The organism is uncultured Rossellomorea sp. (assembly GCF_947488365.1).
Taxonomy (GTDB): domain Bacteria; phylum Bacillota; class Bacilli; order Bacillales; family Bacillaceae_B; genus Rossellomorea.
In genome coordinates, this window is the sequence record NZ_CANKZT010000006.1 from 115343 (window position 1) to 173013 (window position 57671).

The 57671-nt window shown below is 42.7% G+C and carries 55 protein-coding genes and 2 riboswitches (1 of these 57 cut by a window edge); of the genes, 30 read left to right on the forward strand and 25 right to left on the reverse strand.

Translation table 11 applies throughout. The features are described from left to right. Positions 1–654: 654 nt before the first annotated feature. The 7 genes from nagE (at position 655) to Q1B03_RS18365 (ending at position 8404) form a co-directional block, all read left to right on the forward strand. On the forward strand, positions 655–2103 hold the full coding sequence (nagE, locus tag Q1B03_RS18335; RefSeq protein WP_299744853.1) for an N-acetylglucosamine-specific PTS transporter subunit IIBC: 1449 nt from the start codon (positions 655–657) through the stop codon (positions 2101–2103). Between the two features lie 279 nt (positions 2104–2382). Next, positions 2383–3096 carry a DUF2161 domain-containing phosphodiesterase gene (locus tag Q1B03_RS18340; RefSeq protein ID WP_299744856.1) on the forward strand — a complete coding sequence of 238 codons (714 nt, stop codon included), beginning with the start codon at positions 2383–2385 and terminating at the stop codon, positions 3094–3096. Positions 3097–3208: 112 nt separating this feature from the next. Next, a complete protein-coding gene (gene shc / locus Q1B03_RS18345) occupies positions 3209–5077 on the forward strand; it encodes a squalene--hopene cyclase (RefSeq protein WP_299744858.1) in 1869 nt (622 codons plus the stop codon). A gap of 75 nt (positions 5078–5152) precedes the next feature. After that, on the forward strand, positions 5153–6091 hold the full coding sequence (locus Q1B03_RS18350; RefSeq protein ID WP_299744861.1) for a DUF3445 domain-containing protein: 939 nt from the start codon (positions 5153–5155) through the stop codon (positions 6089–6091). Next, positions 6088–6570, forward strand: a complete 483-nt coding sequence (locus Q1B03_RS18355; protein ID WP_299744864.1) for a dimethylamine monooxygenase subunit DmmA family protein — start codon at positions 6088–6090, stop codon at positions 6568–6570. Before Q1B03_RS18350 ends, Q1B03_RS18355 begins: the two co-directional genes overlap by 4 nt. Beyond that, the gene (locus Q1B03_RS18360) at positions 6567–7520 is read left to right on the forward strand and encodes a PDR/VanB family oxidoreductase (RefSeq protein WP_299744867.1); all 954 of its coding nucleotides are present in this window, start codon (positions 6567–6569) and stop codon (positions 7518–7520) included. The genes Q1B03_RS18355 and Q1B03_RS18360 overlap by 4 nt, the downstream gene beginning before the upstream one ends. Before the next feature lie 110 nt (positions 7521–7630). After that, entirely contained in the window at positions 7631–8404 is a 774-nt protein-coding gene (locus Q1B03_RS18365) for an arylamine N-acetyltransferase (protein ID WP_299745142.1), read from the forward strand. Between the two features lie 43 nt (positions 8405–8447). Here the strand turns inward: Q1B03_RS18365 and Q1B03_RS18370 are convergent, their stop codons facing one another. The 5 genes from Q1B03_RS18370 to Q1B03_RS18390 form a co-directional block, all read right to left on the reverse strand. Then, positions 8448–8633, reverse strand: a complete 186-nt coding sequence (locus tag Q1B03_RS18370) for a hypothetical protein (protein ID WP_299744870.1) — start codon at positions 8631–8633, stop codon at positions 8448–8450. A gap of 92 nt (positions 8634–8725) precedes the next feature. Next, positions 8726–8977 (reverse strand): YuzF family protein, encoded by a 252-nt coding sequence (locus tag Q1B03_RS18375; protein WP_299744873.1) that lies wholly within the window; start codon positions 8975–8977, stop codon positions 8726–8728. Between the two features lie 141 nt (positions 8978–9118). Next, entirely contained in the window at positions 9119–13195 is a 4077-nt protein-coding gene (locus tag Q1B03_RS18380) for a S8 family serine peptidase (protein WP_299744876.1), read from the reverse strand. 303 nt (positions 13196–13498) lie between these two features. Continuing rightward, positions 13499–14749 carry a helix-turn-helix domain-containing protein gene (locus tag Q1B03_RS18385; protein ID WP_299744879.1) on the reverse strand — a complete coding sequence of 417 codons (1251 nt, stop codon included), beginning with the start codon at positions 14747–14749 and terminating at the stop codon, positions 13499–13501. Positions 14750–15063: 314 nt separating this feature from the next. Next, complete coding sequence (locus Q1B03_RS18390) at positions 15064–15537, reverse strand: acyl-CoA thioesterase (RefSeq protein WP_299744882.1); 474 nt, start codon at positions 15535–15537, stop codon at positions 15064–15066. A 146-nt stretch (positions 15538–15683) separates the two neighbouring features. Next, a riboswitch (cobalamin riboswitch) is annotated at positions 15684–15873 on the reverse strand. 202 nt (positions 15874–16075) lie between these two features. Here Q1B03_RS18390 and Q1B03_RS18395 point away from each other — a divergent pair. Then, complete coding sequence (locus tag Q1B03_RS18395; RefSeq protein WP_299744885.1) at positions 16076–17587, forward strand: flotillin family protein; 1512 nt, start codon at positions 16076–16078, stop codon at positions 17585–17587. 301 nt (positions 17588–17888) lie between these two features. Here Q1B03_RS18395 and ade read toward each other — a convergent pair whose 3' ends face one another. Next, the gene (gene ade / locus Q1B03_RS18400; RefSeq protein WP_299744888.1) at positions 17889–19628 is read right to left on the reverse strand and encodes an adenine deaminase; all 1740 of its coding nucleotides are present in this window, start codon (positions 19626–19628) and stop codon (positions 17889–17891) included. A gap of 76 nt (positions 19629–19704) precedes the next feature. After that, a riboswitch (purine riboswitch) is annotated at positions 19705–19806 on the reverse strand. 102 nt (positions 19807–19908) lie between these two features. Between ade and Q1B03_RS18405 the strand changes: the two genes are divergently transcribed. From Q1B03_RS18405 to Q1B03_RS18435, 7 genes are all read left to right on the forward strand, one after another. Next, entirely contained in the window at positions 19909–20379 is a 471-nt protein-coding gene (locus tag Q1B03_RS18405; RefSeq protein WP_299744891.1) for a DinB family protein, read from the forward strand. 156 nt (positions 20380–20535) lie between these two features. After that, complete coding sequence (locus Q1B03_RS18410; RefSeq protein ID WP_299744894.1) at positions 20536–21327, forward strand: DUF4397 domain-containing protein; 792 nt, start codon at positions 20536–20538, stop codon at positions 21325–21327. Further along, positions 21327–21938 (forward strand): class F sortase, encoded by a 612-nt coding sequence (locus Q1B03_RS18415; protein ID WP_299744897.1) that lies wholly within the window; start codon positions 21327–21329, stop codon positions 21936–21938. Before Q1B03_RS18410 ends, Q1B03_RS18415 begins: the two co-directional genes overlap by 1 nt. A 168-nt stretch (positions 21939–22106) precedes the next feature. Beyond that, positions 22107–23069, forward strand: a complete 963-nt coding sequence (locus Q1B03_RS18420) for an alpha/beta hydrolase (protein WP_299744900.1) — start codon at positions 22107–22109, stop codon at positions 23067–23069. 14 nt (positions 23070–23083) lie between these two features. Then, positions 23084–24181 carry a low specificity L-threonine aldolase gene (locus Q1B03_RS18425; RefSeq protein WP_299744903.1) on the forward strand — a complete coding sequence of 366 codons (1098 nt, stop codon included), beginning with the start codon at positions 23084–23086 and terminating at the stop codon, positions 24179–24181. Positions 24182–24511: 330 nt separating this feature from the next. Next, positions 24512–25909: an FAD-binding oxidoreductase gene (locus tag Q1B03_RS18430; protein ID WP_299744906.1), complete on the forward strand. Its 1398-nt coding sequence runs from the start codon at positions 24512–24514 to the stop codon at positions 25907–25909. After that, entirely contained in the window at positions 25906–26886 is a 981-nt protein-coding gene (locus Q1B03_RS18435; RefSeq protein ID WP_299744909.1) for a bile acid:sodium symporter family protein, read from the forward strand. Before Q1B03_RS18430 ends, Q1B03_RS18435 begins: the two co-directional genes overlap by 4 nt. 50 nt (positions 26887–26936) lie before the next feature. Here Q1B03_RS18435 and Q1B03_RS18440 read toward each other — a convergent pair whose 3' ends face one another. The 4 genes from Q1B03_RS18440 to Q1B03_RS18455 form a co-directional block, all read right to left on the reverse strand. Further along, entirely contained in the window at positions 26937–27944 is a 1008-nt protein-coding gene (locus tag Q1B03_RS18440; protein WP_299744912.1) for an iron ABC transporter permease, read from the reverse strand. Further along, positions 27944–28948: an iron ABC transporter permease gene (locus Q1B03_RS18445; protein ID WP_299744915.1), complete on the reverse strand. Its 1005-nt coding sequence runs from the start codon at positions 28946–28948 to the stop codon at positions 27944–27946. Before Q1B03_RS18445 ends, Q1B03_RS18440 begins: the two co-directional genes overlap by 1 nt. 69 nt (positions 28949–29017) lie before the next feature. Further along, a complete protein-coding gene (locus tag Q1B03_RS18450; RefSeq protein WP_299744918.1) occupies positions 29018–29947 on the reverse strand; it encodes an iron-hydroxamate ABC transporter substrate-binding protein in 930 nt (309 codons plus the stop codon). Next, a complete protein-coding gene (locus tag Q1B03_RS18455) occupies positions 29898–30743 on the reverse strand; it encodes an ABC transporter ATP-binding protein (RefSeq protein ID WP_299744921.1) in 846 nt (281 codons plus the stop codon). The genes Q1B03_RS18450 and Q1B03_RS18455 overlap by 50 nt, the downstream gene beginning before the upstream one ends. A gap of 184 nt (positions 30744–30927) precedes the next feature. Between Q1B03_RS18455 and Q1B03_RS18460 the strand changes: the two genes are divergently transcribed. Beyond that, entirely contained in the window at positions 30928–31977 is a 1050-nt protein-coding gene (locus tag Q1B03_RS18460; protein ID WP_299744924.1) for an NAD(P)/FAD-dependent oxidoreductase, read from the forward strand. Positions 31978–32010: 33 nt separating this feature from the next. Here the strand turns inward: Q1B03_RS18460 and Q1B03_RS18465 are convergent, their stop codons facing one another. The 3 genes from Q1B03_RS18465 to Q1B03_RS18475 form a co-directional block, all read right to left on the reverse strand. Further along, positions 32011–32715: a DUF421 domain-containing protein gene (locus Q1B03_RS18465; RefSeq protein WP_299744927.1), complete on the reverse strand. Its 705-nt coding sequence runs from the start codon at positions 32713–32715 to the stop codon at positions 32011–32013. 99 nt (positions 32716–32814) lie between these two features. Beyond that, complete coding sequence (locus Q1B03_RS18470) at positions 32815–33540, reverse strand: TerC family protein (RefSeq protein WP_299744931.1); 726 nt, start codon at positions 33538–33540, stop codon at positions 32815–32817. A gap of 753 nt (positions 33541–34293) precedes the next feature. Next, positions 34294–34587 carry a hypothetical protein gene (locus Q1B03_RS18475; RefSeq protein WP_299744934.1) on the reverse strand — a complete coding sequence of 98 codons (294 nt, stop codon included), beginning with the start codon at positions 34585–34587 and terminating at the stop codon, positions 34294–34296. Positions 34588–34820: 233 nt separating this feature from the next. Between Q1B03_RS18475 and Q1B03_RS18480 the strand changes: the two genes are divergently transcribed. From Q1B03_RS18480 to Q1B03_RS18490, 3 genes are read left to right on the forward strand one after another with little or no spacing between them, the layout of a single operon-like run. Next, positions 34821–35828 (forward strand): tripartite tricarboxylate transporter substrate binding protein, encoded by a 1008-nt coding sequence (locus tag Q1B03_RS18480; protein WP_299745145.1) that lies wholly within the window; start codon positions 34821–34823, stop codon positions 35826–35828. Between the two features lie 55 nt (positions 35829–35883). Continuing rightward, a complete protein-coding gene (locus tag Q1B03_RS18485; protein WP_299744937.1) occupies positions 35884–36342 on the forward strand; it encodes a tripartite tricarboxylate transporter TctB family protein in 459 nt (152 codons plus the stop codon). 12 nt (positions 36343–36354) lie between these two features. Continuing rightward, complete coding sequence (locus tag Q1B03_RS18490; RefSeq protein ID WP_299744940.1) at positions 36355–37869, forward strand: tripartite tricarboxylate transporter permease; 1515 nt, start codon at positions 36355–36357, stop codon at positions 37867–37869. 45 nt (positions 37870–37914) lie between these two features. Here Q1B03_RS18490 and Q1B03_RS18495 read toward each other — a convergent pair whose 3' ends face one another. Both Q1B03_RS18495 and Q1B03_RS18500 read right to left on the reverse strand, forming a co-directional pair. Then, positions 37915–38607 (reverse strand): response regulator, encoded by a 693-nt coding sequence (locus tag Q1B03_RS18495; RefSeq protein ID WP_299744943.1) that lies wholly within the window; start codon positions 38605–38607, stop codon positions 37915–37917. 12 nt (positions 38608–38619) lie between these two features. Further along, entirely contained in the window at positions 38620–40206 is a 1587-nt protein-coding gene (locus Q1B03_RS18500; protein WP_299744947.1) for a sensor histidine kinase, read from the reverse strand. A 153-nt stretch (positions 40207–40359) separates the two neighbouring features. Between Q1B03_RS18500 and Q1B03_RS18505 the strand changes: the two genes are divergently transcribed. Beyond that, the gene (locus tag Q1B03_RS18505) at positions 40360–40773 is read left to right on the forward strand and encodes a potassium channel family protein (protein WP_299744950.1); all 414 of its coding nucleotides are present in this window, start codon (positions 40360–40362) and stop codon (positions 40771–40773) included. Positions 40774–40874: 101 nt separating this feature from the next. Then, positions 40875–41285 carry a YbaN family protein gene (locus Q1B03_RS18510; RefSeq protein WP_299744953.1) on the forward strand — a complete coding sequence of 137 codons (411 nt, stop codon included), beginning with the start codon at positions 40875–40877 and terminating at the stop codon, positions 41283–41285. 366 nt (positions 41286–41651) lie between these two features. Here Q1B03_RS18510 and Q1B03_RS18515 read toward each other — a convergent pair whose 3' ends face one another. After that, positions 41652–42098, reverse strand: a complete 447-nt coding sequence (locus tag Q1B03_RS18515) for a hypothetical protein (protein WP_299744956.1) — start codon at positions 42096–42098, stop codon at positions 41652–41654. A 10-nt stretch (positions 42099–42108) separates the two neighbouring features. Then, positions 42109–42447, reverse strand: coding sequence for an ASCH domain-containing protein (locus Q1B03_RS18520; RefSeq protein WP_299744959.1), 339 nt, complete (start codon positions 42445–42447; stop codon positions 42109–42111). Between the two features lie 158 nt (positions 42448–42605). On the opposite strand from Q1B03_RS18520, the gene Q1B03_RS18525 reads away from it, so the two are divergent. Continuing rightward, on the forward strand, positions 42606–42926 hold the full coding sequence (locus Q1B03_RS18525; RefSeq protein ID WP_299744962.1) for a hypothetical protein: 321 nt from the start codon (positions 42606–42608) through the stop codon (positions 42924–42926). A gap of 48 nt (positions 42927–42974) precedes the next feature. On the opposite strand, the gene Q1B03_RS18530 is transcribed toward Q1B03_RS18525, so the two are convergent. Together Q1B03_RS18530 and Q1B03_RS18535 are read right to left on the reverse strand one after the other, a co-directional pair. Next, on the reverse strand, positions 42975–43160 hold the full coding sequence (locus tag Q1B03_RS18530) for a hypothetical protein (RefSeq protein WP_299744965.1): 186 nt from the start codon (positions 43158–43160) through the stop codon (positions 42975–42977). 3 nt (positions 43161–43163) lie between these two features. Continuing rightward, the gene (locus tag Q1B03_RS18535) at positions 43164–43295 is read right to left on the reverse strand and encodes a hypothetical protein (protein WP_299744968.1); all 132 of its coding nucleotides are present in this window, start codon (positions 43293–43295) and stop codon (positions 43164–43166) included. 146 nt (positions 43296–43441) lie between these two features. Here Q1B03_RS18535 and Q1B03_RS18540 point away from each other — a divergent pair, with 146 nt between their 5' ends. From Q1B03_RS18540 to Q1B03_RS18560, 5 genes are all read left to right on the forward strand, one after another. Continuing rightward, complete coding sequence (locus tag Q1B03_RS18540; protein WP_299744972.1) at positions 43442–44380, forward strand: DMT family transporter; 939 nt, start codon at positions 43442–43444, stop codon at positions 44378–44380. Between the two features lie 83 nt (positions 44381–44463). Beyond that, positions 44464–44679, forward strand: a complete 216-nt coding sequence (locus Q1B03_RS22200; RefSeq protein ID WP_366141311.1) for a ferritin-like domain-containing protein — start codon at positions 44464–44466, stop codon at positions 44677–44679. 75 nt (positions 44680–44754) lie between these two features. Continuing rightward, complete coding sequence (locus tag Q1B03_RS18550) at positions 44755–45294, forward strand: DUF3189 family protein (RefSeq protein WP_299744975.1); 540 nt, start codon at positions 44755–44757, stop codon at positions 45292–45294. Positions 45295–45408: 114 nt separating this feature from the next. Continuing rightward, entirely contained in the window at positions 45409–45552 is a 144-nt protein-coding gene (locus Q1B03_RS18555; protein WP_299744978.1) for a hypothetical protein, read from the forward strand. Positions 45553–45694: 142 nt separating this feature from the next. Next, entirely contained in the window at positions 45695–46330 is a 636-nt protein-coding gene (locus tag Q1B03_RS18560; protein ID WP_299744981.1) for an FMN-dependent NADH-azoreductase, read from the forward strand. A 38-nt stretch (positions 46331–46368) separates the two neighbouring features. On the opposite strand, the gene Q1B03_RS18565 is transcribed toward Q1B03_RS18560, so the two are convergent. From Q1B03_RS18565 to Q1B03_RS18580, 4 genes are all read right to left on the reverse strand, one after another. Beyond that, positions 46369–47643 (reverse strand): MFS transporter, encoded by a 1275-nt coding sequence (locus Q1B03_RS18565; RefSeq protein WP_299744984.1) that lies wholly within the window; start codon positions 47641–47643, stop codon positions 46369–46371. Positions 47644–47676: 33 nt separating this feature from the next. Then, positions 47677–48975 (reverse strand): alkaline phosphatase family protein, encoded by a 1299-nt coding sequence (locus Q1B03_RS18570; protein ID WP_299745148.1) that lies wholly within the window; start codon positions 48973–48975, stop codon positions 47677–47679. A 168-nt stretch (positions 48976–49143) separates the two neighbouring features. Further along, on the reverse strand, positions 49144–49935 hold the full coding sequence (locus tag Q1B03_RS18575) for a polymer-forming cytoskeletal protein (RefSeq protein ID WP_299744987.1): 792 nt from the start codon (positions 49933–49935) through the stop codon (positions 49144–49146). Between the two features lie 25 nt (positions 49936–49960). Continuing rightward, the gene (locus Q1B03_RS18580) at positions 49961–50596 is read right to left on the reverse strand and encodes a DUF4004 family protein (RefSeq protein WP_299744990.1); all 636 of its coding nucleotides are present in this window, start codon (positions 50594–50596) and stop codon (positions 49961–49963) included. A gap of 219 nt (positions 50597–50815) precedes the next feature. On the opposite strand from Q1B03_RS18580, the gene Q1B03_RS18585 reads away from it, so the two are divergent. Then, positions 50816–52867 carry a catalase gene (locus Q1B03_RS18585; RefSeq protein WP_299744993.1) on the forward strand — a complete coding sequence of 684 codons (2052 nt, stop codon included), beginning with the start codon at positions 50816–50818 and terminating at the stop codon, positions 52865–52867. Positions 52868–53256: 389 nt separating this feature from the next. Continuing rightward, positions 53257–55386: an ATP-dependent Clp protease ATP-binding subunit gene (locus Q1B03_RS18590; protein WP_299744995.1), complete on the forward strand. Its 2130-nt coding sequence runs from the start codon at positions 53257–53259 to the stop codon at positions 55384–55386. 138 nt (positions 55387–55524) lie between these two features. On the opposite strand, the gene Q1B03_RS18595 is transcribed toward Q1B03_RS18590, so the two are convergent. Next, complete coding sequence (locus Q1B03_RS18595) at positions 55525–56037, reverse strand: CBO0543 family protein (protein WP_299744998.1); 513 nt, start codon at positions 56035–56037, stop codon at positions 55525–55527. A 116-nt stretch (positions 56038–56153) separates the two neighbouring features. Beyond that, positions 56154–56927: a Cof-type HAD-IIB family hydrolase gene (locus Q1B03_RS18600; RefSeq protein WP_299745001.1), complete on the reverse strand. Its 774-nt coding sequence runs from the start codon at positions 56925–56927 to the stop codon at positions 56154–56156. A gap of 121 nt (positions 56928–57048) precedes the next feature. Here Q1B03_RS18600 and Q1B03_RS18605 point away from each other — a divergent pair, with 121 nt between their 5' ends. Next, positions 57049–57671: the 5' portion of an ABC transporter ATP-binding protein gene (locus tag Q1B03_RS18605; protein ID WP_299745003.1), read on the forward strand. Its footprint extends 1147 nt past the window's final position; the window shows 623 of its 1770 coding nt (coding positions 1–623); its start codon is at positions 57049–57051; the stop codon falls past the right edge of the window.

Consider the following 57671-nt stretch of genomic DNA (forward strand, 5'->3'; position numbering starts at 1 on the left):
CACGTCCCATCCACCACCTCCAATCCTCATAACCACACCATTTCTTCTATCTAACTTCAAGGTCCGTCCCTTAAGATCCTGTAAGTAGAGAATTACGGGAGCAGTTGGTTGTTTCTTTTGCTGGGATGTGGGTTGTACGATCGTTGAAAAGTGAGGGAAGTGGCCATATTAAGGGAAATATGGTGAAACTTCATTCGTATAGGCTCTAAATACGTATTTTAAATCTAAAAAAAGGGTCTGATAGGTCCTTTAGAAGGTCTAGGTAAGGGCTTTATCTAGTGTGCTTGGAGATAATTGCGTCGCTTTGGTAAAGAATTGCGTCATTTTTTAGTTTATTGCGTTTTTATCATAGGTAATTGCGTCATTTTCATTAGTAATTGCGTCTTTTTCTATTTTATGGAAAAATGATAGCGGACCACATCAAAAAAATTCCCTTCCAAGGTCCGTCCCTCAATATTCATAAAAAGTCCTAAGTATAAAGGCTCTATTGACTATAGAACAAGTTAGTGAAAATAAGTATGAAAGGGTAGCATATTCACTTCTAAACAATCTAGAATAGGAATATTGTCTACTGTAAGAGTTTTGTCCAAAGACAGGATGGGAGGGACGCACTTATATTTTATTAAAATTGAAGACTGATAGGGGGAAAACAAAATGATGAAATATCTTCAGCGTATTGGTCGTTCGTTAATGCTTCCGGTTGCCGTTTTGCCGGCTGCAGCGATTTTGATGGGGATTGGGTATTGGATCGATCCAACCGGCTGGGGGGCGGATAGTCCGATTGCCGCTTTTTTAATTAAGGCTGGCGCTTCGATCATAGATAATATGTCGATTCTATTTGCAGTCGGTGTAGCATTGGGTATGGCCAAAACAAAGGATGGATCTGCAGCACTGAGCGGGTTGGTCGCTTATCTCGTGATTACGACACTCCTTTCAACGGACTCAGTTGCACTGCTTCAAGGTGTGGATGCCGCAGCAGTCAATCCTGCATTTGAGAAAATCGGTAATCAGTTTGTCGGGATTCTGTCAGGGATCGTTGCGGCAGCTATGTACAATCGCTTCAGTCACGTGAAGCTTCCGGATGCCCTTGCCTTTTTTAGCGGAAAACGATTGGTTCCGATCATGTCGGCGATTGCCATGCTGGTTGTATCAGGCGTGATGCTGTTTGTTTGGCCGGTCATCTACACTGCCCTGGTTTCATTCGGGAAGGAAATCAGTGGGCTCGGCTTCACGGGTGCTGGTCTATATGGATTCTTTAATCGATTATTAATTCCTACTGGATTGCATCATGCCTTGAATTCCGTGTTTTGGTTCGACGTTGCCGGTATTAATGATATCGGGAACTTCTGGTCAGGTAACGGTGAAAAAGGTGTGACGGGTATGTATCAGGCTGGGTTCTTCCCGGTTATGATGTTTGGTCTTCCTGCAGCGGGACTTGCCATCTATCATGCTGCAAAACCAAATAAGAAGAAGCAGGTGGCGTCACTTATGCTGGCAGCTGGTTTTGCTTCCTTTTTCACAGGGGTGACTGAGCCTCTTGAGTTTGCCTTTATGTTCGTGGCACCTGCCCTTTATGTAGCACATGCTGTGTTGACAGGGTTATCCTTGGCGATTGCCTCCTTCTTTCAATGGACGGCCGGGTTCGGGTTCAGCGCAGGGTTCGTCGATTTTGTCCTGAGCTCAAGACTTCCGTTAGCGAATCTTCCGTACATGCTGCTCATACAAGGTGTCGTATTTGCCCTTCTCTACTATTTCTTGTTCCGTTTCATGATCGCGAAATTCAATCTTATGACTCCAGGGCGTGAAGAGGATAATGAAGAAGTAGTAGTGGAGAATGCAACAGTGCATACTCAAAGCGAAAAGTTTGCCGTGATGGCAGAGGAAATCTATGCAGGACTCGGCGGAGATGAAAATGTAACATCCGTAGATAACTGTATAACAAGATTGAGAGTGGAAGTAAAGGACATGGATGCCGTGGATCAGGGGCGGATCAAAGCGACAGGGGTTCCGGGCCTCCATGTGGTTGGGGAAAATAGCATTCAAGTGATTGTCGGGACGTCGGTGCAATTTGTGGCTGATGAGATTGAGAAGATTCGAGGGTAGGAGTGTCGGCCGATTGTGTGATGGGTTTAATGGAGGGGAGTTTATCGTTTTTTTGCAGAATGGCAGATATATGGTAAATATGGCAGATAAAATAAAAAAAGGCAGATATACTTCCTAAATGGCAGATGAATCCCCAACATGGCAGATAAGCGAAACCGAGAGCCTTCCACCCCAACTCCCGCACAAGGAGTTGGGGTCTCTTTTTCTCCCAAACTGCAAAAATCTCAAGAATAGTCTATACTTTATCCTATAGAATTCTTTCCCAGGAAGGTTTTTACCATGAAGAAACTTAAAGAATCGGATCTCTATCAACCGATCCAAAAACATTTTCATAAACAGGGATACCAGGTGAACGGCGAAGTGAACGATTGTGATGTGACTGCTTTTAAAGAAGAAGAACTTGTGATTGTGGAATTGAAGCTTTCATTGAATGTCGAGCTTCTTATTCAAGCGACAAAGCGGCAGAGACTCACAGACCTGGTGTACATTGCGATCCCGAAACCAAAGCGTCCCCGGTCAAAGCGGTGGAATGATGTCTGCCACTTGGTTCGCAGATTGGAGCTCGGTCTGATCACCGTTTCATTTACGACGAAAACGCCAAAACTTGATTTTGTCATTCATCCAGAAGCCTTTGACCGGAAAAAGAGTATGAAGAACAGTAAGCGGAAACGGGCGGCGCTTGTAAAAGAAATCGAAGGGCGCAGTGCAGATTACAATGTAGGCGGCAGCAATAAGACGAAAATCATGACGGCTTACAAGGAAAACTGCATTCAGATCGCCTGTTACTTGGAAAAACACGGGCCCATGTCACCGAGGAACTTAGCCAAGCTGGGCACGGGTACGAAAACCCCATCCATTCTTCAGAAGAATTATTACCGCTGGTTTGAGCGGGTGAAAAGGGGAGTTTACCAGATAACGGAGCAAGGAAAAAAAGAGCTTGAAAAGTATCCCGAACTCGTAAGCTATTACTCAAAGAAATTAGAAGAACAATAGAAAGAGCCTGCTTTCCGTAACCGGAGAGCGGGCTCTTCTTTGCATCTCACTACTAGTACCCGCATTCTTCACATATACATTACATCAGAGAAGATATCGGGAGGATAAATGTATGAAAAAGAAGATTGAGAGTACGATTCATAAAATGGTGAGTGATCTTCAGCATAAACAAAATGCAGACGGAAGCTGGTCCTTCTGCTTTGAAAATAGCTTGATGACCGATGCGTATATGATCATTCTCCTGCGTTCCCTTGAGATGGATGATGAAGAGCTTGTGGGACGGTTGGTGAACCGCCTTTGGAAAGTGCAAACAAGGGAAGGGACATGGAAGCTTTTTGAGGATGAGAAGGAAGGAAATCTGTCTTCAACGATTGAGGCATACTTTGCTCTCTTATTTAGTGGGTTGGTGGAGAAGGATGACAAGAGACTGGAGAAAGCCCAGCGTTTCATAGAGAAAAAGGGTGGTATTCACGGGGCGCACTCGATTACGAAATTTATGCTTGCCATTCATGGACAATATGATTGGAGGCATTTGCTTCCGATTCCCATCGGGTTTTTAATGATTCCGAAGCAATTCCCCTTGAATTTCTGGGATTTCAGCAGCTATGCACGAGCTCATTTGGCACCGCTGCTGTTGCTGAAGGATCAGGGATTCTCATTAAAATCAAACAGCATTCCACAAATGCAGCATCTGTCCCGATCACCACATGAAGTAAGATACAGTGAAAGGGAGCTGAAATTATTTTCGAAAATCAACGAGGGCTTACAGTCCTTAATAAGTATTCCATCTCATTTGCATCAACAGGCCACACAATTTGCCCAGCAGTATATGCTGCAAAGAATTGAATCCGATGGGACGTATCTTAGTTATTTCAGCACAACGTTTTATATGATTTATGCACTGCTTGCTTTGGGATACAAAAAGAGTGACCCTATAATCGTAAAGGCAATGAGTGGATTAAAAGAGATGGCCTGCGAAACGAAGAAAGGCATTCATATTCAAAATTCACCCTCAACCGTGTGGGACACAGCCTTGATCGGCTATGCCCTTCAGGAGGCGGGGGTGGATGCACGGGACCGCTCCATAGACAAAGCGGTGGAGTACCTTCTCAAGAAACAACATTTCCGCTATGGGGATTGGGCGATGGAGAGCGTTGTGAAGCCTGGGGGCTGGGGCTTTTCAAAGAGCAACAGCATTCACCCTGATGTGGATGACACGACGGCGGCACTCAGGGCCATTACCTATTGGGCTGCTGAAAAACCACTTGTGCGGCAATCGTGGGACCGGGGGCTTGAATGGACACTTGGTATGCAGAACCGTGATGGAGGCTGGCCGGCTTTTGAAAAAAACAAGACGAAAGGAATCCTTACTTCATTTCCTATGGACGGGGCAGAGGCAGCGGCAATCGATCCATCAACCCCTGATCTAACAGGAAGAGCCCTGGAATTCCTGGGCAGCCGGGCAGGGTTGACAAAGGACCATCCTCAGGTGAAAAGAGGGATACAATGGCTGAAGCTGATGCAAAAGGACGATGGGTCCTGGTACGGGCGCTGGGGTGTCTGCTATATCTATGGAACATGGGCGGCCATCACGGGTATGAAAGCAACGGGTGTGCCGTCTTCTGATAAACATATCCAAAGAGCAAAAGCTTGGCTGGAAAGCATTCAACACAAAGACGGGGGCTGGGGAGAATCCTGTTACAGTGATCAGGAGAAGACATACGTACCTCTTTCCTTTTCTACCCCTTCACAAACAGCATGGGCACTGGAATCTCTCATCTGTATCGAAGACAAACCAACCCCGGCGATCGACTTGGGCATCATGGCTCTTCTCGAATTAATAAAAGGAGCATCAGATGACTCTTCCAAAACGTATCCAACGGGAGTCGGTCTTCCAGGACACTTCTATATACACTACCATAGCTACCGGTGGATATGGCCCCTGATTACACTCAGCCGGTACAATGAGAAATACGGGTGAGGGACGGACCTCTTGAGGTCCGTCCCTCTATACGATAAAATAAAAGTAAGAATTTTCAGATAAAAGGGTGGTTGTATGGTGAAAGTGGATTCGTTTCCTTATCCCTTTAAGGGGGATGTGTATCGGTATTCGAATAATTCGGTTCCTTTGGAGGAGCAGAGGAGTGTTGAGATTACCTCTTCTTATGAAGAAGAAATCAAGCTTAAACGGAAACTGCTTACGCATCATCCCGAACGGTGCTTTCAGTCCCGGCCGCATACCTTGAAAGCTCAATGGGAAATAGCAGAGCTGGTCATTCAACATCTTACTACGTGTTATCCTCAGCAGTTTTCCCTTGAAAAAAATGATGGAAAATGGACGTTCCACAACCACATTCTAAATGAACAAAAAACCTTTAAACTTGGGGATGAATCCACTTTATCATTGGAACCACTCGATTTTATCGGTCGACATGTACAAGAGGACCTGATTTTCATGATGCAGCGGGATGGGGATTTATATTTGGATGCGGGACAGCTTTGTTTTCCTGCTAATTGGTCCCTGGCTTTTAATTCAGGAATGAGTTTTAAAGAGATCCATAAGCCGATACCCGGTTTTAAAGAAGTAGGATTGGATCAACGAATTCTGAGGTTTTTAATGCATATGGAAGCAGGTGATCCTTGGGTCAGGCGGAATTGGTCGTTAATGGCGGGGGATCGGTTGGATACTTCTCTTGAGACCTTTGATCAGTGGGGGAAGGATAGAAGGGTAGTTACTGGAGAAAATGTCGGGGCATTCGTTCATTTGCGGGTAGAAGTGCAGAAACTGTTCCGTTTGCCTGGGTCAAACGGTTTACTGTTCACGATTCATACCCACCTCCTCTCACTGGATAAGTTCACTCGAAATCCGGAGTGGACCGAGGAATTTCACCGGATCCTGCAGGAGCTTCCACCACCTATCTCAGATTACAAAGGGATTTCCCTTTTTAAAGAAGAGGTTATTGAATACTTGAATGAAAAGCGGGTGATAAAGTGAAGACCGAGACACAGCCAGCGTTCGTACCAAGTAAACGAAAGTATTTATTTTGCGGTGATCATAAAGGGATGAAACGACTGACTCCTATCATAAAAAAAGTAATGAAGGAGAATGTCTCCTTTGAAGTGGTGTATCTTGGTGAAAAGGAAGAAACCAATATCTCACGGTGGTTGCGAAATCAGAGGATGGGCAGTTTTCTATATATAGCAATGGAGTGGGGTAAGCTGGAAGGTCTCAAGCACCTGGCTGTGGAATGTGGTTTTTCTGAAGAGGAAGTGCAGTTAATTGGTCACGGTATCAGAATGATCGAAGTTTTCTGTTGCAAATGTCATCAGAAAACAAAGATTGAGGGTTTGGGTAAACTCGAGACGATCTGTTCCCATTGTCACTTAAAGTTGTCCATTTCCGATCACTACTCTCCATTACGAGGGTCATTCCTCGGTTACGCTACCTTAGAAATGGGGAGTGGTCAAAGGTGAATCTACTCAAAACCATCCCCGTAAAAGTCAGGTCCATTCATCAGGAAACCCCTCATATCAAGAGGTTTACTCTTGTTCATGAACATAACGAATCCCTTCCTTATTTTAGCGGGGGATCCCATATCACTACATATGTTGAGCTGGATGGACAAACCATTGCCAGGTCGTATTCCTTAACGAACCCACCTGGTCAAACAGCCGCCTATCAAATCGCCATCCGTCTAAAAGAAACGTCCCAGGGGGGATCTATGTATTGGCATGAACGGATGAAAGTGGGGGATACCTTACGAGTGGGATTTCCACAAAATCATTTCCCACTGAGTTTTAAAGCAAAACACCATGTATTCTATGCCGCGGGAATCGGTATCACCCCTTACATGTCCATGATGGCAGAGCTTAAGGAGGAGGGACGGACCTTCGAACTCCATTATGCAGTGAAATCGAAAGAGGCTTGCCCTTTCTACTCCTTTCTAACGGAAACCTTTCCTGAGCAGGCTCACTTTTATTTTTCAAAAGAAAAGAGGTTGACAGATACAACACTTTGGAAGCACAGAATAGGAACCCACGTTTACTTCTGTGGTCCACCTTCATTCATCGAAGAATTTACTAGAAGTGCCCTCGAAATCGGATATCCTCCGCGGAGTATTCATTGCGAGAGATTCACTCCTCCACAGACACTAACACGTCGAAGATTTGAAGTGGAGTTAACGAGTGGTCAAACCATTTCTGTGTCGGAAGAAGAGACTTTGTTAGAGGCACTGCTCGAGTTAGGGATCAAAGCTCCCTATTCCTGCCGGGCTGGGCGATGCGGAACATGTGAATTAAACGTGATAGAGGGAAAAGTCGATCATGGTGATTCTTTTTTGAGTGAGGAAGAACGGAATGGACACCGGTCGATTCTGACATGTGTATCGCGTGCCCAGTCTGGAAAGTTGCGAATTCAGTTGTGATAGGGCGTTTGGCATATAAGGTGTTTTTCTTGAAATTCGACATTGTAAAAGTAAATAATAAACAGATACAACATAATGTAGAATGACGCTTAAGAAATGGAGGGCTCACCATTACCGATCTAAATACATTATTTCGCAAAAGAATACATTATCCACCCACAGGGAAAATAACCTTTCAACAATTAGATACCATTTTAGAAGAAACAGCTAAAAGCATCCCATTCGAAAATCTATGTGTTATTGGAAATACGTTCACTGATCTTACCAAAGAAAATCTAATGAATAAAGTGCTCGTGAAGAACGAAGGTGGTCTATGTTATGAATTGAATTCATTGTTTTATTTATTTTTGGTCGAAAATCAATTTGATGCATCTCTCGTTCGGGGAGTCGTTTACGATCATGATAAAGAGCAGTACCAGACGTTAGGAAGGACCCATGTGGTGATTTTAGTCACACACAACGATTCATCATATGTGATTGATACGGGATTTGGAGGAAATCTCCCGTTGAAAACAGTGCCATTATCGGGAGAAGAGGTCGTTTCTTCAAATGGTCAGTTTAGAGTTAAAAAGGCCGACAGTCCCCATGGAGATTATATTTTTGAAATGAAATTAAAGCATAAGCATTCGGAATGGAGAACCGGATATGCTTTCGATTCGCGTGATCACATAAAGGATGTCACTCAATTGAATGACATTCAAACGATTATTGCCAAACATTCAGCTTCCCCTTTCAACAAGCATCCATTGTTGACAAAAAGGACTGATAACGGGAATGTAACATTAACCGATACGTCCTTTACACAGTGGAAGGATGGAGAGATGACGAAAGAGGAAATTGATCATGAGGAATATAAAAAACTGCTGAACATCTGGTTTGAATAATAAGCATAAAAAAAGACTCAGAAAAATATCTGAGTCCATATTTTTACTTGCCGAGTATTTCCATAACGCCTTTATATATAAGGAAAAGAGAGAATATGAGAATTGCTAATATGCCAATGACGTTTGTTACCGGGGCTATGCTTGCTAAAAACGTCCCTGCTAAAGGAGCTTTCAACAATGCAAATCCGGATAAGATACCCGCTACTAACAAAAGAATAAAACGATCCATTCTGTCATGCCTCCTCTCAGGGTAGTATATGTCGGAGGGAAGGGGAAGTTGAACCCAAGATTCGTGATGTTGCCTAATTGCAAATTGACTATTTAAACAGGCATAATGGAGACGATTTGTTGAATTCTCACGAAAAATACAGAGTCACCAGCTTTAAGTGCGATATGATCTGGTTGAACCTCAATCAATTCGCCTCGAATCGTGTCTTTCGTAGTCTCCACAATGAGCATTTTCCCCATGACGGACTGCAGTCTGCTGACGACGAATGGATCAATCAAAGTGGTATAGGAAGTATTTACATTCATGCCCTGGTTACGATCATAAGGCTGATAATAGCTATACATGAAGCACCATCCTTCAAGATGAATTTTTTAGGCTATCTCTTCATTTGTATGTAAGAAGGGTGGTTTGTATTATGGATCAAAGCAGAAAGGAATGAACCCTGATGTAACGAGGGCCCATTCCTTTAAATTCTGGCATGATGTTTAGTTCAGTCCTAATTCCTCTAAAATCGAATCCAACGTTTTTCCGTCGGCTGATTCAACTGGAGCAGGGGCATTCTTAACATGCTCATTCTGTAATAGATAGTTCTTTTGAACAAAATTCATATCGTTCGCATCCACCACTTCATCGAAATTGATGTCGGCAGCACGATTATTAGTATTCCAGGCATCCTGAATGGCAATGGCATCATGAATGTCGATGACATGATCCTGGTTGACATCTCCTCCGACAAGTTTCATATTGTTCACTCTATGATATTTTCCGTAAAGCATTCCGTTGTACTCATAACCGATTTGCTCATTATTCTTCTTAGTTAAGAAGTGGCCTGGAAGTGTTACGGTTATATCATAAGGGTCTTTGCTTAATGGGAGTTTCTCAATGGAGTACTCACCATTATCTGTGATGGATGATGGTGTAAAGACGTCTCCTGTTGAATTTTTGAATTCTACAGTTGCATCTGCTTTTGACCAATCCTTCTTGGCATTGTAGCCACTTCCACTATCAAATCCTTCAGGACTTATATATCCCCTTATTGAGTTAAAGTCAGGATTTACAGTGAATCCTGCACCAGCATGTAATAAATTCATTGTTTCATTGTTGGAATCTGTAACGGTTACCGTCGGGTCCAACCCATCCTCTTTCGTGAAGATTTCATCTTGAAGTTTTACGTGCACCTCAACGATCGCACTATGATCGAATGATTCAACAGGTTCATTGAAGGTGACTTTAATTTGATTTCCTTCAAGTGTCAGGGAAGCTTTTTCTAGAAACTCCCCGGATAGCTTGGCATCAATCACTTCTGGTTTTTTTCCGTAGTGATCTTCAAATGTCCAGGTGGCTTCCTTTGCATCTTGAACATTATCCAGTAATAGGGTTGCCTTTACGGTTTCACCTGTTGTAACGGTATCGACATCGGTTTTCAGATACGCGTTCGGAGTACCTTCTTTAATAAAGAAATAGTTTTTCATCGTACTATTATTCCCAGCCATATCATAGCCCTTCATTCTAAAGTTAAGGGCTTTCACATTCTCATTCATCGCAATTTCTTCGACAAACTTACCGTTTTCATCCATGTAAAGAGGTGACGAAGGGAAAGGTGAATTCCAATAATAAATCATAAAGTTTTTGGATTGATCTGTGTCGATTCCTGCTGCTTGCATTTTTTCAATAAGTGGATCTGTAATTTCAATCTCAAAAGGGTACGTTTCCTGACCCCGCTTATATTCAAGGAACGGTGACTCACCATCCAGGGAACTCTTGAATGTAGGACCTTCAATGTCGATATAGAAATGCTCTGATTTTGTTTTTACTTTGCCTTTAGGATCTGTCATCGCATACTTGATCTTATAGTGCCCAGGTTTTGCGATGGTCATTTCTTCTGAAACGGGATTTTTCTTATCACCGGTAAATGCGAAATAGCCACCCTGGAATGCTCTTAGTAAGTAGTTGTTATCCAGCAGGGCACCCTGCAGATCGAGTGTACCGATTAATCCTAAATCTTCACCTGTTTCCCCGTCCTGAAGGATGATATCCATGCTTTCCATCGGTGAACTCAGGTTGAATTCAACCAGTGCCCATGGATAGCGGAATGGATCATATCCGTGAGTATAGTGAGAAGGTGCAAAGGTGGGGGATAACAATTCAAGTGTATTAAAGCCTTCCTCCGATCTCTTTACGCTAAATGGCACGCGGTAGCTTTCTGTTTGATCATTACGGTTCGTAACGACCAGGTATCCCTCGTAAATCCCTTTCGCAGCTGTTTTAGGCATTGTCAGGAAGAAATTTGAAGTCTTTTTGTTGCCACCATTCACTTTAATAGACTTGTCTGAAGTCACTTCAACTCCATTTTCCTTGAGACTAAGGGTGCCTTCCTGTACATTTTCTTCAAACGTAATGTCAAAGGTTTTCTTTTGATCGCTTTTATTTGTGATTTCAAAGCTTTTTTGTACGCGGAGGTGATCTCCTTCGGCCACTACCTGATTTCCAAAGCTCAATCCCCCAGTTGGATGATCGATTGCAATCAGTTCTTCGCCATTAGGAAGCAACGTTTCATCGTTTATTTGAATCGTTGTTTGGCTATGGAGGGCTTGATACGGATCCACTCTTCCTGCACCAACCTCAAATACGCTGTAATCTCCCTTCAAAGGATCAGATGAGTTCATAAGTATCGTTTTAATATCAGCTGGCTCGAGATCCGGATTCTCTCCCAAAAGTAAAGCTGCCAGCCCCGCTGTGAATGGAGAAGCCATCGAGGTTCCTGAAAGTCTTGAGTAAGCATACTGATAGTCATCCGTGTTCTCAGGATCGATCATAAAAGAAGGGAAAGTCGATAGAACGCTGACCCCGGGAGCGACCACTTCAGGTTTCATATCCAAGCTTTTGTTGACTGGACCCCTTGAACTGAAATCGGCTAACTGGTCACCCTCTGTAAAGCTTTCTTCTAAGTTCGTAAACGTGAAGCTTGATGTGCCACTTTCGATTGTTGCTTTTAATTCTTCCCCGGCAGCCTTTGTCATCGAGAAGGCCGGGACATAATGGGCTGATTCTCCGAGGTTATATCCTACATGACCTTCTGCATTGTTGTACATGATCACGGCTTTAGCTCCATGTTCTTTGGCAAATTTCACCTTGTCATTCAGAGCAAAATTTCCTCGCTGAACAAAAGCGATCTTACCATCTACATTTTTATTCGCATAGTCTGCTTCATACCCTAGGCCAACATCTACTAATTCTAGTGATTGATCTTCCAGACTATCGAATGTGTGAGCGAATCCCCTAGCCATACTCACAATACCGGTCGACCAGCCAGCTGTCGTTTGACCAGTAAAAGTGGTTTGGGAAACAGGGACATCACTCGCCCCGACAGTCAAAGCTAAAGCTGCTGTTCCAGGAGAGCCAAGGGTAAAGTCATTTGGTCCTGAATTCCCGGCTGAAACAACGGCCGTCACACCATTTAACACAGCATAGTTAAGGGCGGTACTTGTAGGGTAATAAGGGTCATTGACACTTGCTCCCAATGAGAGGTTGATGACATCCATACCATCTTGAACCGATTTCTCAATTCCTGCAAGGACGTCTTCGGTGTAACCACTTCCGTAAGGACCAAGGACACGATACACATATAAGTCAGCATCTGGAGCAACTCCCTCTACAGATACTTCACTATCATTCTCGTTTTGTCCTACAATGGTTCCGGATACATGAGTACCATGAGAGGTATAATAGGGATTTCCCGTATAACTGAACTCTGGTTCACTCGTACTCTTCCAATCTTCATACGTTGCTTCCATTGGATCCGCATCGTCGTCAACAAAATCATATCCGCCTTTGTAGGCATCCTTTAAATCAGGGTGGTTGTAGTCAACACCTGTGTCGATCACGCCGACTTTGATTCCGTCTCCTGTGATTCCTTCCTTATGTAATTCATCCACTTTTAAATAAGGAATGCTTTCAACAGATGTTGTGATTTCACGGTCTACATCATTAGGAAGATCTTGTTGAACCGGATCGACAGTATAGGTCTGGTTTTTAAATACAGCCTTGACGGCTTTGGAGTTTAGCAGGCGTTCTACTTGATTGGCCGGAAGGGTCATCGCCACACCGTTATATGCTTCTTTATAGGTTTGGGTGATTTTCGGCTCTATCTTTTTTCCTTTTACAAGACTAGTAGATAGATGTTTTGCAACATCTTCTTTGAACATCTTATGTTCTTTCTCCACTTGGGCTTTGGCGTCTTCTTTCTTTACTGTTTTTCCTTTTACTGCAGCTTCTAGTACGGCTACATGCCCAGGTTTGGATTGGAATTCGACGATAACGGAGATTTCTTCACCGGATGCCAATTCATTCGGTTGAAATCCTTGGAGACCTTCTGCGTTATTTAATTTCAGTTGATGCAATGCTTGTCTTTGCTCTTCTGTCAAAGAAGATAAAATCGTTTCTGCTTTCCAATCCGCAGCTGTAGCTGTTGGAGAGGAGTAGCCCGATACAGGGGATAAAAGTAATCCAGTGGATAATGCAATCACAGCTGATTTCTTTGCGATGGAAGATCCATTCATCATCTCTACCTCTTTTCTTTAGTTGTTAGTTCGATAATTCTAAAAATTATTACAATTAATAGTGTAAATTTAAATCTGTCATGTTTGTATGGGGGTTTGTTTAGGGACTATTTAACTACTGATTGGAGTTTAACAATCATTTATCTTCTGATTTTTTAGGAGGGGGTAGGAGGAAAGTTGCGAAATAATGGCGGTGAGTTGGGGTTGTTCAGAAAACAAAACAAATATAGTGGCTAACAATCAACGAGAAATCAGCCGAATAAAAAAATGATAAAAGAAAACCTCCTTTTATCATTAAAAGTGTCATTATTCTAATTCATAATAGCTTATTTCATTGGACATTTTATTGGATGCAAGTTTGAATCCTTTCTCTGTTTGCCCGGTTTTTACATAATATAAAAATAGTTGTCTTTCATAATGCTGATACATCAACTTGCTCCCCGTTTTGTTGAAATGGGGGAGAGCTGTATATTCAATATACTCATATAGTTCTTGTTCATTTCCTTTTATGGTAAGTAAGTATATTTCAAAGAAAACGTAGGTGGGGTCCTGATGCTGAGTAGCCCTTTTTAGTCCTTTTGTCGCTAATTGATTGAGTTCTTCGGAAGAAAGCAGATTCCCTTTCAGACAAGCTAGTATATATCCGCTGAGTGTGACTAAATAATGTGACGCTGGCGTGTCTTCATTAATAAGTTTTAATGCTTTTTCATAGGAATCTTTTGATTCAGAATATCGTTTTCTCCTAAAATATTCGAATCCCAGATTGTTATGGATTTTATGTGCCCTTTCCTTGGAATTAACGGATTCACAGACTCTGAGGAGCTTATCATACTGTTGTTTGGTTTCTTCCATTTCAAAGGGTTCTTTGGCATTCAATTGAATTAAAATTAACGTTTCAGAATCGATGACCCTAAGGATATTCAATGTTTTTTGGAAAAAATGCAAGGCTCTTTGCCCATAATAATAGGCAAAGGTGTTTGAATGAATGGAATGATAGGCTAATGCCAAATGAAAATAATATTCGGAGTTCGGATATTCATCGTCAATCTGTTTCAATACATTTATGCAAGTGTTAAATTGTCTTGTTGAATGATAGTAGATCCCTTTGACATGAAGTAATAAATTTTGTTCGAAAGGGGATAGAGGATAGTTTTTGTTTTCGAACATGCCCAGGATTTCCTTGGCTTTTCCATGCTTGTTCAAAAATAAATAATATCTTGCCAGGAAAAGGTTGTATTGAATGATGAAGTCAGATAGAAACCTTAAAGGTTCCTTTTCGATTTCACCTTTAAGTTGATGGATGTCATTGGTTCGAATCATAATAATTGCATCATTCCATTCAGATAATTTAGCCTGTAACGAATGATACCGAGAACGTTCGACTTCCATATTGATTCCAAGCTTCCTTGCCAGTAAATCAGTAATTTCACTGGAATACTCTGTGATCCCTCTTTCGATTTTACTTAGATGTGTGGTAGAGCAGATCCCCTGTGCAAGCTGCTCTTGAGTCAAACCCGAATCTTCACGATGAAATTTAATTAATTTACCTTCGATCATACTACACCCCAAATGAACTATTTTATTATCCATTATAGGAAATATTTTCTCGGTATTCTATAGGTTTAGAACAAGACGGAGGTCTGAAGGCAATAACATCCAAATCGCATCTCTATACTGTTTTTCTCTTTTCTTCCTAGAGTTGATCCTGTACTTCTTTCACCAGAAGAAGGAATCCTGGATGACTTCCCGCTCTAAAACCAACCCCGTTTTCATTCCAATTAGGATCAATAGACTAGCCCTTATAAACACTCAAAGCCTAGAGAAGCTCTGAGTGTTCTTGTTTATTAGGAGAGTTAGCAATCAGGGACTTTTCACAAAATAAGCGCACGATTTTTTCTATGCTCTTTTCGCAAAGGAGCCGTATTGAAAAGCCTCGATTCTTCTTCCGTCTTTGGAATGACTTTTGGTACCGGCTTGGGCTTACCATTTTCATCAACGGCGACCATCGTCAGGAATGATTCAGTCGTCAGGGTTTTGACACTCGTTACAAGATTCGTAGAGTAGACCTTTACATATACTTCCATGGATGTTCGACCTGTAGACGTAACGTAGGCTTCCAGACTTAACGCATCACCGACCGTTGCAGACGACAAAAAGTCGACGGAGTCAATCGATGCCGTGACGACGACTGAGCTGGAGTGCTTCATTGCTGATAGTGCCGCAATTTCATCAATATAGGAAAGGACTTTCCCTCCAAAAATCGTTTGCATATGATTGGTGTCCGGTGGCAGTACCAATTTTGTTTGTATGGTTCGTGAACGTTCTACCGAATAAGCTTGTTCCATTTTCTCATCTCCCAGTTTAATTTCTGAAATAAAAAAAAGCATCTCCCTTTGAAAAGAAGATGCGGCTACTTCAAGCGGACGTCCAGAATCCTGTGATTCCTCATTTGGCTCATATAGCGCAACACCCTCCTATCTCCCGTAGGAACTCTGTGTTCTTCTCAATTGGCAGGTCTCCTGGCTCAGCGTCAACAATTTCATATTCCTTCCCATTTCGATTCGAAACAGTGGATCCATACGAAATCTCAGCTTTACAGTGGCGGGACCGCGTTGGACTTTCACCAACTTCCCTTTTAAGAAGATGACCTGATCATCTTCACCAATGAGCAATGTTTAAATTGTGAACGCTTTTATTTTATCACAGGAATGAGAAGTAAGGTCTTTATTTGGTAGAAATTATTGTATTAAAATTAGAAAATTTACCTAAATATTGAAACTTTTCTACAACCCTTCCGTAGATAATATTGTAGCTAGAAGTTTTATAAAATAGTGAATCAGTTGCTCGACTGATTTATAGAAAAGTTTGAGAGGGGTTGTCAGAATGCTAGGATCATTAAGTATTATCGGATTTTTCATGTTCTTGATTCCTGTTCTGGTTATTGCAGCTATTGCAGGAATCGCGTATTATTTCTGGATGAGGTTCCGCTATCGTACAGCGAGATCCAACCAGGCACTGATCATTACCGGACCGAAACTGGGGGATCCTGAAAAGGAAACGAATATTTTCACCGACCAGGAAGGGCGTTCCATGAAAATCATCAGGGGTGGAGGGTACAGATTAAGACGTTTCCAAACATCTACACCTGTTAATCTTACATCCTTCCAATTAAAATTATCGACACCGAGAGTTTACACAAATGGCGGAGTACCAATCGTTGCAGACGCAGTGGCCATGGTGAAGGTGGCAGACACATTAAACGGAATTGCGAACTATGCCGAGCAGTTCCTAGGTAAGGACCAAAAAGAGATTGAAGATGAAATCATTGAGGTACTGGGAAGTAATCTTCGTGCGATTCTTTCTAAAATGACGGTTGAAGATATCAACAGCAACCGTGAAAAGTTTAACGCTGACGTATCTGAAATTGCTCAGAAGCAGCTGGATCTTATGGGCTTCAAAATTACGTCACTCGGGCTAACGGACATAAGAGATGCTGACGAAGAAAATGGATACTTAAAAAATCTTGGTCGTCCACGTATCGCCGAGGTTCGCAAGCAAGCTGAAATTGCAGAAGCAAACACCGAGCGTGAAACCCGTATTCACCGTGCCCAAACCGATCAGGAAGCGAAAGAGGAAGAATACAAGCGTCAAATTACCATTGCCCAATCGAAAAAAGAGAAGGACATCAAAGACGCAGCCTTCAAAGAAGAAACAGAGCGGGCAAGAGCGAAATCCGAACAGTCCTATGAGTTGGAAAAAGCCAAACTTACAAAGGAAGTGAAAGAGGAAGAGTTAACCCTTCAATTCCTTGAACGTGAACGTGCCGTTAAACTTGAAGCAGAAGAATCAAAAGTTCGTAAAACGAAAGCCGACGCCGAATACTACGAAACCACTCGTAAAGCGGAAGCGGAAGCTCGCAAGGCAGAAATTGACGGGGAAGCGAAAGCCAAGATACGCAGAGAAGAAGGTTCTGCTGAAGCCGATGTTATCAGAGAGCGAGGTAAAGCGGAAGCCGAATCCCGTAAACTGCTGGCAGAAGCAATGGAGAAACATGGTGATGTCATCATTACCGAGAAACTAATCGAAATGCTGCCTGTTTTCGCAGAGAAAATTGCTCAGCCTCTTAACAATATTGACTCTGTTAAAATCATTGATTCCGGTAATGGCCAGGGAGTTCCTTCCTTTGGGAAAAGCATCACCAGAACGATGCTTGATATGCAGGAACCGTTACGCGAAATGACTGGCATCGATGTAGGTGAATTACTGAAGTCATATGCAAATAGATCCCATGAAAGACCTTATCAGCCAGCGATCTCTGAAACAGCTGACAAGGAAGTCGCTGTGACGAACGAAAAGGAAGAAACAGAGGTAAAGGAAGACAGCCAAAGTAAATAATGAGAGGGAGATGTCTCGGGTATATGGGGGCATCTCTTTTTTTGAGTGGGATAAAAAGAGTGCCAGGCACGGGATGTTGATTCTGTACCTGGCACCTGTTGTTATGACCACTGTACCAGGTACAAATCGGATAAATTGTACCTGGTACAGCAGATCTATTTTAGAGTGAGGACAATTCAAATGTTAAAAAATGCAAATATTCAACAGTCAAATTCTCCCGGATATTCAACCGGTGAATACACCTCAAAATTCAACTGTCAAAAAAAGAGCAAATTTCAACAGTCAAACACCCATTCATACCCTAAACCCCAACCTTAATATGCTTGGAGCCCTCAACATCAAATAGCCCCAAGTCCGTCAGCTTCAACTGAGGAATCACAGGTAACGTTAGAAATGATAAGGTAAGAAACGGATTGAAGTCCCGGGAGAAACCTAATTCAATAAAGGCGCTCTTCAACAGGTCGAGCCCTGATACCACTTCTTCAAATCCCTGATCGGACATCAACCCTGCTATCGGTAAAGGAAGAGAAGCGATGACATTTCCGTCTCTCACCATCACCAGGCCGCCATGCATTTCGTTAAGCGCCTCGATGGCTTGCAGGATATCACGATCATTTGTACCTGTTGCGACAATATTGTGTGAATCATGGGCAATGGTGGTAGCGATGGCTCCCTCTTTCAATCCGAATCCTTTTACAATGCCCAAGCCGATATTTCCTGTCCCGTTATGTCTTTCAACGACAGCCATTTTAAGTTGGTCCTGTTGAATGGAAGGGATAAAGAATCCATTTTCTACTTGAACCTTTTCAATCCGTTTATTGGTTCTAAGGTGATTAGGGATGATTTCGATAATATGTGCTTCCTTTGTTCCGCCTATCTCGATTTGCAGATCCTTTTCAGTGAGATTCGGAATATGCACAGTTGAAGTCAGAGGTGGTTTTGGCGCAGGTTTTACGATTGGGTCGCCGACATACTGACTATGCGCAGCTACCAGTTTCCCTTCTTTGTACACCTCTGAGATAGAGAGCGTTTTAAGATCATCCAGTAAGACAAAATCCGCATCGTATCCAGGTGCAATTGCGCCTTTCGTGTGTAACCCATAACATTCAGCAGCATTCAAAGAGGCGATGCTAATCGCCAATAGAGGGTCGAGCCCTTCCTTAATTGCTAAGCGGATATTTTGATCGATGCTGCCTTCCTCGATTAAGTCATCCAAGTGCTTATCATCTGTACAGAATAGACAGCGCCGGGCATTTCTATCGTTAACAACTCCAATAAGTGATTTCAAATCCTTGGCCACGGATCCTTCGCGAATGAGAAGGTACATCCCTCGTCGTATTCGTTCCAATGCTTCAGGGACGGTGGTGCATTCATGATCGGTTCGAATGCCGGCCGATTTATAAACATTGACCGCGTTTGTGGAAAGTCCCGCTAAATGTCCGTCCATATTATGACTATTTTCCGAGGTGACAGTGATTTTATCGACAATGGAATCATCGCCTTTTTGAAGGGAAGGATAGTCCATTACCTCTGCCAATCCAATGACACGCTCATGTGTAAAGAAAGGTTCCAGCTCTTTGGCTGTCAGCGTTGCTCCTGCATTTTCAAATGGAGTTGCCGGCACGCAGGATGGAAGCATGGTAAACACATCTAATGGGATGTTCCCTGAATCATCGAGCATGAATCCGATTCCTTCTTCTCCGGATACATTCCCGATTTCATGGGGGTCTGTAATAACGGTCGTGACCCCATGCGGGAGGACGACTTTAGCAAATTCGGATGGTGTGACCATGGAGGATTCTATATGAACATGTGCATCGATAAAGGAAGGACTTATATATCTCCCCTTGGCGTCGATTACCTGTTTCCCTTCAAATTCTCCAATTCCAGCGAACATTCCATCTGAAATCGCCACATCCTCTTCGATGATTTCAAGGTTGAAAACATCGATTATTTTTCCATTTTTAATAACAAGGTCTGCAGGGATATCTTTATTCGCAGATGCAATTCGTTTTTTAAGTCTTTCTTTATTGGTACTCATAGGATCCTCTCCTTATCTAAATAAAAAAACCCCGGGATGCACCCGAGGTTTGACATAGTGAGAGAAGGGTAGAGACTTTTGGCTCTAACTCTCTCGTAGTCAAACCATTTACGGTAGTTTGGTAGAAACTTTTGGACCATATTTCCAATATTATACGAGTGTTTATATGATTTTATATGTTGAAAATGATTATTTCACATTTTATATGCATGAAATGGAAGGTGTCAATGGTAATCGGTTTTTAAGTATAATGAAGAAAATAGTTATTAGGAGAATGAGAATGAACTTTTACTGTAAAAGTGTGCTGCATCAAATCGAAGTGGCGGTTACCTCTATTATCAACATAATGGATCGTCTTTCGGATGAAGACTTAGATAAGAGACCGACTTCAACTAAGCATTCAGTTGGGGAGTTGCTTTCACATTTAGCCCTCATTTGCAGGGCGGATTACATCATAGCTACAGGAGCTGCCCAAGAAGAATTGGAATCGTACTACTCAAGTAAAACCCTACATACCCTCACCGAGATGAAAGAAGAACTGATCAATAATGTTAACGATTTAAAAGAACGGGTCTCATGTTTAAGTGACGAAATGCTCAAAGAAGAAACCTCGTCCTATTGGGGTGTAACTTACACCAAGTTCGAATGGCTCGTTGAAATCACAGCTCATCTTTATCATCATAGAGGCCAGCTTCATGCGGTTCTTGTTCACTGTTGTGATCGGGATCCCGGGGTTTCGCTGTTTGAATAGGCAATACTTATGCCCCCTTTTTGTGGGTAAAAATGGTTCAGAGAGTTGAATGTGCTAACCGGGCAGTTTATTAGTTGATATATCCCTCTAATAGTTATACATTATATGTACAAGTAAAACACAAAACTTGTACAACACACAAAAGGAGTGGAAGAAATGAAAAAGATTTTCTCGATTTTGGCAACGGTCATGTTAATGTTATCACTGGCTGGAGGTGCGTTTGCGGCTGAGAATGATGCGATGGTGCGTATTGTTCATGCTTCTCCCGATGCTCCGGCTGTCGATGTGTATGTGGATGGGAATGCAGTGGTTGAAGGTGCAGAATTTAAAGCAGCAACAGATTATATGAATCTTCCTGCAGGGGATCATAAAGTTGAAATTTATGCTGCAGGAACAATGGGAAGCGAAGATCCTGTCATTTCTCAAGATTTAACGGTTGAAGCAGGGATGGCTTACACAGTAGCGGCTGCTAATACAGTTGAAAACCTGGAATTAGTAGTAGCGCAGGATTCAATGGATGTAACAGAAGGAATGACGAAGGTACGTGTCGGACATCTTTCCCCGGATGCACCAACGGTTGATGTTGGTCTTGTGGGTGGAGACTCATTATTCAGTGGAGCTGAGTTCAAAGCAATCACGGATTATCAGGAGCTAGATCCAGGAACCTATGATTTAGAGATCAGAACACCAGAAGGAGATCAAGTGTTGGACCTGTCTGGAACAATGCTTGAAGAAAACACAGTATACAGCGTGTTCGCAATCAATACAGCAGCTCAATTGGAAGTACTTGTCCTGAAAGATTATACATTAATGCCTGGCAGCATGCCTGAAACAGGTATGGGTGGAGCAGCGACTCAATCGTCTTCTACTCTTCCAATCGTACTTGCAACGGCAGTATTAGGTGGAGCGGCACTACTATATGTTACACGCAGAAAACTGCAAAAATAATGAAACGACTTCTATTGTCTATCCCTTTGATGGCTCTTCTCGCGGCATGTGCTGCCGAAGAGCCTCAATCGGTTACGGAAAGTGAAGTTCAATCATCCACCATTGAACAACCTGTTCATCCCGTTACTCCTGAACCGCAAAAAGAAGAATACAGTATGACACCAGCTATTCTTTCCATACCGAAGCTTGATCTCGAAGCACCTATCAAGGGATTCGGGCTCGATAAGGAAGGGAATATGGAGCTTCCGGATAACGGAAAGGATGTGGCATGGTTTGAACCGGGCTTTCAACCAGGAGAAAAAGGGAATGCCGTTTTGGCTGGACATGTAGATGATGAGAAAAAGGCTGCTGTCTTTTTTGAACTAAAAGAGCTTGAGCCTGGGGATGAGATCCATTTACAAGATGAAGATGGAGACACTATGACATTTGTAGTAAGGGAAAAGGTCGCTTATCAAAAAGACGACGCACCTCTTAGAACCATTTTCGGTCCAAGTGAAAAACGCATGCTTAATTTGATTACGTGCACAGGTTATTTTGACCAGGAAATCCATAATTACGTAGAACGATTGGTTGTCTTTACAGAACTGGCAGAAGAGAATAAAGGAATGTGAAGAGCTTATCTCCCATTACGTGGAAGATAAGCTCTTTTATTTCGTCTAGGTGATGTTGAATGTGGAAAAGCTGTAGAAAATAACACATATGTATGTGCTTTATTCTATGAAACTCACACCGGCTTCAAGTAAAATAGACTTAACTACTTGTACGAAGGGGACCATGTCATGAAAAAACGTATCGCATGGATCATGAGCAGTTTGCTGTTGTTATTGGTGGTAGCACTTATTGTAGCCGGGAACTATTTTTATGATGTGGCCATTAATAGAAGTAATGAGGCTATAGAATTATATGGCGGAACAGACGAAGCGGTTGAAGCCGTCAGCGCCTTGGAGGAAGAACAAAAGAGATTAGAAGAATTAAGGAACTGGACACAAAAGCGGAACTTTGAAACAGTTGAGGTCGAAACAGAGGACGGCTTGACCCTTAGAGCTCAATATCTTGAAAATGAGTCACCGAATGGAAAATCCATTATCCTGGCCCATGGGTATAAAGGGAACAGCGAGCAGATGCCTGAAGTCACAAGATTCTATTACGAGGAAGGATACAATATTCTAAAACCCGATGCGAGAGGGCATGGGAAAAGTGAAGGGGATTATATCGGATATGGCTGGGACGATCGATTGGATTATAAAGAATGGATCAATCTCTTAATCAATGAAAAAGGTGAAGAATCTATTTTTTTGCACGGTTTTTCCATGGGGGCAGCAACCGTATTGATGACGAGTGGTGAGGACCTCCCAGAAGAGGTGAAAGGAATCATTGCCGACAGCGGATATACCTCATTGAAAGAAGAGCTGACTCACCAATTAAGATATCTTTACCGTTTGCCGCCATTTCCGATTATGGAGGTAACGAGTGTGGTGACGAAGGTGAGAGCAGGCTATACGTTCAGTGAAGCCTCGGCACTCGAACAGGTGAAGAAAAATCAATTACCTCTATTCATCATTCATGGAGATCAGGACGAACTCGTTCCAACCGAAATGGCTAATCGCCTGTACGAAGCAACGAATGGCATGAAAGAATTATGGATAGTACCAGGCGCCGGGCACACAGAAGGCTTTACGGTAGAAGAAGAGGAATACAAGAAACGAGTGAAGGGATTCATTGAAAAAGTGATGAACTCATAAAAAGGAGCAAAACGATGGGAGAAAAGACTTTATTTGAAGCGTATAAACAGACTGCTTTTCAACTTCAGGGAAATGGGAAACGAAATCTGGATGTTCTTAAAGATGTTTTAGTAGATGTAGATGGTGACTTGGAAAGTGATATTTACGGATCAGGAAGGATAATAGAGGAGTTCCAAAAGAAGATGGCAAACTTCCTGGGAAAAGAAAGTGCCATTTTCTTTCCGAGCGGCACGATGGCTCAGCAGATCGCCCTGCGTATCTGGTGCGATCAAAAAGAGTTGCACAGAGTGGCGTACCATCCTTTATGTCATTTAGAGATTCATGAAGAAGATGGGCTGAAGAAATTACATGGAATTGAACCGATTCTAATAGCAGACAAGGATTGTGTGATCGGACTGGAAGACGTGATGGATCTTGAAGAGGACATTGCTTGCTTACTGTTAGAGCTGCCTCAAAGGGAAATAGGCGGTCAACTTCCGGACTATGAGACTCTTGAAGCCATCTCTGAATACTGCCGGGATAAAGGAATCAGGATCCATTTAGACGGTGCAAGGCTCTATGAAATCCTGCCCCATTATAGGAAATCAGCAGAGGAAATCTGCGCCCTTTTCGATAGTGTTTATATTTCATTCTATAAAGGAATCGGAGGAATTGCAGGTGCGATCCTGGCCGGAAGCGAGGAGTTTACCAAAGAATCAAAGGTATGGAAAAGACGTCATGGCGGTGATCTCATCAGCCTCTATCCATACATCCTGAGTGCAGACCATTATTTTGATCAACGAATCAACAAAATGGAACAGTATTATGAAGGAGCAAAAGAACTTGCCGGTCTTTTTAACGGCTGCCAGGGTGCATCGACTCTTCCTGAACAGCCTGTTTCCAATATGTTTCATGTCTTCTTTCACTATCCACAAAAAGAAATAGAAACGATTTTGATGAAAGTGTATGACGAGACAGGTATTGGTTTAACGGGATATGTAAAAGAAGTGACTGAAAATGAGTGTGCGTATGAAGTAAGCGTAGGAGATCAATACGAGAACGTTCCAAAACAAGAATTGGCTAAGTTATTTATGGTGTTGGATGAAAAATTGAAGACACTGATAGAAAAATAAACGATTGTATGGTGGTACCGGATGATTCCGGTGCCACTTTTTTTGAGGGACGGACCTCCACCAATACAGAATCCTTGCCATTTCAGCATTCTTCTCATAAATCACTATTTTGGAGGTCCGTCCCTCAGTTCACCGTGCCGCTTCTTTTGGAGGGACGGACCTCTCACCCTTTACTTTATTCAGAATTGAATCCCGTCCCTATCACATTCCTCTAACATAAATAGAGGTCCGTCCCTCTCCGGAGAAAGAAACATCTTATTTACTATTGAAATATTCTGATTATTAGGTATAATTCGATACATTATACATTTTTTGAAGGGGAGAAGGCGTATGAGTGTAAAGAGTAGTGGTTTGTTCGATGAATTAGGTGAAATCTTAAGCAGTCATCGGGTGACGGTGAATGAAACGATTTTAGAGCAGCATGGGAAGGATGAATCCTATCATAGGCCGAGCTCTCCGGAAATAGTGGTGTTCCCTGAGAGTGCCGGGGAGGTGAGCGCGATTGTGAAGGTGGCAGCCGCCCATCACACACCCATTATCCCGTTTGGTCTGGGTACAAGCCTTGAAGGTCATGTGATTCCATATGATAAAGGAATTACCATTGATTTTTCCCGGATGAATAAAATACTCGAGGTGAGGGAGAAGGATTTTCTCGTAAAAGTTCAACCTGGTGTTACACGTTCTCAGTTGAATAAGGAATTGAAGAAATACGGTCTCTTTTTTTCAGTGGATCCAGGTGCTGATGCGACCCTTGGAGGCATGGCAGCCACGAATGCGAGTGGGACGACTTCTGTAAAATATGGAGTCATGCGGGATCAGGTACGGGATTTAGAAGTGGTGCTTCCCGATGGAGAGGTGATTCACACAGGAAACATGGCTCAGAAATCATCGTCCGGTTATCACTTAAACAGTTTATTCGTAGGTTCAGAGGGCACGTTGGGATGTATTACGGAGCTGACCCTACGCGTATATGGCATACCTGAGTATATTGTTGCGGCACGTGCATCGTTTAATCATATAAATGATGCAGTGGAAGCGGTCGTGTCCATTTTACAAGCCGGCATTCCGATTGCGAGAGTGGAGCTGGTGGATGAACCATCGATGGTCCAAGTAAATCGATTCAGTGAGACGGATTATAAAGAAAAACCTACTCTTTTTCTTGAGTTTCATGGTAATGAAGCAGGTCTCCAACAAGATGTAGATTTCACCAAAGAGATTATGGCCGATCATGACTGTGAAGAGATTATGTTTGAAGAAGACACTGCTGCAAGGAATAGATTGTGGGAAGCGAGACATAATCTTGCCTATGCTTATGTACATGGAAACCCAGGAAGGAAGCTCATGGTGACTGACGTGTGCCTGCCCATTTCAGAACTGTCCGGTGCCGTGCTGCATGCACGAAAAAGGCTGGAAGAATTAGAGTTGATAGGGGGAATCCTCGGACATGTGGGTGATGGAAATTATCATACATCACTCATGATTGATTTAAACGACCCTGAAGAGGTGAAGAGAGCGGAAATATATAACGAACAAATCGTGGAATATGCCCTTGAACGAAATGGCACATGTACGGGAGAGCATGGTGTAGGAGTCGGAAAGATGAAGTATCAACAGAGGGAACACGGTGGTGCTTTGCAGGTCATGGAAAAAATCAAGCTGGCCATAGATCCAAATGGAATCTTTAATCCTCATAAACTAGTACATAAAAAGAAGGAGGAAAAAAAATGAAACTTCTTGAAACGATCAGTAATCTGGCAGGAAAGTATTTCGCTATTTGGGTCATCCTCGTAGCGGCGGTAGCCTATTTTGTTCCTGCTCCTTTCCTCCCTTTGGGTGGCTATATAACGATTCTATTAGGTGTTGTGATGTTCGGTATGGGACTTACGTTAAAGCCCGTTGACTTTCAGCTGGTTCTTAAGAAGCCGTTGCCTGTCATCACTGGAGTAATGGCCCAATTTATCATCATGCCGTTAGGTGCCCTATTGATAGCGTATATACTGAATCTACCGAATGAATTAGCCGCCGGATTAGTATTATTGGGGTCGGTTCCTGGTGGGACAGCATCCAATGTCATGGTGTATCTGGCAAAAGGGAATCTGGCATTATCTGTTGCCATGACATCACTATCAACATTACTGGCCCCCATTGCGACTCCGCTGATTTTATTGGCTTTGGCAGGTCAGTGGCTGCCTGTCGATCCGATTGCCATGTTTCTCTCCATCGTTCAAGTGATCATCATTCCAATCACTCTTGGGTTAGTCATTCGTAAACTATTCCCGAGCACAGTGGAAAAAAGTTTAAATGTCATTCCGTTGATTTCAGTATTGGCGATCATTATTATTGTATCGGCGGTCGTTTCTGCAAATGTCAATAATATCGCAACTTCAGGAGCGATCATTTTTACAGCTGTGATCCTGCATAACCTATTTGGACTTGGACTGGGATATGGCACGGGAGCCCTGATGAAATTAGATGAAAGTAAGCGGAGAGCGATTTCGATTGAAGTCGGGATGCAAAATTCCGGACTTGGGGTGGCACTGGCCACTGCCCACTTTGGACCGCTGGCGGCATTACCAAGTGTCATTGCGGCCGTATGGCATAATATTTCAGGACCGATTCTTGCGACGTTTTGGAGTAAGAAACCTGTGAAGGAAGAGATAGAGGAGGAATTTGTAACAGATGCAGTTAATCCCACTGTGAGGTAATGAAACGGAGAAAGGTACCGGAGAGTCCGGTACCTTTCTTTATATCGCTCTTATTTTTTCAATAACAAGTACATGAAATAAGGAGCCCCGATCAGAGCGATCATGATCCCGGCTGGAATGCCATCGGGTTCCAGGATATTACGACCGACTGTGTCAGCGAGTAATAATAGCCATCCGCCAAGCAGTATGGCAATCGGGATGAACATTTGATTCCGTGGTCCGACCAATGCTTTGGCGATATGGGGAGCCATTAATCCGATAAAGGCGATTCCACCTGTAACGGACACAGCTGATGCGGCTAAGGCAACAGCTACCATCAGCATGATGAAACGTTCACGGTTGATGGAAACTCCTACACCGACAGAGACAGGTTCACTTAATCCGAGAAGATTCAGCATCTGGGATTTATAGAGGGCAAATGGAATCAGAATCACGAGCCACGGTAGAAGCGCCCAGATGAACGGCCAGTCTGACCCCCAGATATTCCCCGCCAGCCACATGGCAATGAAATCCACTTTAGCCCGTTCCGCACTGGAGATGAGAATGATCATGAGTCCCGACAGAGCCATGGAGAATCCGACCCCTACTAAGACCAACCTGACGGGCTGAATCCCATTCCGCTTACTATACGAAAACATATAGATGAGGCAGGCTGTAAGAAGAGCTCCTGCGAAAGCAACAATCGGCAGCAGATATGCAAATGAACCGGCATCTATCGGGAAAAATAAGAAGAAGATGGCGATGGAAACCCCTGCCCCGGAATTGATTCCGATAATACCTGGATCCGCTAAGTCATTACGTGTGATACTTTGTAAAATGCATCCGGAAAGGGCCAGGGCCATCCCGGCCAAAATCGTAATGATGATTCTGGGTAAACGAATGGAAAATAGGATGAATTCTTCTTTGAATGAGCCTTCACCTAAAATAGTAGGCAGTAGACGATCATATGAAACAGAAGAATAGCCCAGTCCAATACTAATAAATGTTGTTGCTGCGATAAGGATTAGTAGTCCAATAAGAAGTAATCGTTGTTTTTTGATCAAATCCGGATGTATCATCAGAAGCCTTTCCCTCCTTTATGCACGATAAATAGGAAGAAAGGTAAGCCCATCATCGCGACGATCGCTGCCACAGGTGTTTCGTATGGGGTGTTGATTGTTCGGCCGAGCGTATCTGCGAGCAACATGAATGTTGCTCCAAACAGGGTGGAGATGGGGATGATCAAGCGGTAATCTGTCCCAACCACAGCCCGGACAATATGGGGGATCATCAAGCCGATGAATACCATATTCCCGACAAGGGCAACGGCAGCCCCTGCAAGTAGAACGATCACGATAAAGAGGATGGTTTTCACAAAGGCCGTACGTTGACCCAATCCGACGGCAACTTCCTCATTTAAACTTAGTATCGTTAGTTGTCTGGATAAAAAGATTGAAACCACGATACCGAATAAAATAAATGGAACAATCACTTGAAGCTGATTCCAGGTTGTCCCGATCATTCCACCGGCCGTCCACATTGACACATCTTTGGAAAGCTTAAAATAGAGACCGACTCCTTCAGAAATGGCAAATAAAAAGGCGGAAACGGCAGCACCGGCCAATACAATTCTAAAGGGAGAGAAGCCGCCCCGTTTCATTGAGCTGATGCCAAATACCAGCAATGCCCCAACAGCAGAGCCGATGAAGCAAGCAATCATAATGCCGTAGTAGCTGATGGAAGGAAAAAAGGCAAGAGCAACGGCTAATGCTGCGTTTGCTCCCGCTGTCAATCCAAGTAACCCCGGGTCTGCAAGGGGATTTCGCGTCATGCCCTGCATGATGGCTCCCGATACGGCTAAAGAAGCTCCAACAACAATGGCAGCAACTTCCCTGGGGAAGCGGATCTCCCTCAGGATGGTTACCTTATCTCCGTCACCGGCAGGAGTCAATGCAAGCCATACGTCCTTCACAGTTGTCTCCGCAGCCCCATACACCACAGATATAAGAAAAGCAGCAACAAATAAGAAGGTGGCCCCGATTAATTTATAAAAAAATGGAATTCGCTGATTTTGAGTTTTCATAATCAATCATCTTTTCTTTATTGGAGTAGAAAGAAAGGGCATTCTTGTGATAAGAATCCCCTTTACAAATTAGTTGCCTAGAAATTTCTCTTTGAAGAAATCCAACTGGTAATCAAGTGTTAATGGATCATTAAAGTAGAATTCCATCATGTTCACTTCATATACTTGATTGTTCTTAACAGCAGGAATGTTTTTGTATGTTTCTGTTTCCATGAATGAGTTATCTGCTTTCGGATCTTTGCTTATAATCAGATAATCTCCGGCATACTCAGGCATAACCTCTGTTGAAAGAGCGAAATATCCAGGTTCCAACGCTTGTTCTTTTACTTTTTCAGGCATCTTCAGGTCCATTTCCTGATAAAGGATCTCCGTACCGCGACCCCAGTTGTTTCCATAAACGTATAATTGCTTATTGAAGCTTTCAATAACGGAAACGGTTGTATCTTCTCCAATTTTCGCTTTGATGTCTTCTCCTGCAGTCTGGGCACGCTTCTTGAAGTCATCCACCCATTCTGTCGCTTCTTTTTCTTTATTTAGTAGTTTGCCAATTTCGATGTGCTGCGTTAAATAGTCTACTTTTCCATAAGTGTATGTAACAGTAGGGGCAATTTCATTTAACTTATCGACATTTTTAATATTGGATAGACCGATGATTAAATCAGGATCAAGCTCAATGATTTTCTCCAAGCTTTCGTCGGTTACTTCTTCCACATCTTTTAATTCCTTATCCCAACGAGGATTCATTTTTGACCATGAGTCCACACCTACAACATTCACATCAAGTGCCATGACGTTACCGGCAAATGAGGATAGGACGACTACGCGCTGTGGATCTGCCGGTACTTCAACAGGTCCATTTTCTGATTGATAGGTGATGGTATCAGAAGATTTGTTTTCTTTTTCTTTTGAGTCCGAGCCATCTTCTTTCGTAGAGCTGTTGCCGCAGGCACTAACGAGCAGCACTAACAGCAGAGTAAACGGGATGAGCCATTTCTTCATGTTGATCTTCTCCTTTTAATAGATTATATGTGTAACACATTGGCTTGTTTGTTCGAGGATCTCTACCTATCTCAGCGTCGATTAGGAATACTTTTTTCAGGACCTCATGGGTGATGACTTCCTCACAATTTCCTGCTTTCACGATTTCTCCTTCTTTTAAAGCAACGATATAGTCGGCAAATCGTGCAGCTTGATTTAAATCATGGAGGACCATCACAATGGTGCGTTCCTGTTCTCTATTCAGCTTCTGTAGAAGTTCCAGTACTTCCAGCTGGTGAGCCATATCTAAATATGTAGTCGGTTCATCAAGGAAGATGATATCTGTTTCCTGGGCAAGAGCCATGGCAATCCAGACGCGTTGTCGCTGACCGCCTGATAAGGCATCGACTTCCCTGTACTTAAACTCCAGGGTACCTGTCACTTCAAGCGCCCAGTTGATGACATCATAATCTTTCTTCGATAGACGGCCCATTCCTTTTTGATGAGGGAAACGACCATATGAAACCAATTCTCCTACCGTCAGTCCACTGGCACTCTCAGGAGTTTGCGGAAGAATCGCCATCTTCTTCGCTAATTCCTTTGTATTGCCTTTAAAAATGTTTTCACCATCTAACAGGACGTTACCGGAATGATGGGGGATGATACGGGTAATCGCTTTCAGTAAAGTCGATTTTCCACAACCATTCGAACCAATGATCGTTGTGATTTTTTTATCAGGGATGTCCACGCTTAAGTTTTTCACGATGAGGCGTTCACCGTAGCCAATGTTTAATTCGTTTGTATAGAGGCGAACCATTTTAAGACCTCCGTTTATAGATTAGTAAAGTGATAATGATTCTCAATCTCGAACAATTAAAATACTATAATCCTTTTTTACTAATGTCAATAGAAATTTGTATTGTCAAAGCATAAAAAAAGAGGTAGGATGTAATTGAGAATGATAATCAATTATATCTTGGTTGCTCAAGGAGTGGACGGAAATGGATAATCATGAACTATTTGATGTGACAGTCATTGGGGGAGGTCCAGCGGGACTTTACTCAGCTTTCTATAGTGGACTTAGAGAAATGAAAACAAAGATCATCGAGTTTCAACCAACATTGGGTGGAAAGATACATGTGTATCCTGAGAAAATGATTTGGGATGTAGGGGGGCTCACTCCGATTCCCGGGGCTAAATTAATTGAGCAGCTGGTTCAACAAGGATTGACTTTCGATCCCACTGTCGTCTTAAACGAAAAAGTTGAATCCATTACACGTAATGAAGAAGGTATCTTTATATTAGAAGGTTCATCAGGTGAAAAGCACTACTCAAAAACGGTCATCATCGCAGTGGGAAGCGGAATCATTAACCCTCAAAAGCTTGATATCGAAGGGGCAGAGCGATTTGAAGTTTCTAATTTAAACTACACAGTCAAGTCATTAAAAAGGTTTAAAGATAAGACGGTCATCATTTCAGGTGGAGGGAACTCAGCCATCGATTGGGCAAATGAATTAGAACACGTAGCGAAGAAAGTGTATGTTGCCTACCGGAAGGAAGCGTTGAACGGACACGAAGCTCAATGTGCCCAGCTCATGAACAGTTCGGCCTCCTGCCTGCTCAACACATCGATTACCAAGCTGATTGCGGACGCAGATCATGAAACCATTGAAAAGGTACAACTGACCAATCATCAGACAGGAGAGGTTTCCTATTTACCTATTGATGAAGTAATCATTAATCATGGATATGAAATAGATACATCCCTGCTAAAAAATAGTTCATTGAATATCGACATGATCGATCAGTATTACATAGCCGGTACGACAAACAGCGAATCATCGATCGAAGGTCTTTACGCAGCGGGTGACATCTTGAAACATGACGGAAAGGTAAACTTGATTGCGGGAGCATTCCAGGACGCTGCAAACGCAGTTAATAAAGCGAAGCAATTCATTCAGCCTGAAGCAAATAAAGTCGCCATGGTCTCTTCTCATAACGAAGTATTCAAGAAGAGAAACAAAGAACTGGTCAAGCAGATGATGAAATAATGAATAAAGCTCTCTCCACATGCGGGGAGAGCTTTATTTATACAAATAGATCTTAATGTGCTCTTGTTTATCAATCGTGGCAAGTAATACATCGTGCACGGTGACATTGTAAAGGGTCTTTAGCTGATCATGCAGCCAGTTTTCATCCTTATCAAGCTCGAGTAAGAGAGTTTGATTAATTTTCCGATCTTCAATAACGGGCATGGGGAGATCGAACCCCTGTGGAGACAGGGATAGGTCCTTTTGAGTCACAGGCTGGTATTGGGGTTTGAGAAATATGGAGATTTCTCCGCCGGTTTCCCATAGGGCCAACGCCACCTTCTCAACTTCCTCGGTCTGCTGCTTTCTTAATTCAGACAAAAGGCTGTCTAAGGGTACTCGTGCTTTCTTGAGATTTTGATATAGGATTTCCCCATTATCGATCAATGGAATGGGGGAGGGGTCAAGTATTTTTCGTATGAAGGTTGAATGTAGACTGAGGTATACCCCAATCAGATAGAGAGCCACCAATGTACCCATGGTGAGCATGGAGCCTTTCAATCCCAGTCCTTCGTCCGATAATGGGTGAGCCATGATGTTCCCTATTAAGAGTGCCATAACAAAATCAAGGAACCTTAACTGTGAAATCGATCGTTGCCCCATTAATTTAGCTATGACAATTAGGAACATAAAGCCAAAAATAGCGCGTAAAATCCATTCCAGGGAAGTCAACGATTCCTGACTCATAAAGAAATCCAAACGAACACGTCCTTACTTCTTTCAACTGCCATATAGTATCCCCAAAAGATTCTTCTATAAAACAAAAAAGATGCCTACATATGTAAGCATCTTTCATGACTATGCGTTATATTGTTCAACGTTCCCATTATGAGCTGCTTCTGCACGCTTATTGACTAAATAACCTACAAGTAATAGGGCAACAGTCAACCCAATCGTGATAGCATAAGTGATTGGACCATGATGGATATTGAGTAAATGTAGGAATTTCTCGTCTCGAACAATCATTTCCCCTGCTGTGAAAGCAAGGATCCCAGCTCCAAGGTAAGCGATCCAACGGTACTTCTCAAGTACTCTGACAATCGCCTTTGATCCGAAAATCATGATCGGAATCGAGATGAATACTCCAAGTGCAATCATACCGATATGTCCATGTGCTGCACCAGCGACGGCCACAACGTTATCAAGGCTCATGACAGCATCTGCGATGATGATGGTCGTGATTGCTTGTCTAAGTCCGGTGTGAGATTTAATATTGGCTTCTTCTTCACCTTCGACCAGTACCTTGTAAGCGATCCATAAAAGAAGGACCCCGCCGATCAGATGAACATAAGGGATTTTTAATAAGTAAACAATAATGGCAGCAAAGAAAATGCGCAGGATGACAGCTCCTGCTGTTCCCCAGAAAATCGCTCTGTTTTGATGTTCTTTCGGTAATCCTCTCGTTGCCATGGCGATGACAATCGCGTTATCCCCGGAAAGTATGATATCGATTGCAATGATTTTTAATAGTGCAATGATGGCTCCAGATGAGATGGCAAGTCCAAGTGGAAATAAGAAATCCATATTCAGTTCCTCCTTGATTCTACTAAACTATGAACGAAACACTAACTTATCTATAGTATCACAATTGATGGAATTTTGAACGGCTATTATTTCTAAGATAAATATTTCCAATTTATGCTTGTACTATTTAATCAATGAAGGATAGGTACCTATAATGAAAGGAAAGCTCCATCTCACTTTTACCAGGAGATGAAGCTTTGTTTTTTAATGTTTTTCTTTTTAGGCTCTTTTCGTAAAGTTTGTTGCTTATTGTAGAGGAGAAAGTAATAGTTGATTTCCGCTCCAGGATGCTCGCTTTCCGCGGGGCTGGCGGTGAGCCTCATCGGCTGCGCCTCCGGGGTCTCACCTGTCCAGCTATTCCCGCAGGAGTCGAGCATCCTTCCGCTCCAATCAACTTTCTGAGCATGAATTCTTAACGGAAAACAATTAAAACAAGAATTTTAACAAACAATCTCATTTAAGGTAAGTAGAGATTGATTTTCCTTTTAAGGAAGAAGGATTATTTTTTTCTAGTTTCTTGCACCCCTTGAAGCTCTGTCATGAAAATACTGTTAAAGATGGTGAGGGGAACTGCGCAGATTCCGGCCGATTTTGAGCGTGCCGAGACCCCGTTCGGCTAAGCTGAGGAGGCTCGGCCGAACGCTAGCTGCAAGCGGAGCAGTTCCCCTCACCATCCAGCATAAACTGGTTGGCAGAGCCCTGGCAGATTCTATGTTAGAAAACAACAATCTTTGTGAAAAGAGCTTTCTTTTATTAAGGTTGCGGGTAGGGAGGTGGATATGGGTAAGGGTACGGATATGGGTAAGGATAAGCTGGAACCGGTACAGGGTAAGGACCCGGTGAAGCTGCAGCTCCTACGGCCAATCCAGTAACCGTTCCCGCAGCGAATCCTGGATGATAACCCCAGTTCCCTCCGTGATTCCAATTTCCTCCCTGGTTCCAATCTGTTCCGTGGCCCCAAGTGGCGTGCCCGTGTCCATTGCCCCAGCTCGCATGCCCTCCGCCTCCGTGTATCGGTCTGTCCATACTGAATGGTTGATTAAACATTGCTCTCACCTTTCTCAATATAAAGAAGTTGCTTTATCATATGTGGATTTTTTGAAAGGGTTTAATTAGTTTTAGCCGATAAATAAGACATAAGTCAATTCCGTGAACTTTATAAACAATATACCCACAAAGTTTCTTTTGCCGTTTATTTACGATTTATTTAAATAAGTTTCTGAATTTTCTATAATGAAAGCGTTACCAATAATAATCAGAGGGGGAAATGGTTGATGAAAATGAAAACAGGTATCATGGCTATTCTTTTATCAAGTTTATTAGTCGTAACCACTGCATGTGGGGGTTCCGATTCTGCAAGTAACGCCGAAAGTGATGGGGAATGGACCCCATCTAAACCAATTGAAGTCGTTGCTCCTGCTGGTGCCGGTGGAGGATGGGATACGACGGCCAGGACTGTTTCAAAGGTAATGGAGGAACAGAAAATCATTGAAGAGCGTATGGCTGTAGTCAATAAACCAGGTGGAGGAGGTTCTGTCGGCTGGTCATATATCGATAGTAAAAAAGGGGATAACCACACGATGTTCGTCACGTCTCCACCGATGTTCTTTGTTCCCCTTAACGGACAGTCGACATTGTCTCACAAAGACTTCACACCTATAGCCGGGGTGATCGCTGACTATGCAGCCTTTGTGGTAGACGCGAATTCACCTTACGATACGATGAATGATCTTGTCGATGCATTAAAAAAGGATCCGACATCAGTATCCATTGTGGGGGTTTCTTCACCGGGAAGCATGGATCACATGCAGTTCGTAAAAGCGGTTAAGGCAGCGGGGGTAGATGTTAAAAAGCTGAAATATGTTTCGGCTCAAGACGGATCTGGGATGAGCATGCTTCTCGGAGGAAAAGTGGATGTGTACTCCACTGGCCTTGCGGAAGCTTCTGAACAAGCTCGTGCAGGTAAGGTGAAGGTTCTGGCGATTACAGCTCCCGAACGTTTGGAAGGAGATACGGTTTCAGAATTCCCGACGTTAAAAGAACAAGGGATTGATGATGAATTTGTTGTATGGCGTGGATTCTTAGGTCCAAAGGATATGGATCCCGATGCCGTTGCTTATTATGAGAAAGCGTTTAAAGACATGATCGAAACGGAACAGTGGAAGGAAATGCGGGACAAGTTTGGCTGGACGGACAACTACATGTCTTCAGAAGAGTTCAGTACCTTCCTGGATGAAGAGTACAAAGAAATTGAAGCATTAATGGAGGAAATCGGCTTGAAAAAATAATAAGGCCAGGAGCAGAACATCTGCTCCTTCCTTTTCTTGATTAGGAGTGAATCACATGAGAACCAAACCAGATCGAATCATCTCAATACTTTTACTAGTTTTTGCTGGAATCTATTTAGCTCTCAGCTTTCAGCTTCCTGCATTTCCATACGCCATCATCGATAGTGACGTCCTTCCGAAGGGGCTTGGATTCCTGCTCATTATTTTGGCGGTTGTTTTGTTCTTCCAGGCGAAGGATGATACAGAAGAAGATAAGAAAAGACGTTATGTCAAAAAAGAAGATGTCATCATTCTTTTATCGGTATTAGGAGCACTGCTCATATATATTTTTTTACTTGAACCGCTCGGATTTTTATTATCTACTATTCTATTTTTGTTGGTCATCCCGTTTGTATTGGGCTTTAGAAAGAAACTCACAACGGTATTAGTGGCCTTTCTATTTTCAGGCATCATGTATTATTCATTTAACTATTTACTCAACATTACATTACCACAGGGGATTCTACCCTTTTAGGAGGTGACGGGCATGATTGAAAGTATATTATATGGATTTCAAGTAGCATTCACCCCGGAAAATTTATTTTTCGCATTTATAGGGGTGTTGGCTGGTACGATCATCGGGATGCTGCCTGGATTGGGTCCAATCAGTGCCATTGCCATCATGATTCCCCTAAGTTATGGGATGTCGCCGGCTTCCGCATTGATCCTGATGGCAGGGGTTTATTATGGTGCCGTGTTTGGCGGCTCGACTTCTTCTATTCTATTAAATGCCCCCGGTATCTCAGGGACAGTGGCAACAGCATTTGACGGATATCCCATGGCAAAGCAGGGGAAGGCAGGCAAAGCACTCGCCATAGCCGCCATATCGTCTTTTGCGGGTGGAACAATAAGTGTGGTGGCACTTATGCTGGTCGCTCCTTATATGGCCAAGCTTGCCATTACGTTTGGTCCTACTGAGTATTTCGCATTGATGCTTCTGGGCCTGACAGCGATATCCAGCTTATCCGAAGGGTCCACCAATAAAGCACTGATCTCGGCGACGATTGGATTGATCATCGCAACTGTCGGGATTGATCAGCAAACAGGTACACAGCGTTTCACATTCGGAAACCCGGGTTTATTAGAGGGGATCGACTTTCTGATCATTGCTTTAGGATTATTTGCACTATCCGAGGTTTGTCAGTTAATTATCTCACGGAATGAAAATACGTTGAAAGGGAAGAGTGCTGTTGGCAGTTTAAAGCTTGAGAAGAAGGAATTAAAGGAGATGGCAGGACCGATTGGCCGTCATTCCGTCCTTGGTTTTATTTTGGGAGTCCTGCCTGGAGCCGGGGCTACGATCGCTTCATTCCTTTCCTATATTTCGGAGAAACGTTTATCTAAAGAGCCCTCTTCTTTTGGGAAAGGGAATATCAAGGGGTTAGCTGCGCCGGAAACGTCCAATAATGCTGCGACAAGCGGGGCATTCGTTCCCTTGTTAACATTAGGGATACCAGGGTCTGGAACCACTGCTGTATTACTTGGTGCCTTACTTGTTGTAGGGGTGCAGCCCGGTCCATTGATGCTTCAGGATCACCCGGACGTTTTCTGGGGAGTCATCGCAAGTATGTATATCGGGAATCTTTTCCTATTGATACTTAACTTGCCGCTCATCCCGGTACTGGCAAAAATCTTATATATTCCGAAGCAGCTGTTGATCGCTTTGATCATTGTGTTCTGTTTAATAGGGGTATACGCAGTCAGCTTCAACACGTTCCATCTGTATTTGCTTGTAGGATTTGGCGTGTTAGGGTATTTATTGAAAATGTTTAAATTCCCTGCGCCTCCGTTTATTCTCGCATTTATACTGGGGGGAATGATGGAGCAATCGTTCAGACAGGCGATGACAATATCAAACGGTTCTTACAGTGTGTTTTTTCAAAGTAATATCACCATCGGATTACTGATTGTTTCATTCCTTTCACTTGTTCTCCCTACCATTTTAGGATTTACGAAAAGAGGAAAGGCCACGGAAAGTCATGATCTGAAGAAAGAAGCATGATCAATAGAAAAGCAGTGAAGCCCTGAATGCCTCACTGCTTTTCTATTAAGCTTGAAAGAAATATTTTCTCTGAGGTCTCCCGACGCCTCCATATGTAAGCTCCACTTTAATCTTCTTTTGTGAAACAAGATACTCCAGATAGCGCCTGGCTGTTGTACGGGTCACGCCGACTTCCCCCGCCATTTCCTCAGCAGTATAGCCCAGGCTGTGATCGGTTTCTATCCGCTTAAGTATGGAATCCAATGTAATCGTATCGATCCCTTTCGGGGGGTGTTGGACGGTCTGAATGTTACTCGTGCTTTTCTTTCTACTGAACAAATTGTCCACTTCATGTTGATTTTCGACTTGAGAATCATTCATTCTCTCTTTATAGTGTTGATATTTTAGTAGAGTATCCTGAAATCGGTTAAAGATGATGGGTTTCAGGATATAATCGAATGCCCCGCCACGGATGGCATTGGAGATATGGTCGGTTTCCTTTGCTGCTGTGACGAGGATGACATCTGTGCTGCGATAATGCTTTCTGATCTCCCAGAGAAATTCACTGCCGGTCCCATCAGGAAAGTAGACGTCAAGTAAGATTAGATCAGGATTAACAACAGGTAAGACTTTCTTGGCTTCTGCGATGGTAGTGGCGATCCCGCCTACCTGAAATCCTTCCATTTGAGCAATGTACTGACTGTTGATCTCAGCTGTTTGAATATCATCTTCTATAATGAATACGTTCCACTTACGCAATACTTTCTCCCCCTAATGTTGCTTTGGAATACTAATCGTAAACAAAGCGCCCCCAAGTTCACTATTTTCCACTGTCATGTAGCCGTTCAGGTGCTCCACACTTCGTTGCACCAGGTGAAGACCGATGCCCCTGTCTTTGCCGGCTTTTGTTGAATAACCCCTTTCAAATATTGAGTCTATATCCTGGATTCCTGCTCCGCTGTCTTCTATTTCAAAAATAAAATCATCACCTAAATCAGTCATAAACAATTGAACCCGCCTGTTATGAAATGGCCGGGATAAGACTTCTTCAAAGGCATTATCAAGAATGTTCCCAATGATGGTAATCAATTTTTCCTGCTGCACATCAATAAGTGGCGTTGTAATGGAGCTATCAGGATGAATCGAGAATGAGACCTTCAACTCTTGAGACCGATTATATTTTCCAATGATCAGCCCTGCCAGGACAGGATCAGGAACCGCTTTCAATAGAAATTGAATTAAGTCTTCATATCCAGAGGATTCCTCCTGTATGAGGGCTAATGCCTCTTCGTGGTGATGAAGTTGAATGAGACCAGCAATCGTATTCAGTTTATTTCTGTATTCGTGGGTCTGTGAGCGCAATATACCCGCATATTCTTGCACCTGAGAAAGTTCCTTAGTGAGCTGATCGATTTCATCTTTTCTCCTGAAGCTCGCTACCACCCCGACGATTTCTTCCTCTTCAAAAATAGGGAGCCTGTTGACGATGAGGTCATGATGATTTAATGAAATCTCATCATCCAGCTGGCTTTCCCGTGTTTTTAGGACATCCATCATTTTCGTATCTGGGATGACTTCCAGAATATGTCTCCCTCTGTTGGAGGATTGATGATCAAGAGCCAGGATACTGTGGGCTTTAGCATTTATTTCCGTAATTGATCCATGTTGATCGATTGCGATGATTCCTTCCCGGACCGATTCGATGATCGCCCGCTTTTCCTTGAACTGCATGGCGATTTCAGCAGGTTCCAAACCAAAAATCGCTTTTTTGATTCCTTTCCCTATAAAAAAGGAGCCGATGATTCCGATTAACAGAATGACGCCGACAAGTATCAGTACCCTAGTACGATAGGGAATGACGATGTCATGGATACTGTCTTCAAGAAATCCGACTGACACTACCCCGATGATTTCTTTTTGATCGTTTCTTATAGGAACCTTTCCTCTCACAGATGGTCCTAATGATCCCCGTGCATGAGAAACATAAGATTCACCCCTTATTAAGGCTCTTTCATTGTCTCCACCGACCATCTTTTTCCCGAGCCGTTCAGGCATGGGGTGAGAGTATCGGACAGAGTCTCTATTGCCTACAACAATAAAGGTGGCCCCTGTTTCTTTTCGAATATCTTCTACCAGAGGCTGGATGATCTCCTCCGGCTGATTCGTCTTAAAGGCTTCGATTACAGCAGGCATCTTGGATACAGACTGTGCCACCGCCAAGGCTTGCTTTCCTTTCAAATCCGTCAGCGTGTCTGATAACATTCTAAAGAAAATAATCGACAGGGATAAAATCAAAATCGAAAGAAGTGCTAATACAATAACGATAATCTTAGATTGAAGTGAGAACTTTTTCATCATGGGTTCCTTCTTTTCGGAAAATTCTATTATTACTAGAATAAAAGAGTTGATGGGTTTGTACAAGGGGAGATGAGAATCTACTATAGATGAGTTTTAAACATACAACACGTGGTATATGAAACATAGTACATGAAAGAGGAGGATTCAAACGTTTTGGCAAGCATCGTTACAATCGTAGCCATCATTTTCATCCTGGTAAACTTAATCTATTTCTTTAAGGATAAGCATTTCAAATACAGTTATTTTAGTACAACGCTATTTTATAAGCTGTTTTTCGTACTTTTCAGTATCATGATCGCATTTGCAGTACTCTATTATGTCCTGTCATTTGAGAATCCGATGCTGCGTGTCAGTTCACCCAGTGGCAAGCCGGTAGAGCATACGTTCCTCAATTATCTCTATTATAGCGGGGTGACGATCCTCTCCGTCGGGTACGGAGATTATATCCCGACAGGCCATATCCGATTCTTTGCACTGCTTGAAGCAGCAATCGGATTGCTGCTCCCGACGGCCTATTTTATGAAGGTTTTGGAGTCGAAGGGAAAAGAGAATAGGGAGAATGAATAGAAGAGGGGATCTGATAATGGTGTGAGCGTATACTCCACCAAAGTCAGATTCTTTTTTGGTTCCTTGCCAGCTTCTTCTATCATGAATAGAATAGAGAGGGAATGAAGGGTAAAGAGGGAGTGGCCGTAATAAATAAGATTAAGAAAATGATTTACATATTATTAGGTTTGTTATTTATGGGAATAGGGGTTGTAGGCATCGTGCTGCCCCTAATACCAACGACTCCACTCTTGTTGTTGGCATCCTTTTTCTTTGTAAGGGGATCCGAACGATTTGAGGCCTGGTTTAAAGGAACCAGTGTATATAAGAAGCATTTAGAAGGTTTTATTCGTCATCGGTCCATGACACTGCGCCAGAAGGTTACGCTGCTAATTTTTTCAGACATCATGATTCTTATACCGCTGATTTTATCGGATAGTCTGATAGTTAAGGTGATCCTGAGTTTGATCATTGTGTATAAGTATTACTATTTTATTTTTAAGATAAGGACTGTAGCAGTTCGGGGGGATTGACGGTAGGCATCGAGGCTTAATAAGGGTATATTGGCGCAAAAACTGTGGCTTGTTAACAATTTGGCACAAGTTGTTTTGCCAAAAGTGGCACAACAAAAGCTTAAAGTAGCACAACAAGTTATTGGGAAGAGACATAATACACAACGGGGTATAAGGTCCCTCGACCGACAGATAAGGAATTCCTGCCCCAAAACGTTGCCAGATTTATAATTCAGCACAAATTCCATTAAAATCAACTCAAGAAGACCAAACTATCGTTTCAAACAACATTCTTTAGTGTAAATTCATTTCAAAAATAGCGTGTACCAGGTACAAATGACATCCATTGTACCTGGTACACGCTATGAGTCAACTCCATTACATCCACTACATCCACAGATTCGGCTTCACGACCATAAACCACAGCATTGACAGTAGAAGGATTAGATAAATCCAAACGGTCCGCTTCAATTTCCCAATCAGCCATTCCCGGTCAGCGTCATCTTCTCCAAATTTCCGTATTGTAGGTGAGAACGCTCTTGCGAGAAAGAACAGGGAGCAGAACATAATGACAAGGGTCATGATGATCCACGGTGTACTCCATGTCCAAGGTCCGAGTAGTACCAGGAGGATTCCTGTTCCGACGAGCACATGTCCCGCATGCTTGGAAAGTCGGACCGTGAAGCGGAACGTGTCCAAGTACGAAGGAAGCACGGAATCAGAAGCCGTCCGTAATTTCTTCATCATCGGCAACAGTATGAAAAATGGGCCGATGGAAGCCACGACACTGATTACATGAAGATAGATGAGCGTTCTGTATAATAAATACTCCATCCCTCGTACTCTATTCGTTCACTAATGTGAATTCGTGCACCCATACTTTCATGCTGGGGTGCCACGGCATGCCTGGATGATAAGAGAGGATGGCTTCTTTATATTCCTCAACTGTATTAAACCCTTCCTGCTTGGCATGATTATCTGTCAGCTCACCAAGTGATTGGGAGTAGACGCTTTCTACTATGTATTTCTTTCCTTGAAGCTCCATGACTTCTCCAATATCAGCGTATCGTCCGTTTCTGCGGGTCGCCGTTTTCTCCCCCTTCATCACTTTCTCAACGTCCTCAGCTTTAGTTACCAGACGGTCGATCGTACACGTTTTTGGCGGTAGTTGTTGATTTGTCATTTTACAAAACCCCTTTCGACCTTTAACTATAGCATAGTCCGGGTTCAGGAAAAATGTTGATCAGTATATTTTACTTACAAGGAGTGCACCGAAGAAGTAGTATGTTCATGTATCCCCTCATGATAAAATAAGAAAAGATCTTTGAGGGGAGTCGTGAAATGGAAAACCTAAAAAATATCTTTATACAAAATGAATACATACTATCGAAAGAAAACAGTAAAGCAGTAGAATTCAAGAAAGGGGAAGATATCATTTATTTGCTGCCTACGAAGGATTTATGTGCCGTCATCCACCCAAAACGTGTAGAGAATACTAAATCCTTGCGAAGTAGGAGTAATGGTATCACCCATAGTACAGCTTTTACGTTATTTCCGAAGAAGCAGCATACAGGACAGCAGCCTATCCAATATGGATACTCGTTTAAATTTATTTCTGAAAAGGAATTAGATGCTTTTCTGAGCAGCATTGATCAATTGTAAGAGGTGAGTCCATTCTTTGGTGGTAAAAGAATGGACTTTTTTGCGTCCCTACCGCAATCCTTTTTCCTTCTTCGTTATCATCTTGTTATTCTGAAAGGAAATCTGTCCGAATGATTTACTGTTTTCACCGTCCCACACCATATCGATTTGATAGGATGGGGTTCCTTTTTTCCCTCTCTCACCCATTATTTTTCCTTCTCCGCCAATAAGTTCAATGGCTTCTTCTAGTTCCATCCCTTATGTCACACCGTTAAATTCCTCAAGGGTGATGGCCCGGGTACTCTCTTTCGCTTCTTCGGAATTAGAACATCCGAAAAGAAAGGATAAGGAAAGGATACTAATCATAAATCCATTACAATAGTTTCTCATTAATATATATCTCCTCATCTCTTATATCTATGTCACGTTTTAAACTCTAAAATTGTTTCACGAATCGAAATGTTTTTCTGGTAAGAAAAGTCACCTGGTGCTATGATGGGTGAATACTAAATACAGAAAGAAGGCCTCAGGGAGAAGTGAAAAAGTGGCAAACGTATTTGATACTTGTGTTCATCATGTTGATTTGGGGCTTTAATGTTCCTGCATTAAAGGTATTGGTGAGTGAATTTTCGCCTGTAACGATTACATCACTCCGCATCTTTACGGCAGGGATTACCGTATTTGTCATTCTTGGTATCATGAGGAAAATAAGAAAACCAACAGCTAAAGAGTTCTTGTTCATTATCACAGGTGGCTTATTGAATGTGGTCAGTCATCATTATTTTTTATCAGTCGGGCTGACCGGAACGTCGTCGACTAACGGGGGACTGATTCTGGGAACGGGACCGTTGTTGACGGCTTTAATGGCGACGATCATCCTTCGAAACCGGCCGACAGTGATTAAAATCATCGGGTTTCTGTCTGGCAGTGGCGGGGTTGCGATCATTGTGTTGTCAGGCGGAGAGGGATTAGGCGGACTTAAGACCGGAGATCTGTTTATCTTTATCTCCATTTTTTCACAGGCCTTAAGCTTCATTATCATCAGCCGGGCAGCCAAAACGTTGGATCCCCGATTACTTACGGGGTATATGCTGGTGTTCGGTTCCATTGTCTTGTTTGCGATTAGTCTTGTAACAGAGCCGGGAGCACTGAAGGAGTTAGGAAATGCCTCAAGCTCAATTTGGCTTCTATTCTTTGCTTCTGCCATTGTAGCAACGGCAGTAGGGCACATGATTTATAACCATTCGATTGGTGAAATTGGAGCCGCCGAAACATCGATCTTCCTGAATCTCAATACCTTTTTCTCCCTCGTTGGAGCGGCTATTTTCCTTAATGAAACCGTGACGTACCATCACCTGATCGGATTGGTGTTCATCGTGCTTGGAGTGGTGTGCGGTTCCGGTACCCTTGAAGAATTTGTGGTAAAAAGAAAACAGAAACGCTTCCTGGAGGGAAAACAGAATCATCAAATGTAGATGGTTCTGTTTTTTCTTATCCAACATATTTTTAGCTTCCCCTCAATAAAATAAAAGGTCAATTTATTTTGAGGGGGATGGGAATGCTTAACGATCAAATTCAGAAGTTAGTGAATAATTTAATTCAAATCGAGCATGTCTCGACTACCTTATATCTTGCCATGTCCGCCTATATGGCGAATCAGAATTATACGGGGATGGCAAGCTGGCTGCACCTGCAGCCGGTGCCGCACCTGCAGGTGGTTGATCCAGACAGTGAAAAGCTGCTTTCCCTTCATGGAAGCAGCTTTTTTTATTGAATTGAAATGAAAAAGGATACACCCTGCTCATTGAGTTCATACTGAAGAAAACGGATTTCTATTAAGGGTGATCATATGATTTATATTTACAATGATTTCGGTGGGACTCATACGACGTCCTTGGCTGCGGCTTATCACTTACATTTATTAAAACCGGGGAACTTGACAAAGAAGGATGTTCTATCTGTCCCTTTCTTTAACCAGCTTACGAAAAAGGAGTCAGGACACATTCTTTATCATGGAATAGACAAAGAGGATAACCCGGTGTATACGATTGGGCGAAGGAACTCTAAGTATGTCGTTCCTGCACTAGCTGATCTAAGTACCATCCTTCTTAGAAGATATGGAAAAAGGGAGAAAATCATCATTTCCAACACCTCGCCGACTGTTCCTCCCCTTATGACAGCTGGGGGCTTTCTATCAAGGGAGCTGGGAATCGATTCGATAGGCGTGCCCCTTCTCGTGAAAGGGGCACAGCAATGCCACACTCTCATCTATCAACTCGTTGAGGAAACGAAACAAATGTCCAAAGATTCTCATGAACAGGTAGTTGTGTTGGAAAATAAGAAATATCAATATAAAATTGGAAAAAAACATATCTTCTGGAAGAAATAAATATTATAATAAGTAAATACTACTAGGTAAAAGGTTTGTCTTGGTGAAGTTCAGGATGAACCGGATAGAACCATACATAAAGGTAATACTATAGTAAAAACGGAGGTGTCGACATTGGAAGGTAAACCATATCACTATGATGGCAGTCACCATTTCGCAACAGGGGAAGCACAAGAAAACACTCCATTTGAACTAACAGACGAAATGAGAAAGAATATCGGGGGAAACCCTTTTGAAGCTTCCGGCGAGGAAGAGTAAGAAACAACTAAAACCTATGAACAATCGGATGTTGTCTATCAGACACATTCTTTTTTTTTCTGAGAGGTTCAAACCTTGGATAATTCCTTCTTTTTTTCACAAAATAATACAGCGGAAAATATGAGTAAAGGATGGATGCAGAATGGCAAAAGTATTATATATTACGGCACATCCCCATGATGATACTCAATCGTACAGCATGGCGGTGGCGAAAGCATTTATGGATACGTATAAAGAAGTGAATCCTGACGATCAAGTGGTTCACATTGATCTGTACCGAGAACATATACCCCATATTGACGCTGATGTGTTTAGTGGATGGGGGAAACTGCAAACGGGAAAAGGGTTTGAGGAGCTTTCATCGGAAGAAAAGTCGAAAGTGAATCGTCTGAATGAGTTAACAGAACAGTTTATTTCTGCAGATAAATATGTGTTCGTTACACCATTATGGAATTTCTCCTTCCCGCCGGTGATGAAAGCGTATATTGACTCTGTAGCGGTTGCCGGTAAATCGTTTAAGTATACGGAACAGGGACCGGTCGGATTACTGACAGACAAGAAAGCTATTCATATCCAGGCACGAGGTGGGATTTACTCAGAGGGTCCTGCAGCCGGCATGGAAATGGGTCATCGTTATCTGGACATCATCATGCAATTTTTCGGCGTACCTTCCTTCGAGGGTGTATTTGTAGAGGGGCATGCTGCTATGCCTGATAAAGCCCAGGAGATCAAAGAGAATGCCATTGCTAGAGCGAAGGATGCCGCTCAAACATTTTAAAAGGGAAGAGCCTGAACATATGCGTTCAGGCTCTCTTATTATACAATTGTTGGCTTCTCAATCTCATTTCCTTTCGGCTCAGGGACGAAGGCAAGAATGACAAGCCCGATGATAAAGAGGACGACAAGACTGAAGACTCCACTATTGGATTCACCTGTCACTTGGGCGGTGACCGCCACTAACAATGGCCCGAGGATCGAGGCGAACTTACCAAAGATATTATAGAAACCAAAGAATTCATTGGCATTTTTCTTCGGAATTAATTTTGCAAAGTATGCCCGGCTCAATGCCTGGATGCCACCTTGGGAAGAAGCAACGAGCATAGCGAGGATCCAGAAGTCCATTGTGGTCTCTAAAAAGTAAGCATAAATGCAAACGATGATATAAACGAATATCCCTACATACAACATCTTTTTCCCCGTGAATTTCTCTGCCAGCCTTCCGTAAAGAATTGCAAAAGGCCCAGCCACCACCTGAGTAACAAACAGGATGATCAAGAGATTAGTGGCTGTGATCCCAAGATCTGTACCGTATGCAGTGGACATCGTAATGATGGTGCCGACTCCATCAATATAAAAGAAATAAGCAAGAAGAAACAAAAATAGTGCACGATATTTCCTGATTTCTTTCATCGTTTTACCAAGACGCTTAAAGCTATTGGCAACGGGATTCTTTTCACGCTCGATAAAGTAGCGCTGATGGACATTTTTGATTAAGGGGATGGCAAAGAGTCCCCACCATAATGCAGTAATGATGAACGCGATTTTACTGGCGATGGTAACGGAGAAAGGAAGTACCCCATTTTGAGATAATATGATGATGGCGATGCTTATGATAAATGGTATTGTGCTCCCGATGTACCCGAATCCAAATCCACGGGATGACACCCTGTTCATTCGCTCTTCTGTCGTTACGTCGGTTAAAAAGGCATCATAGAAAACATTGGAGCCAGCTGATCCGACCGCTGCCACTGTATAAAAAATTAACAGAAGCAGCCACTGATCACTTGGAACGAAAGCAAGCAGGGCAGTAAATGAAACACCGAGGGCAAAGAAGAAGGTGAAAAATTTCTTCTTGTAGCCTTCATAATCAGCAATCGTTCCCAGAATCGGACCGATCATAGCGAGGATAAAGGTGGCAATCGCAATGGTGTACCCTAAATAAGCAGTCGAATTCGCGGCACTGACCCCTGCATTAGTAGCGGCAGCCTTATAAAAAAGCGGAAATACGGCTGTCGAAATGATAATGGAATAGGCTGAGTTTGCCCAATCATAAAAGATCCAGCTGCTTTCTTCTTTTGAGAAACGCTTCATTGTTTTTCCCCCTAAGGAAACAAAGTCTGTTCTTTATATATCCAGCAATTCTTCGATCACTTTTCCATCTGTTGCACCCAGACTAAGGCCGAGCAGGCGTGCCAGTGTCGGGCCTTCATCTACTAGGTGCATAAAAGGAATTTCAACATTTGACCGGATCCCTTTTCCGGCGGCCATGAAGGTGGTGGAGTAGTTTTCTTTTTCAGGAGAGTATCCGTGAGATCCATACGTATAACGCTTTTCCTTTACATCTTCCGGGGTGATGGTATGAATGAAGGATCCTTTAAGAGCATCTTTAAAATAAAATCCTATTCTTGCTTCAAGCATAAAGGTACAGTATCCATCGGCACCTTTTCTTCCGGCTTCTTCACCAGTGAGTATCTCTTCAATTCCATTGGAAGGATCCATTTGCAATTGCTCCAATAGGGATTGAACTGCTGGTTTCGTTTCAGAATCCTTCACGTACACATAGGCTGATCCATCACATCCTTTGCAATATGCTTTCCAGTCGGTTACCTTTCCCCTGGCATTCAATGTGATTAACCCATTTTCCTTGAAAAGGACGTTCAATTGAATTGCCTTTGATTCATCCAATGCACTATGATCTCCAAGAGCGACAATGGTTGACTGTTCATAGATGCCGTTTTCCTTTAATGCCCGAATGATTTTCCCTAATCGGGCATCATGACGTTGAATGGCGGCATGTGCTTCTTCTGAAGAAAACCCATGGTAATGACGTTGTGTATCAAGATCTGTAAAGTGGACAAGCAATAGGTTGGGTTTCTTTCTGATCGTTGCAACCGTCGATTCCAGAACGAAGTCATCAAGCTCCGGTTGATTAAGGCCATTACGGATGTGACCAAAGAGACGGTTCATGTGTAATTGATAGAGAGGACTGCCATTGAAAAGGGAAACAAGAATTTGGTTATGCCACGAGCGATTGGCGAAAATCTCCGGCATATTATAATCAATATCCCCTTTGGCTGTAACCGGCCACAGAAGAGCGGCTGTGGTCATCCGGGCTTTCTTTGCTTCGTCATATAAGGTGGTACCCTTAATAGCCCTTCTATGCCAATACCAATCCGGAGAAACCCGGCCAGGCTGAATGAGTGTATTATTCACTACACCGTGACGTTTAGGAAATTTACCGGTGACAATGGTGGCGTGACAAGGATAGGTCACAGAAGGGTAAATGGTTTCAACATTTTTGCAAAAGGACCCATGGGCAAGCAGTTCTTGAAAGTGAGGAAGATCCTTTAGAATGGGGTAATCCAAAGCAGATAAACAATCGAAAGATATGACAATCAGATGATCCGTAAGACGAGTCATAATGGCCTCCAGCTTTCGCGTAGGATTGTACTATATACCTATTAATATAGCAGAACATTCAGAATAAAAATATGAAATTTCGAGTATGCATGTTAATGAATCGTAAAGACGAAGATTTACATAAAAAAACAGAGATGGTAAAACCCTCCCTGCCCTTAGTTATACTAAAATTTATATCTTCACTTTTTCCCCGATTCGACTATCCTGCTTCACATCCAGGCTACCTGAATATTCAACCGTATTGATGTCACAATTCTCCCCGATCACAACATTCTTACCGCGAACCAGTTTAGCCTTCGTGTTTTCAAGATACACCTCGTCACCTTCGATCAGATCTGAAAATAGGTAATCTTCCTTTTGGAGAAAGAAGTTGACCACTTGTTTAATCAGTCCGTTCGAGTTATGGTGTTTCACTGCAATCGTTTCGCCACCGATTTCTTTAATGGAGGATTCGTGATTGATTTCGATTTGAATCCGGTCAGCGTTGAGGAGCCCCTCGATATGGACCGAGCCGGAAGAGGAGAAGGTTTCGACTTCACAATCCTTTTCAACTCTTAAAGAACCGCTTGCTTTAATCGATCCCCCTTGAATCTTTCCTCCAACCTTACATGAACCGCTCACCTTGAAATTTTTAAAGATGAGGTCTTTCAATACGTTGCTTGAACCACTTGTGTTCATTTCAGCAGCCATCACCGAGCCTTCATACTTGGAGCTTCCACTGGTCGTAATCGTTTCTGCTTTTGTATCACCTTTAATGGTAGAAGAACCGCTCGTTTTAATGTATCCAGCTTTTACGTCACCTGAAATCGTCCCGGAACCTGAAATTTTAAGCTCGTGGCAGTCGATGTCGCCAGCGATTTTTCCGCTTCCACTGATTTTTACTGCATCAAATTTTCCTCCGCCGGACGTACCGGATCCACTGATCTTCAAGTCATGCAGTTCTTTCTTTTCCATAGTATTCATTCATTTCTCCTCCAATTAAGGGAAGTTAGATCCCTTTTGTATTCGTTAACGTGATTTTCAATTCTTCCATCATCTGTTGTAAATCGAATCTCAATACAGTCTGTGCTAAATGGTCAACAAGCAATTTGGAATGTAGGGGAAGGAGCATCCATACATATTCCTCTTCTTTGCGAAGACCAACAAGTTCAAGGGAAGAATCTTTCAGTGGAGTGAACTTCTCATGAAGAAAAAGAAATAAGGTTTGCAGTTCTTCTCTTGGGACTTGTATCCTTTTCGCCTTCTCAATGATCAACATATTTAATATATCAGGAAACTCAAATCCCTTTCTTACCGGTAGAAATGCTGTGCAGAAGGATAAGGTATATTCCGACAGAATGTTATACGAAGGTAATTCATCTGCACTGATTTCAATCTTAGTTGGATTTGGTGAAAAGAAATCGGATAGTTCATCCAGTGAATAGTCATCTTTCATCTCTTTGATTGTATCGATACGTGAGAGCATTTTTTCCCTGGGAAAGAACGTTTCCTGACCAGTGAAGCTGGATTTCTTAATAAACCAACTCTCCGGAATAATGTTCTTTCGCTTCCAACGGTAAAGCTGGCCATACGAAATTCCGGTCAGTTCCAATACTTCCTTCTTAGATATAAGATCTGCCTCCAATGAGGGATCACCTCTTCTCTGTAACAAAACATTGTTACGTTACTTGATGATTAGTTTAACAGAACAATGTTACGTTAGTAAAGATGAATTTGTAAAATTTTCAAAAAACATCTCACTCCAAACTATCCAATAAATGTTTAATTATGAGCATCTAGGGTACAAAACAAACAGAAATGTTTTACATAGTAAACATTAATAACCGTTGAGAGGGATGAAAGAATGGGAGACGATCGCCGTACGAAAGTGAATGAGAAAAGCAAGGATGAACAGCTTGAACAGTATCGCGTAGAGGACGAAGGTAAGCATCTTACAACCAATCAAGGATTGAAGGTATCAGAAGATGAATTTTCCTTGAAAGCGGGAGAACGCGGACCTACCTTAATGGAGGATTTCCACTTCCGTGAGAAGATGACTCACTTTGACCATGAGCGTATACCGGAGAGGATTGTCCATGCCCGGGGTTTTGCGGCACACGGAGAGTTCGAACTCTATGATTCCATGAAAGAATATACACGAGCTAAATTTCTTCAGGACACATCAACGAAAACCCCTGTCTTTGTTCGTTTTTCCACTGTGGCGGGATCTAAGGGGTCCGCAGAAACTGTGCGTGATGCACGTGGATTTGCTACGAAATTTTATACGGAAGAAGGCAATTATGATCTTGTAGGAAACAATATTCCTGTGTTCTTTATTCAAGATGCGATTAAATTCCCGGATCTTGTTCATGCTCTTAAACCGGAACCACATAATGAAATGCCTCAAGCAGCTTCTGCCCACGATACATTCTGGGATTTTGTAGCGAATAACCAGGAGTCCGCTCACATGGTCATGTGGGCAATGTCCGATCGGGCAATTCCACGCAGTCTCCGTATGATGGAAGGATTCGGTGTCCATACATTCCGACTGGTGAACGCTTCGGGGAAGGCCCATTTTGTGAAGTTCCACTGGAAGCCTGTATTGGGAACTCACTCTCTCGTTTGGGATGAGGCTCAGAAGATCAACGGGAAAGACCCGGATTTCCACCGCCGTGATTTGTATGAATCCATCGAAAATGGAGATTATCCAGAGTACGAGCTGGGAATTCAGCTCATTAAGGAAGAAGATGAGTTTAACTTTGACTTTGATGTTCTTGATCCTACCAAGCTATGGCCTGAAGAAGAAGTTCCTGTGAAAATCGTTGGGAAAATGACCTTGAATCGCAATGTAGACAATGTATTTGCAGAAACAGAGCAAGCGGCTTTCCATCCAGGATCCGTTGTTCCCGGAATTGATTTCTCTAATGATCCTTTACTACAAGGACGCTTATTCTCCTATACTGATACACAATTGATCCGACTCGGTGGACCTAACTTCCATGAGCTTCCGATTAACCGACCGGTGTGCCCATTCCATAATAATCAGCGTGATGGATATGGCCGTCAAACGATTAACAAGGGTCAGGTGAGCTACCATAACAACTCACTTGCTAAAAATACACCAGCCCCTGCGAGTCAGGAAGAAGGAGGCTACACTCATTACCAGGAGAAGATGGAAGGGCGTAAAGTCCGGGCAAGAAGTGAAAGCTTCAAAGATCACTTCTCACAGGCTACTCTTTTCTGGAACAGCATGAGTGAGCCCGAGAAGGAGCATATCATCCAAGCCTTCAGTTTCGAGCTTGGAAAAGTGAAGAGCAAATCGGTTCAACAGCAGGTAGTCGACATGTTTGCCAATGTAAGCCTGGATCTGGCAAAAGGCTTTGCAGAAGCGATAAGCGCGAAAGTTCCTAGCAGAGAAGGTTCAAAAGTAACCAAATCCTCTCCAGCCTTAAGCCAGGAAAATACGATCAAGAAACCTGCTACCCGTAAAGTAGGGGTCATCGTAGGAAACGGCTTTAAAGGGGAAGAGGTGAAAATGGTTCTATCGGCACTTAAAGAGGATGGCATCCAGCCGGAGATCATCAGTGACAAGCTGGGGATGAGAAAAGGGGATGACGGTACGGAGCTTGAAGTGGACCATACCTTCTTAACAGGGGAATCTGTATTGTTTGATAGCCTTTATGTAGTAGGTGGAGAGGATGTAGATAAAAAGTTCTCTCAAGATACGACCTACTTTGTCAAAGAAGCGTATTCTCACTTCAAACCGATCGGTGCTACGCATCAGGGCACCAACTGGCTGGAAGAAGCAGGTGTCAGCGGCTCAGGTGTGGTAACTGGGGAAGACATGAAGTCATTTGCGAAAGAATTCACAGTAGCCATCTCAGCACATCGTCATTGGGATCGCGAATTAGTATAAGATTTAATAGGCAGCAAGTGGAGTAATTCTCTCTCTACTAGTTGAGAAGTGCTAGATCTGATCATTCAGGTCTGGCATTTTTTATATAATGAAAAACCAAGCCAGTGTAAGTCAATTCCCACTTTTGCATCGTCCAAGTCAATCACTTGATTCACTTCGTTGCACCTACTATACTCTGCAATCAACAGGCCAATCAGCCACTGAAAATGAAAAAATTCCCATAAGCAAAAATCTTGAAAGTCAAAAAAGGTCAAAGTATACTATGTTTGTAAGGTCAAAGAAAGTCAAAGTCGAACTCAGCTTAAACGAATACTAAACACACTGACCTTATCCATAATACAATCTACAAAACTATTTATATAAAACACTACTGCAGGAGGTAATGTTTAATGAAATGCCAAGTATGTCAACACAATCAAGCAACAGTTGAAGTGTATAAGCAAGTGAATGGTCATAAGTCCAGTATGAAGATGTGTTCAACTTGCTTTCAAAAGCAGCAAACGCCTTCTGGAATACATGGAGGATTTCCGTTTGATGAGTTGTTCAAAGGGATGAGCATGGGTGGAAACCAAAATCATGGCTTCCACAATCAGCAATCATCTCCTCAAACCCAAGGCGGAAATGGAGGAAATGGCGTTCTCGATCAGTTTGGACGCAATGTGACAGGAGCAGCCAAAGCTGGTTTGATTGACCCGGTTATCGGAAGGGACAAAGAAGTGGATCGCGTCATTGAAATTTTAAATCGCCGTAATAAGAATAACCCTGTACTCATCGGTGAGCCCGGCGTGGGTAAAACAGCTATCGCTGAAGGGTTGGCCCTTAAAATTGTAGAAGGTGATGTACCATCCAAGTTATTAAATAAAGAAGTGTATGTAATGGATGTTGCTTCACTAACTGCCGGTACAGGGGTTCGCGGTTCTTTTGAAGAACGTTTAAAAGCCATCATCAGCGAACTTCAGAATAGAAAGAACGTGATGTTATTTATTGATGAGATTCATCAATTAGTTGGGGCGGGTTCCGCAGAAGGCTCCATGGACGCAGGAAACATTCTAAAACCTGCTTTAGCCCGGGGTGAACTGCAAGTAATCGGGGCTACGACATTGAAGGAGTACCGCCAAATTGAAAAAGACGCAGCACTCGAGCGTCGTTTCCAGCCGGTCTTGGTCAATGAGCCGACAACTGAAGAAGCTATTGAGATCCTTAGAGGATTAAAAGATAAATATGAAAACTATCATGGAGTCAAGTTTACAGACGAGGCCATTGAGGCTTGTGTGAAACTATCCCATCGATATATTCAGGATCGATTCTTACCGGATAAGGCCATTGATTTAATGGATGAAGCAGGTTCTAAAGTCAATCTGCAGTCAGAGGGTAAAGACAAGACTGCCATCCTAAAAAAATTGAACGATGTAAGAGAGAAGAAGGATCTGGCAACAAAAGAAGAGAACTATGAACAAGCTGCCATCCTTCGCGATCAAGAAGCAGAATTAGAAAGACAAATTAGTGAAGGTGGGTCAGACTCTAAAGCATTTGTAGAAAGAGAACTGATTCAGACGATCGTTGAATCGAAAACGGGTATTCCTGTTGGGAAGCTGCAAAGTGATGATCGAAAACGAATGAAAGCACTGGAAGAAAACCTGGCGGGTAAAGTAATCGGACAGGAAGAAGCAGTGAGAAAAGTAGCGAAAGCGATCCGCCGCAGCCGTGCAGGATTGAAGGCGAAGCATCGTCCAATTGGTACTTTCCTCTTTGTAGGACCAACAGGTGTAGGTAAAACAGAATTAACGAAAACACTGGCAGAAGAGTTATTCGGCTCTAAAGATTCCATGCTTCGATTAGATATGAGTGAGTTTATGGAGAAACACTCAGTATCTAAACTGATCGGTTCACCTCCAGGCTATGTAGGTCATGAGGAGTCAGGTCAATTGACTGAAAAGGTAAGAAGGAACCCTTATTCAATCATTCTCCTGGATGAAATTGAGAAAGCACATCCGGATGTTCAGCATATGTTCCTGCAAATTCTTGAAGATGGACGTCTCACCGACAGTCAAGGTAGAACGGTCAGCTTTAAAGAGACTGTGATCATCATGACAAGTAACGCAGGTGTGACGGACAAGAAGGAAGCAGTGGTCGGTTTTAACACAGGCGGCACAGATGCGATTAAAGAAACGAATATTCTGCAATCACTCGGTGCCTACTTTAAGCCGGAGTTCCTGAACCGTTTTGACAGCATCATTGAATTTGAATCTCTTGACAAAGGAGAGCTTCTTCAAATTCTTGACCTTATGCTTGACGAGTTGAAGGTTGAACTAAAAGAGCAGGGGATTACTGTCACCATCGACGAAGATGCGAAGAGTAAACTCGTTGAACTGGGATATCATCCTGAATTCGGTGCACGCCCATTACGTCGTGTGATCCAGGAAAGAGTGGAAGATAAAATCGCTGACTTACTTCTTGATGAAGATGGCATAACCAACGTAGTCATTTCACTTGAAAACGATGAGATCATCGTCAAATAAGAAAAGAAGCATCCTTTTGGGTGCTTCTTTTTCTATTCTTTCCTCTTCAAAAAAGTGATATATACTGCCATAGCTAAATAAACTCCTAAAACTAAGACAATAAATACAGGGGTCGAAAAGGAAGTCATAAAAACACCCTCACTTTAGATCTTGTAAAGACGGATGGAAAACGAGTAATAAAATCGCGATTATAGGTACGGAAATAATGATGGCAAGTAACGGTCTTTTATGGTGCAATCCTAAGATTGTAAACATGATGACATTAAAAAGTGCAGACCATCCTAAATTCCAGCCATTTTCATAAAGGAACAGTCCTTTTTTATGAAAAAGGTATTCCAATAACGTGAAGTAAGCAATCCAGCAGGCAAGATACAGCCATTTCTTTTTTCTATATGGAAAATAACGAAGAAAGATCATGATGACGACAGGAATGATAAAAAAAGTGAAAACGAGATCAATAAACGTATGATTAAGCCAATCGACCGTCACAGCTTTATATTCCCAAAGTGTATGGTTATAAAAGAGCACGTTATAGGAGAGATTGCAAATAATATAATATTGAACCGTTGGATAATACTCCCTCCAGCGTTTCCAATCAACAAAAAGCTTGGCGAAAATAAGATAAACAACCACTACCAGAATTAGATACATATTGAGTACAATCCTTGTTTTTGTTACTCAGTATGGACTTATCGGAGGTGGAATAGACCTTCTGAATAGATAAAGTGCCTGATTCTCATTGAATCAGGCACTTTAATAGGGTTGTTTTATTCCTTTTCTGCCAGTACTCTATCAATCGCCTGGGCAACACCATGATCTGTATGGAGGCCAGTGACCCAGTCAGCGGCTTCCTTCACGGCTTCCTGTGCGTTCCCCATCGCCACTCCGAATCCGGCTTCACGAATCATGGCTATATCATTCATACTGTCCCCGACCGCCATGACTTGATCCATGGAAAGGTCCAGCCATTTGCAGACCTTGACCAAAGCTGCGGCCTTATTGACCCCTGCAGGATTGATTTCAATATTCGTCGGCGAAGAATTGGTGATTTCCAGTGCTTCATTTTTCACCAGCTCGTCCATCATGACTTTGCGGACGTCATCATCCTGAATATCGAATCCAAACTTCAGCCAGTTATAGGTATCGATTTCCTGATCAAAAGGCTTATTCGTATTGAATAGTCCTTGGGAAGTGGAAGACCAGAAGTATACATCATGCTCTTCTTTTAATTTCCAAAGCTGTTTCACAAGATCAAGATCAAGTGGGATACTGTCTACTAGATTGTATTCATGATCGTAAATTTCCCCGCCATTTACAGTCACCAGATAAGATGAACGGCCAAGCTCATCTGAAATATCCCGGCATGTGAAAAGGGAGCGGCCAGTACTTAATACCACATGAATCCCTTTCTCCTTCGCACGCTGAATGGCTTGTGCGTTTTCAGGAGATACCTCTCCTTCGTGATTTACGAGTGTTCCATCCATATCCAGGGCAATTAATTTAATATCCATCATACCTATCACGTCCTTTAATTCATTCATCTCCAGTGTAATATAATTGGAGCAAATCTTCTAGGGAGCCGACTTAGTGAAGGTATTATTTCCTAAGTACTGTACTTCATATTACAATAGAAAAGAGTATCTATTTGAGAGGGAGAGAACAATGGAGTCTACATATGAAAAGGGTAAGTGGAAGCAGCTTATTACTTTAATAAAGGAAACCGATCCACCGAAAACCCTGTTTGGCATTTCTTTATTCTTGAGCCTACTTACAACGATTGCGGGACTTGCTATACCTTTATTAACAAGTAAGTTGATCGATGACTTCAGTTTAGATTCGTTAAGCAAAGGGGTCATCATAGGCATGATCGCTGCCTTTTTTGTTCAAGCGATTGCGGGAGGTGTGTCTGTTTACATATTGGCGAGGGTCGGGCAGCACGTGATCGCTTCCTTGAGAGAGAAGCTTTGGAGAAAATTACTGGTTCTACCCGTTCCTTATTATGATTCGCATGAAACGGGTGACTCGGTCAGCCGTATGACCAGTGATACGGGAGTGATCAAAAACTTGATCACCGAGCATCTGACAGGCTTTATTACAGGGATCATTTCTGTAATAGGTGCCATCATCGTGCTGTTTTATTTAGATTGGCCTCTTACCTTGGTGATGTTTTCAATCATTCCACTATCATTATTATTTCTTATCCCGATAGGCAAAAAGATGGCTGATATCTCAAGGGGATTGCAAACCGAGACTGCAAGTTTCTCGGCTATCTTAACGAGAGTCCT

Bases quoted from the DNA above. Each gene is read 5' to 3' on its own strand.
- Q1B03_RS18395 (WP_299744885.1), top strand. From the start codon at position 16,076: ATGCTAGGATCATTAAGTATTATCGGATTTTTCATGTTCTTGATTCCT.
- Q1B03_RS18485 (WP_299744937.1), top strand. From the start codon at position 35,884: ATGAGAACCAAACCAGATCGAATCATCTCAATACTTTTACTAGTTTTT.
- Q1B03_RS18460 (WP_299744924.1), top strand. From the start codon at position 30,928: ATGGATAATCATGAACTATTTGATGTGACAGTCATTGGGGGAGGTCCA.
- Q1B03_RS18535 (WP_299744968.1), bottom strand. From the start codon at position 43,295: ATGAGAAACTATTGTAATGGATTTATGATTAGTATCCTTTCCTTATCC.
- ade (WP_299744888.1), bottom strand. From the start codon at position 19,628: ATGAGTACCAATAAAGAAAGACTTAAAAAACGAATTGCATCTGCGAAT.
- Q1B03_RS18530 (WP_299744965.1), bottom strand. From the start codon at position 43,160: ATGGAACTAGAAGAAGCCATTGAACTTATTGGCGGAGAAGGAAAAATA.
- Q1B03_RS18435 (WP_299744909.1), top strand. From the start codon at position 25,906: ATGAAACTTCTTGAAACGATCAGTAATCTGGCAGGAAAGTATTTCGCT.
- Q1B03_RS18475 (WP_299744934.1), bottom strand. From the start codon at position 34,587: ATGTTTAATCAACCATTCAGTATGGACAGACCGATACACGGAGGCGGA.
- Q1B03_RS18380 (WP_299744876.1), bottom strand. From the start codon at position 13,195: ATGATGAATGGATCTTCCATCGCAAAGAAATCAGCTGTGATTGCATTA.
- Q1B03_RS18520 (WP_299744959.1), bottom strand. From the start codon at position 42,447: ATGACAAATCAACAACTACCGCCAAAAACGTGTACGATCGACCGTCTG.
- Q1B03_RS18420 (WP_299744900.1), top strand. From the start codon at position 22,107: ATGAAAAAACGTATCGCATGGATCATGAGCAGTTTGCTGTTGTTATTG.
- Q1B03_RS18430 (WP_299744906.1), top strand. From the start codon at position 24,512: ATGAGTGTAAAGAGTAGTGGTTTGTTCGATGAATTAGGTGAAATCTTA.
- Q1B03_RS18550 (WP_299744975.1), top strand. From the start codon at position 44,755: ATGATTTATATTTACAATGATTTCGGTGGGACTCATACGACGTCCTTG.
- Q1B03_RS18565 (WP_299744984.1), bottom strand. From the start codon at position 47,643: ATGAAGCGTTTCTCAAAAGAAGAAAGCAGCTGGATCTTTTATGATTGG.
- Q1B03_RS18480 (WP_299745145.1), top strand. From the start codon at position 34,821: ATGAAAACAGGTATCATGGCTATTCTTTTATCAAGTTTATTAGTCGTA.
- Q1B03_RS18560 (WP_299744981.1), top strand. From the start codon at position 45,695: ATGGCAAAAGTATTATATATTACGGCACATCCCCATGATGATACTCAA.
- Q1B03_RS18370 (WP_299744870.1), bottom strand. From the start codon at position 8,633: ATGGATCGTTTTATTCTTTTGTTAGTAGCGGGTATCTTATCCGGATTT.
- Q1B03_RS18500 (WP_299744947.1), bottom strand. From the start codon at position 40,206: ATGATGAAAAAGTTCTCACTTCAATCTAAGATTATCGTTATTGTATTA.
- Q1B03_RS18595 (WP_299744998.1), bottom strand. From the start codon at position 56,037: ATGTATCTAATTCTGGTAGTGGTTGTTTATCTTATTTTCGCCAAGCTT.
- Q1B03_RS18590 (WP_299744995.1), top strand. From the start codon at position 53,257: ATGAAATGCCAAGTATGTCAACACAATCAAGCAACAGTTGAAGTGTAT.
- Q1B03_RS18390 (WP_299744882.1), bottom strand. From the start codon at position 15,537: ATGGAACAAGCTTATTCGGTAGAACGTTCACGAACCATACAAACAAAA.
- Q1B03_RS18515 (WP_299744956.1), bottom strand. From the start codon at position 42,098: ATGGAGTATTTATTATACAGAACGCTCATCTATCTTCATGTAATCAGT.
- Q1B03_RS22200 (WP_366141311.1), top strand. From the start codon at position 44,464: ATGCTTAACGATCAAATTCAGAAGTTAGTGAATAATTTAATTCAAATC.
- Q1B03_RS18415 (WP_299744897.1), top strand. From the start codon at position 21,327: ATGAAACGACTTCTATTGTCTATCCCTTTGATGGCTCTTCTCGCGGCA.
- Q1B03_RS18490 (WP_299744940.1), top strand. From the start codon at position 36,355: ATGATTGAAAGTATATTATATGGATTTCAAGTAGCATTCACCCCGGAA.
- Q1B03_RS18350 (WP_299744861.1), top strand. From the start codon at position 5,153: ATGGTGAAAGTGGATTCGTTTCCTTATCCCTTTAAGGGGGATGTGTAT.
- Q1B03_RS18405 (WP_299744891.1), top strand. From the start codon at position 19,909: ATGAACTTTTACTGTAAAAGTGTGCTGCATCAAATCGAAGTGGCGGTT.
- shc (WP_299744858.1), top strand. From the start codon at position 3,209: ATGAAAAAGAAGATTGAGAGTACGATTCATAAAATGGTGAGTGATCTT.
- Q1B03_RS18340 (WP_299744856.1), top strand. From the start codon at position 2,383: ATGAAGAAACTTAAAGAATCGGATCTCTATCAACCGATCCAAAAACAT.
- Q1B03_RS18375 (WP_299744873.1), bottom strand. From the start codon at position 8,977: ATGTATAGCTATTATCAGCCTTATGATCGTAACCAGGGCATGAATGTA.
- Q1B03_RS18575 (WP_299744987.1), bottom strand. From the start codon at position 49,935: ATGAATACTATGGAAAAGAAAGAACTGCATGACTTGAAGATCAGTGGA.
- Q1B03_RS18445 (WP_299744915.1), bottom strand. From the start codon at position 28,948: ATGAAAACTCAAAATCAGCGAATTCCATTTTTTTATAAATTAATCGGG.
- Q1B03_RS18455 (WP_299744921.1), bottom strand. From the start codon at position 30,743: ATGGTTCGCCTCTATACAAACGAATTAAACATTGGCTACGGTGAACGC.
- Q1B03_RS18450 (WP_299744918.1), bottom strand. From the start codon at position 29,947: ATGAAGAAATGGCTCATCCCGTTTACTCTGCTGTTAGTGCTGCTCGTT.
- Q1B03_RS18510 (WP_299744953.1), top strand. From the start codon at position 40,875: ATGAAGGGTAAAGAGGGAGTGGCCGTAATAAATAAGATTAAGAAAATG.
- Q1B03_RS18525 (WP_299744962.1), top strand. From the start codon at position 42,606: ATGGAAAACCTAAAAAATATCTTTATACAAAATGAATACATACTATCG.
- Q1B03_RS18585 (WP_299744993.1), top strand. From the start codon at position 50,816: ATGGGAGACGATCGCCGTACGAAAGTGAATGAGAAAAGCAAGGATGAA.
- Q1B03_RS18425 (WP_299744903.1), top strand. From the start codon at position 23,084: ATGGGAGAAAAGACTTTATTTGAAGCGTATAAACAGACTGCTTTTCAA.
- Q1B03_RS18410 (WP_299744894.1), top strand. From the start codon at position 20,536: ATGAAAAAGATTTTCTCGATTTTGGCAACGGTCATGTTAATGTTATCA.
- nagE (WP_299744853.1), top strand. From the start codon at position 655: ATGATGAAATATCTTCAGCGTATTGGTCGTTCGTTAATGCTTCCGGTT.
- Q1B03_RS18385 (WP_299744879.1), bottom strand. From the start codon at position 14,749: ATGATCGAAGGTAAATTAATTAAATTTCATCGTGAAGATTCGGGTTTG.
- Q1B03_RS18440 (WP_299744912.1), bottom strand. From the start codon at position 27,944: ATGATACATCCGGATTTGATCAAAAAACAACGATTACTTCTTATTGGA.
- Q1B03_RS18600 (WP_299745001.1), bottom strand. From the start codon at position 56,927: ATGAATGAATTAAAGGACGTGATAGGTATGATGGATATTAAATTAATT.
- Q1B03_RS18470 (WP_299744931.1), bottom strand. From the start codon at position 33,540: ATGGATTTCTTATTTCCACTTGGACTTGCCATCTCATCTGGAGCCATC.